General features: G+C 54.6%; 50 protein-coding genes (1 of these 50 running past the window's edge). 17 read left to right on the forward strand and 33 right to left on the reverse strand.

The features are described 5' to 3' along the window. Positions 1-551: 551 nt before the first annotated feature. Positions 552-1,304, reverse strand: coding sequence for an SAM-dependent methyltransferase (locus DTL42_RS09125; RefSeq protein WP_114368518.1), 753 nt, complete (start codon positions 1,302-1,304; stop codon positions 552-554). A gap of 172 nt (positions 1,305-1,476) precedes the next feature. Between DTL42_RS09125 and DTL42_RS09130 the strand changes: the two genes are divergently transcribed. Then, on the forward strand, positions 1,477-2,598 hold the full coding sequence (locus DTL42_RS09130; protein ID WP_114368389.1) for an acyltransferase: 1,122 nt from the start codon (positions 1,477-1,479) through the stop codon (positions 2,596-2,598). 7 nt (positions 2,599-2,605) lie between these two features. Here the strand turns inward: DTL42_RS09130 and DTL42_RS09135 are convergent, their stop codons facing one another. Beyond that, positions 2,606-3,208, reverse strand: a complete 603-nt coding sequence (locus DTL42_RS09135) for a hypothetical protein (protein WP_114368390.1) — start codon at positions 3,206-3,208, stop codon at positions 2,606-2,608. Positions 3,209-3,418: 210 nt separating this feature from the next. Here DTL42_RS09135 and DTL42_RS09140 point away from each other — a divergent pair, with 210 nt between their 5' ends. Further along, positions 3,419-4,042 carry a hypothetical protein gene (locus DTL42_RS09140; protein ID WP_114368391.1) on the forward strand — a complete coding sequence of 208 codons (624 nt, stop codon included), beginning with the start codon at positions 3,419-3,421 and terminating at the stop codon, positions 4,040-4,042. Positions 4,043-4,052: 10 nt separating this feature from the next. Here DTL42_RS09140 and DTL42_RS09145 read toward each other — a convergent pair whose 3' ends face one another. From DTL42_RS09145 to DTL42_RS09155, 3 genes are all read right to left on the reverse strand, one after another. Further along, a complete protein-coding gene (locus tag DTL42_RS09145) occupies positions 4,053-5,150 on the reverse strand; it encodes a DPP IV N-terminal domain-containing protein (RefSeq protein WP_114368392.1) in 1,098 nt (365 codons plus the stop codon). A gap of 320 nt (positions 5,151-5,470) precedes the next feature. Then, positions 5,471-6,085: a hypothetical protein gene (locus tag DTL42_RS09150; RefSeq protein WP_114368393.1), complete on the reverse strand. Its 615-nt coding sequence runs from the start codon at positions 6,083-6,085 to the stop codon at positions 5,471-5,473. Positions 6,086-6,935: 850 nt separating this feature from the next. Further along, positions 6,936-7,940 (reverse strand): sugar phosphate isomerase/epimerase family protein, encoded by a 1,005-nt coding sequence (locus tag DTL42_RS09155; protein WP_114368394.1) that lies wholly within the window; start codon positions 7,938-7,940, stop codon positions 6,936-6,938. Between the two features lie 223 nt (positions 7,941-8,163). On the opposite strand from DTL42_RS09155, the gene DTL42_RS09160 reads away from it, so the two are divergent. Both DTL42_RS09160 and DTL42_RS09165 read left to right on the forward strand, forming a co-directional pair. After that, a complete protein-coding gene (locus DTL42_RS09160; RefSeq protein WP_114368395.1) occupies positions 8,164-9,192 on the forward strand; it encodes a hypothetical protein in 1,029 nt (342 codons plus the stop codon). A gap of 117 nt (positions 9,193-9,309) precedes the next feature. Beyond that, on the forward strand, positions 9,310-10,770 hold the full coding sequence (locus DTL42_RS09165) for a hypothetical protein (protein WP_114368396.1): 1,461 nt from the start codon (positions 9,310-9,312) through the stop codon (positions 10,768-10,770). 128 nt (positions 10,771-10,898) lie between these two features. Here the strand turns inward: DTL42_RS09165 and DTL42_RS25975 are convergent, their stop codons facing one another. The 8 genes from DTL42_RS25975 to DTL42_RS09200 all read right to left on the reverse strand — a co-directional run bounded on the left by DTL42_RS25975 (position 10,899) and on the right by DTL42_RS09200 (position 18,435). Continuing rightward, complete coding sequence (locus DTL42_RS25975; RefSeq protein ID WP_147274215.1) at positions 10,899-11,207, reverse strand: hypothetical protein; 309 nt, start codon at positions 11,205-11,207, stop codon at positions 10,899-10,901. A 229-nt stretch (positions 11,208-11,436) separates the two neighbouring features. Then, positions 11,437-11,730, reverse strand: coding sequence for a hypothetical protein (locus DTL42_RS09170; RefSeq protein ID WP_114368397.1), 294 nt, complete (start codon positions 11,728-11,730; stop codon positions 11,437-11,439). Between the two features lie 129 nt (positions 11,731-11,859). Next, a complete protein-coding gene (locus DTL42_RS09175; RefSeq protein ID WP_114368398.1) occupies positions 11,860-12,963 on the reverse strand; it encodes a cis-3-hydroxy-L-proline dehydratase in 1,104 nt (367 codons plus the stop codon). 39 nt (positions 12,964-13,002) lie between these two features. Next, the gene (locus DTL42_RS09180; RefSeq protein WP_147274216.1) at positions 13,003-13,752 is read right to left on the reverse strand and encodes an ankyrin repeat domain-containing protein; all 750 of its coding nucleotides are present in this window, start codon (positions 13,750-13,752) and stop codon (positions 13,003-13,005) included. A 59-nt stretch (positions 13,753-13,811) separates the two neighbouring features. Beyond that, positions 13,812-14,702, reverse strand: coding sequence for a M28 family metallopeptidase (locus tag DTL42_RS09185; RefSeq protein ID WP_114368400.1), 891 nt, complete (start codon positions 14,700-14,702; stop codon positions 13,812-13,814). Between the two features lie 148 nt (positions 14,703-14,850). Beyond that, positions 14,851-16,680: an oligoendopeptidase F gene (gene pepF / locus DTL42_RS09190; RefSeq protein ID WP_114368401.1), complete on the reverse strand. Its 1,830-nt coding sequence runs from the start codon at positions 16,678-16,680 to the stop codon at positions 14,851-14,853. Positions 16,681-16,892: 212 nt separating this feature from the next. Next, positions 16,893-17,954 carry a beta-ketoacyl-ACP synthase III gene (locus DTL42_RS09195; RefSeq protein ID WP_114368402.1) on the reverse strand — a complete coding sequence of 354 codons (1,062 nt, stop codon included), beginning with the start codon at positions 17,952-17,954 and terminating at the stop codon, positions 16,893-16,895. A 121-nt stretch (positions 17,955-18,075) separates the two neighbouring features. Further along, positions 18,076-18,435, reverse strand: a complete 360-nt coding sequence (locus tag DTL42_RS09200) for a DUF2750 domain-containing protein (protein ID WP_114368403.1) — start codon at positions 18,433-18,435, stop codon at positions 18,076-18,078. 704 nt (positions 18,436-19,139) lie between these two features. Between DTL42_RS09200 and DTL42_RS09205 the strand changes: the two genes are divergently transcribed. The 3 genes from DTL42_RS09205 (at position 19,140) to DTL42_RS09215 (ending at position 21,696) form a co-directional block, all read left to right on the forward strand. Continuing rightward, positions 19,140-19,916 (forward strand): NRDE family protein, encoded by a 777-nt coding sequence (locus DTL42_RS09205; protein ID WP_114368404.1) that lies wholly within the window; start codon positions 19,140-19,142, stop codon positions 19,914-19,916. A gap of 96 nt (positions 19,917-20,012) precedes the next feature. Continuing rightward, complete coding sequence (gene epmA / locus DTL42_RS09210) at positions 20,013-20,996, forward strand: EF-P lysine aminoacylase EpmA (protein ID WP_114368405.1); 984 nt, start codon at positions 20,013-20,015, stop codon at positions 20,994-20,996. 127 nt (positions 20,997-21,123) lie between these two features. Continuing rightward, a complete protein-coding gene (locus DTL42_RS09215; RefSeq protein ID WP_114368406.1) occupies positions 21,124-21,696 on the forward strand; it encodes a hypothetical protein in 573 nt (190 codons plus the stop codon). Between the two features lie 70 nt (positions 21,697-21,766). Here the strand turns inward: DTL42_RS09215 and DTL42_RS09220 are convergent, their stop codons facing one another. From DTL42_RS09220 to DTL42_RS09250, 7 genes are all read right to left on the reverse strand, one after another. Beyond that, a complete protein-coding gene (locus DTL42_RS09220) occupies positions 21,767-22,774 on the reverse strand; it encodes a Gfo/Idh/MocA family protein (RefSeq protein WP_114368407.1) in 1,008 nt (335 codons plus the stop codon). Positions 22,775-23,045: 271 nt separating this feature from the next. Continuing rightward, positions 23,046-24,230 carry an FG-GAP repeat domain-containing protein gene (locus DTL42_RS09225; protein WP_234824140.1) on the reverse strand — a complete coding sequence of 395 codons (1,185 nt, stop codon included), beginning with the start codon at positions 24,228-24,230 and terminating at the stop codon, positions 23,046-23,048. Positions 24,231-24,256: 26 nt separating this feature from the next. Next, positions 24,257-24,646: a VOC family protein gene (locus DTL42_RS09230; protein WP_114368408.1), complete on the reverse strand. Its 390-nt coding sequence runs from the start codon at positions 24,644-24,646 to the stop codon at positions 24,257-24,259. A 98-nt stretch (positions 24,647-24,744) separates the two neighbouring features. After that, positions 24,745-25,941 (reverse strand): Gfo/Idh/MocA family protein, encoded by a 1,197-nt coding sequence (locus DTL42_RS09235; RefSeq protein WP_199590096.1) that lies wholly within the window; start codon positions 25,939-25,941, stop codon positions 24,745-24,747. A gap of 91 nt (positions 25,942-26,032) precedes the next feature. Further along, entirely contained in the window at positions 26,033-26,830 is a 798-nt protein-coding gene (locus DTL42_RS09240) for a hypothetical protein (RefSeq protein WP_114368409.1), read from the reverse strand. 31 nt (positions 26,831-26,861) lie between these two features. Beyond that, positions 26,862-27,512 carry a hypothetical protein gene (locus tag DTL42_RS09245; protein ID WP_114368410.1) on the reverse strand — a complete coding sequence of 217 codons (651 nt, stop codon included), beginning with the start codon at positions 27,510-27,512 and terminating at the stop codon, positions 26,862-26,864. 42 nt (positions 27,513-27,554) lie between these two features. Next, on the reverse strand, positions 27,555-28,340 hold the full coding sequence (locus DTL42_RS09250; RefSeq protein WP_114368411.1) for a hypothetical protein: 786 nt from the start codon (positions 28,338-28,340) through the stop codon (positions 27,555-27,557). A 119-nt stretch (positions 28,341-28,459) separates the two neighbouring features. On the opposite strand from DTL42_RS09250, the gene DTL42_RS09255 reads away from it, so the two are divergent. Continuing rightward, positions 28,460-30,484, forward strand: a complete 2,025-nt coding sequence (locus DTL42_RS09255; RefSeq protein WP_234824141.1) for an ATP-dependent DNA helicase — start codon at positions 28,460-28,462, stop codon at positions 30,482-30,484. A 2-nt stretch (positions 30,485-30,486) separates the two neighbouring features. Here the strand turns inward: DTL42_RS09255 and DTL42_RS09260 are convergent, their stop codons facing one another. From DTL42_RS09260 to DTL42_RS09275, 3 genes are all read right to left on the reverse strand, one after another. Next, positions 30,487-31,758, reverse strand: coding sequence for a TlpA family protein disulfide reductase (locus DTL42_RS09260; RefSeq protein WP_114368412.1), 1,272 nt, complete (start codon positions 31,756-31,758; stop codon positions 30,487-30,489). Positions 31,759-32,081: 323 nt separating this feature from the next. Continuing rightward, positions 32,082-32,498: a carboxypeptidase-like regulatory domain-containing protein gene (locus DTL42_RS09270; RefSeq protein ID WP_114368414.1), complete on the reverse strand. Its 417-nt coding sequence runs from the start codon at positions 32,496-32,498 to the stop codon at positions 32,082-32,084. Between the two features lie 36 nt (positions 32,499-32,534). Then, entirely contained in the window at positions 32,535-33,446 is a 912-nt protein-coding gene (locus DTL42_RS09275) for a DUF1559 domain-containing protein (protein ID WP_114368415.1), read from the reverse strand. 498 nt (positions 33,447-33,944) lie between these two features. Between DTL42_RS09275 and hisF the strand changes: the two genes are divergently transcribed. The 5 genes from hisF (at position 33,945) to DTL42_RS09300 (ending at position 39,117) form a co-directional block, all read left to right on the forward strand. Beyond that, the gene (gene hisF, locus DTL42_RS09280) at positions 33,945-34,712 is read left to right on the forward strand and encodes an imidazole glycerol phosphate synthase subunit HisF (protein WP_114368416.1); all 768 of its coding nucleotides are present in this window, start codon (positions 33,945-33,947) and stop codon (positions 34,710-34,712) included. A 66-nt stretch (positions 34,713-34,778) separates the two neighbouring features. Next, a complete protein-coding gene (locus tag DTL42_RS09285; protein ID WP_114368417.1) occupies positions 34,779-35,927 on the forward strand; it encodes a type IV pilus twitching motility protein PilT in 1,149 nt (382 codons plus the stop codon). After that, positions 35,927-37,702, forward strand: a complete 1,776-nt coding sequence (locus DTL42_RS09290) for an ATPase, T2SS/T4P/T4SS family (protein ID WP_114368418.1) — start codon at positions 35,927-35,929, stop codon at positions 37,700-37,702. The genes DTL42_RS09285 and DTL42_RS09290 overlap by 1 nt, the downstream gene beginning before the upstream one ends. Positions 37,703-37,755: 53 nt before the next feature. Next, on the forward strand, positions 37,756-38,322 hold the full coding sequence (locus DTL42_RS09295) for a hypothetical protein (RefSeq protein ID WP_114368419.1): 567 nt from the start codon (positions 37,756-37,758) through the stop codon (positions 38,320-38,322). Between the two features lie 54 nt (positions 38,323-38,376). Then, a complete protein-coding gene (locus DTL42_RS09300; RefSeq protein WP_114368420.1) occupies positions 38,377-39,117 on the forward strand; it encodes a DUF4190 domain-containing protein in 741 nt (246 codons plus the stop codon). 30 nt (positions 39,118-39,147) lie between these two features. On the opposite strand, the gene DTL42_RS09305 is transcribed toward DTL42_RS09300, so the two are convergent. Next, a complete protein-coding gene (locus tag DTL42_RS09305) occupies positions 39,148-40,101 on the reverse strand; it encodes a sugar phosphate isomerase/epimerase family protein (protein WP_114368421.1) in 954 nt (317 codons plus the stop codon). Positions 40,102-40,281: 180 nt separating this feature from the next. On the opposite strand from DTL42_RS09305, the gene DTL42_RS09310 reads away from it, so the two are divergent. The 4 genes from DTL42_RS09310 to DTL42_RS09325 all read left to right on the forward strand — a co-directional run bounded on the left by DTL42_RS09310 (position 40,282) and on the right by DTL42_RS09325 (position 45,908). Further along, positions 40,282-41,118: a TerC family protein gene (locus DTL42_RS09310; protein ID WP_114368422.1), complete on the forward strand. Its 837-nt coding sequence runs from the start codon at positions 40,282-40,284 to the stop codon at positions 41,116-41,118. A 143-nt stretch (positions 41,119-41,261) separates the two neighbouring features. Further along, a complete protein-coding gene (locus DTL42_RS09315) occupies positions 41,262-44,024 on the forward strand; it encodes a PSD1 and planctomycete cytochrome C domain-containing protein (protein ID WP_158545293.1) in 2,763 nt (920 codons plus the stop codon). Positions 44,025-44,086: 62 nt separating this feature from the next. Continuing rightward, positions 44,087-45,556, forward strand: coding sequence for a DUF1501 domain-containing protein (locus DTL42_RS09320; protein WP_114368424.1), 1,470 nt, complete (start codon positions 44,087-44,089; stop codon positions 45,554-45,556). Positions 45,557-45,635: 79 nt separating this feature from the next. Continuing rightward, positions 45,636-45,908: a hypothetical protein gene (locus DTL42_RS09325; RefSeq protein WP_114368425.1), complete on the forward strand. Its 273-nt coding sequence runs from the start codon at positions 45,636-45,638 to the stop codon at positions 45,906-45,908. 88 nt (positions 45,909-45,996) lie between these two features. On the opposite strand, the gene DTL42_RS09330 is transcribed toward DTL42_RS09325, so the two are convergent. The 9 genes from DTL42_RS09330 to DTL42_RS09370 all read right to left on the reverse strand — a co-directional run. Beyond that, the gene (locus tag DTL42_RS09330; protein WP_114368426.1) at positions 45,997-47,169 is read right to left on the reverse strand and encodes a TlpA family protein disulfide reductase; all 1,173 of its coding nucleotides are present in this window, start codon (positions 47,167-47,169) and stop codon (positions 45,997-45,999) included. A 210-nt stretch (positions 47,170-47,379) separates the two neighbouring features. Then, on the reverse strand, positions 47,380-48,594 hold the full coding sequence (locus DTL42_RS09335) for a TlpA family protein disulfide reductase (RefSeq protein WP_158545294.1): 1,215 nt from the start codon (positions 48,592-48,594) through the stop codon (positions 47,380-47,382). 299 nt (positions 48,595-48,893) lie between these two features. Beyond that, a complete protein-coding gene (locus tag DTL42_RS09340) occupies positions 48,894-51,068 on the reverse strand; it encodes an alpha-amylase/4-alpha-glucanotransferase domain-containing protein (RefSeq protein WP_114368428.1) in 2,175 nt (724 codons plus the stop codon). Between the two features lie 165 nt (positions 51,069-51,233). Further along, a complete protein-coding gene (locus tag DTL42_RS09345; protein WP_114368429.1) occupies positions 51,234-52,253 on the reverse strand; it encodes a galactose-1-phosphate uridylyltransferase in 1,020 nt (339 codons plus the stop codon). A gap of 27 nt (positions 52,254-52,280) precedes the next feature. Further along, positions 52,281-53,762, reverse strand: a complete 1,482-nt coding sequence (glgA, locus tag DTL42_RS09350) for a glycogen synthase GlgA (protein ID WP_114368430.1) — start codon at positions 53,760-53,762, stop codon at positions 52,281-52,283. A gap of 413 nt (positions 53,763-54,175) precedes the next feature. Continuing rightward, positions 54,176-54,841: a potassium channel family protein gene (locus DTL42_RS09355; RefSeq protein ID WP_114368431.1), complete on the reverse strand. Its 666-nt coding sequence runs from the start codon at positions 54,839-54,841 to the stop codon at positions 54,176-54,178. 7 nt (positions 54,842-54,848) lie between these two features. Beyond that, positions 54,849-56,228 (reverse strand): TrkH family potassium uptake protein, encoded by a 1,380-nt coding sequence (locus DTL42_RS09360; RefSeq protein WP_114368432.1) that lies wholly within the window; start codon positions 56,226-56,228, stop codon positions 54,849-54,851. A 99-nt stretch (positions 56,229-56,327) separates the two neighbouring features. Next, on the reverse strand, positions 56,328-56,984 hold the full coding sequence (locus DTL42_RS09365) for a DUF6580 family putative transport protein (RefSeq protein ID WP_114368433.1): 657 nt from the start codon (positions 56,982-56,984) through the stop codon (positions 56,328-56,330). 163 nt (positions 56,985-57,147) lie between these two features. Continuing rightward, positions 57,148-57,671: the 3' portion of a VIT domain-containing protein gene (locus DTL42_RS09370; RefSeq protein WP_114368434.1), read on the reverse strand. The gene runs 1,885 nt beyond the window's last position; 524 of the gene's 2,409 nt are visible here — the last part of the coding sequence; the start codon falls outside the window, past its right edge; the stop codon is at positions 57,148-57,150.

A 57,671-nucleotide genomic window follows, 5' to 3' on the forward strand; every position in this document is an offset into this window, starting at 1 on the left:
AGACCTTTCTATTCTAGTCTCCCAGACGTCGAAGTCCCCGCCGCTTGGCAAGGCATTTTGCCGGGGCGTTCACCGCGCAAGCAGCGTGCTGGTTGGTTTGTGATGTTTATACTCAAAATTCGTTGGAGGCCGCCGCCAGTGACAGGAAAGCGATTCTGGTTTCATACTCAAAACTAATTTGAGTACCCTGATTAGCTAAAAAACTGAAGCCATGGATGATGCAACTTGTTGTTTTTAAAAAGCTTACGAGATCTGGCTGTCACGGCTGAGCATGGAACCAACTTCATACTCATAACTCTGGACTCTCTTTTTGAGCCAGCCAGAGCGAGTTCACCAAGTGCGACAAGTTCATACTCAAAACTCCTTTGAGGCGGTTTTGAATGGTGCTGCTCGCCGATTTCGGTTTCATACTCAAAACTATTTCTCCTGCTCGGTGGGACAGTCTTGGTAGGGAACCGCGCAGCAAGCAACGCCAGGCCGACGGTCTGTTTTCTGACCATACGCTACGGCGAAAGTGTTCACCTAGCAAGCAACAGTTGGGCTGGTGGCTGCTAAGTGGCCGAGCGGACGCGGAATAAGTAGATCGCCCAGCCCAGCGTATCGCGGCCCCAGCGAAGATAGGCAGTTCTGCCTTGGTTAACCCTTTGGGGCACTTCGGCCAAGTCAGGGGCATCCGGGTGAGCGCGAGCATACTCCGAAGTCGCGTACCACTGCAGGCCTTCGTAGGTGTCCCAGTCGTCTTGGTTGCTGGCGAAGGTATGTACCAATTCCAAACCTAGTTTTTCTCCGGCTTCGGCATTGGAAGAGAAGCTGCCGAAATCTTCTCGCCTGCACCCGCATGCGGCCAGATATTCTTGGGTTGGTTCCTGCTTCCAAAAGGGCTCGCCCACAATGACCCAACCGCCGAGCTTTACCATTGAAGTTAACGCGGCAAGCGTGTTGGCGTGTCCTCCGAAGATCCAACTGGCACCCAGGCACGATGCGAGGTCTAAGCTGTGCTGGTCTGGCTTAAAATCGGCCCCATCGATTTGCTGGAAGGTGATATCCGCAGCGGGAGCTTGGGTTTGGAATCGCTGCTGGGCGGCGGCGATGAAGAAAGGAGAAATGTCGATGCCGGTGCCGCGAATTTCGTAAGCTTCGGCCATACGCATCAGAAACAGACCCTTGCCGCACGCAATATCTGCCACCTGGGCGTTGTTGGGCAGACGAAGAAGTTTCACCAACTGCGCCAGCTTGGCGTCGCTGGTCGGGTTGCAGATTTCATGTTCCCGGTGCGTGATATCGTAAAACTTCCAGGTGTCCATGGCTTCTGTACTTTCAATAGCTACCAGCAACGGAATGAGTTGTCGTAAGACACACGACACCAATGCCTGGTTCGCTTTTTAACGCATCGTTGCTGGAACCATTACGCGGGGAAAGTTACATTGTCGGACTGAATTGGCACCATCTGTCTCGGGGAAGAATCGGTTCGCGGCTATGATAACGGAAGATCACGCATCGCTGGACAGCGCGTCTCAGGCTGCTGCTGAGCAACAGCGGCCAGCTTCGCCTTCACGTTCTCGCGAAGTGTGGGTCGATGTCATTCGGGTGTTCGCTGTGTTTTGTGTTATTGTACTTCATGTCGCTGGGCCGCTTCTTTACGAGTACAACGAGCTTCCGCGGACGGATTGGTTGATCGCGAATCTCTACGACTCGTGCGTGCGGATGTGTGTGCCGTTGTTCTTTATGATTTCAGGCTATTTGCTGTTACAGAAAGACGAACCGCTGCTCGTCTTTTTTGCTAAGCGCTGTCAGAAGGTTGTTATCCCGCTGGTGGCTTGGACGGTGTTTTACGTGCTGTGGAATGTTGCCGTCGAAAAGCAGCCGTTCCCTGACGGGCGTTCACTGGCCGGGCTATTGATTTCCCCAGCTTATTTTCATTTGTGGTTTCTGTACGCACTGCTGGGCGTTTACTTGTGCGTTCCCTTTTTGCGGGCAATCGTTCATTCGACGCACCGATATTTGGTTGCCTACTTCGTGGTGCTTTGGCTTGTGGCGGTCGTCGCGATTCCGTTTTGGGAGTTGGTTACGGCAAGTCAAAGTGAAATCGACCTGAGTGTGGTTTCCGGCTACGCAGGTTACTTCATGCTGGGGTATCTCTTGGGTTGCCAGCGAACGACGATTCTTCACGCCGTGATGGGGGCGATTGGTTATGGCTGCAGCGTGGGTGTGACCTTCGCCGGAACGTGGTATCTGACCGCGAGCCAAGAGGGTGAATTCGCAGGCTACTTCTTCGAGAACTTCTCGGCGAACGTCGTAGTGATGTCCGCGTCGGCGTTTGTCCTGCTTAAGTTCGTGGGCCAGCATTCCACGATACTGATCAAGCCCAAAGCGATCCAAATTCTAGATGTCCTCAGCGGTGCCATTTTCGGCGTTTTCCTCATTCACCTGGCCGTGTTGCTGGCTCTGCATCACGGCTACCTGGGCGTAACACTTACGGGCAGCAGCGGCAATCCGGTTTACGCTATCCCACTGACGTCGATCGTCATCGGCTGCTTGTCGTTTCTGGCAGTGATGGGACTACGCAGGATGCCGATTTTAAAACGGATTGTGCCTTAACAGCCTGTTAAGAGGGAATTCGAGAATTGCTGCCAGGGTCGGCTGGCGTCTCGGGCTCAACGCTTGCTGCGTCTGGGCTGGGAAGTTCTAGAAAAGCTACCACCACGATTAAGTACACCGGCAGCGACCAAAACGTCATGTTACCAAGCAGGGACGAGAAGTCGAAGAAGTTTTGCTTGGCACTGGGAACGTGTTGGTCAGGCTGTGCCTGGTCGTATCTTCGATAAAACGGGAGTGGGAATCCGAAGGCCGTTTGGGGTGCGTATTCGAGATAGCGATCGGCTGGCGATGTGCTCACCATGTCGGGCGTAATTCGTCGCGGGATCGCATTCAGCCACACGGCATATCCGCTGGTGAGCATAATGGGAAGCAAAAACAATGTCTGAGAAAGCCGCTGCCAGGAGCGAACCTGCCGCAACCTGCGAAACGCCACCAGGGAGAAAGCAACTGTGCCAAGGATTAAGGGAAGGGAAACGATTGCAGCGAAGAGGTGACCAGTCCAAGTAAATTCGCTGTCCGATCTCCAGAATGCAAACGCCCCGGCACAGGCCACCAAAGGAAGCAGTGCCCAGCCCATGGCCAGTGCGATGCCGAGTTGACGTGCGTTCATTTCTTACGTGGGGGGGATCCATTTCGGGGGAAGCTAGTAGATAACCGCACGACACCTTTGGCCGATGGCCCAGCTAGTTGCCTGCGAATTCATTTTACGAAATTCGCGAAACTAAACTACAATGAAAGGCTGTTGGCGTTTCCGGTAGGTGCCTCGCCGAATCGGTACCGCTGCCGGCGAGCTTGGCTATTTAGCAAGTGCTGCGTTGATATGATTATTCCTATCCCCATTCCAATTGGCGAGAATCAGGTAGTCGCGGTCCAAGGTTCCGTTTGGAAGTTTGTTACCTGCACACAATGCCATCAAGATTTCGCCTACCTGTTGCAGTTGGAGGCCTTTGGCGAAGCCCACAACACATTCTACTTGGACAAAGAGGGCTCCCAGAAACTGGCTCACGTCCATGCGCAGCGGAACCTTGCCAAGATGTATGAGAACGTGGTGGTGCCTACTCCATGTCCATGTTGCGGTTACTATCAGGAAGAGATGGTCCGCATTCTCAAAGAGGAAGGAACAAGCGACCGGCTCTTCGGTGTCGGAATGGGCGTGACGGCTCTGTCATTTGTGCCGTTGGGCTTTAGTGTTCCGCATATCTGGATCGCAACCGCAACAGGCGTCTCGTTGGGCGTTGTCTTAATGGTTTACGCCGAATTCTTCTCTGGCCGCAAAGATCCGAATGCAGGCGATCCCGAACCAAGAAAACGCCTCGGCCAGAAACATACCTTGTGGGGAGAGAAGTTGGAAATTCTGCGTGAGGAACTGGCCAGGGCTGAAGCATCCGATATTGCTGAGACAGAGCTAGACCAGCAGAAGCAAGACTCCTTAGGCCGACTTTAGGCTACCGTGATTAGGATTCATCGTTTGGCCCCGTTGGGTTTGGGGGCTGCCATTGGGCTGGATCCGTAAAAAGGTCTGACGACGCGAGTTCTCGGGTTTCTCCTGAAAGCGTCACTTCCCACAAACTATAAATCGAGCGATTACTAGCATTGGATTCCGTTCCGGCGAGGAACACGATTCGTTGCCCGTCAGGGGTGAAGTCTGGGAAGCGGTTATGACGTGATTTGGAACCGACAAGGCCTCTGGGGTTGGCGTCGCCGGTTTTTACGCAGACATCATACCAAAACGGTTTTGTCCGATCAGAGCAAAAAACGATGGTACTGCCATCAGGGCTGACCATCGGATCGGCTGCCCATGCATGAATGTTCCTGTTGTGGGTGCCAGGCTCTGGAACGAGTTGAGTAGGTTTCACGTTCGGCGAAACCTTGTATAGGATGGCAGGATCTGCCGTCCCCAGCGAATCGGCCGCGTAAATAAAGTTTTCCTCTGAACTTGGAACGATGCGATCAATCTGGTAGTAGCCTTCCTCGGTCAGCCGGCTAAGCTCTGTGCCATCGTCGTTGATGAGACAAACGTCCCACTTGTCCCAGACCCAACCGCCCATACTGTACGGTCGGTGCTGGTAGGCACGAGCAAAGACAATTTGCTTACCATTTGGCGTAAAACGTGGCAGGATATCGCATTGTCCCTGCCCGTCGGTTACGGCGTGAATGGAATGATCGTCTAAGGTAAGCACATAGATTCGTGATGGTTCTGAAGCATTTTCCGTTGCCGCAAACGTAATCTGTTTGCCATCTGGCGAGAATGACGGATAGCTTTCGATGCGGTCGGTATCTGTCAGTCGTGTCACGGTCGAGGCTGCGATGTCGAAGAGGTAGAGATCGCCATCTGCAGAAGAAAAGACGAGCGTTTTACCATCGGGCGATAAATCAATGCAGACATTCCCATGCTCAACCGTAGCGTTTTTAATGCTCGGACAGCCAGGTACTAAGATTAGGAAAGTGATTGCGATGAGAGACGCAAGGCAATTCCTGGCGGAAGCTTGACGCGCGGAACTTGTGCAGGCAATGGCAAAGAGGCTACCGATTTCTTGGAAGCGGGTCATCATTAACTACGATTTGGAAAGTTTGAGCGCTTTTGGCAAAGCCATGGATGTCCGCGCCGGAAATCCAACATCGCAACCGGCCAATTTGCCACCAATCCGGGGCTTCCGACGGTCGCCCCTATTGGATTGGTGGCGTCGACTCCAATAAAGCCTGCAATTCCACGGTACAGGCGCGAATTGAAAAGATTTGCATACTCAAAATATTGTCGACAACACCTGTGCTGAAGGGAAGATGCTGCTCGGTATCTGAAAATGCTTTACGCGCGAAAACGAGTTACTTCACAGGTGTATAGCACACACGGAATGCTGCCCGATCTCTTGCTCTAGTGAACTTCCTGGACGTCGATGACTGCGACGGGGCTGCCATGGTAGTGAATGGCAACTGTCTTCAAGCCGCCGCCATACTTCGGATCAACGTAAGAAGCGAGAAGATCCGTGAGTTGCTGCGTCCAGTTCCCGGAAAGTGGAGTTACAACCAGATCAAGGATCAATTGGGAGGGATCGATACCCTGTGGTACTGCTGGTTTAAGGTCTGCTCTGTAGCCTGGCGTCGGCACGTTCACTTTACCTTTCACGCTGAGTGAGAAAGGTGCCGGAGGCTGCAAATTCGCGATTGCGGACCAACTGTGCGTTTGGAAAACAATACCGCGTCCAGTCCCATCGCTTTCAAGCATTGGAGGGCCCGGCGCGAAGAGGTTTTCTACGGTAAAATCGCTTGATCCGATCGCCTTGAGTGAGAATGAAATGTTAACCGTGTGTGGAATCTTGCGGCATGGGTCAGGCTGAGTCCGCATGAACGTGACTTGCGGTGGATTCGATTCTTTTACGATAAGATCAAAGTCTTCTCGGTCTGTGCAACCGTTGCTCGTAACAGCGATGGTCACTTCCGTTTCAGAAACTTTCAGGCCATGTAAAATCTCAGGTGTTGGTTCAGGCACGATTCTTTTCCCCATGAATAGATGAAAGTCAAAAACAAAAAGGCAAACGGTCCTTTTCCATTATTAGAACGCACAATGCCACGCCTTCTGGACGTGCAAAATTGGTAATGGCGGGGGATGTGAACTGCACGATTTGCCCTGTGAACGACTGCCGAATTTATTTGCAGCGGCTATTCATTAGCTTTACCGCCTCAGTTCGCCACAGAAGAGTCACAAAGGGCTCTCTCGCAAACCCTCTTGTCTAACGCGGAGCGCGAATTCTAAATCTTGAAAGTTCGCGACGTCTAAATGTCAGGAGCGAGCAAGTCGGTCGGAGTCGTGTTATCCAATCTCTAGCCCGTAGTCATCTTTTGAAAAGGGCCCTGATCCATGCTTACGCGATTCAACGTTGCCCGCTGCGTCGTGGTTCTTATGGGGTATATATAACCCTGCCAGAATGGCCAGGTCAAGTGTTTTATGCCAAAAACACAGTAAATCCAGTATTGTTTTTAATGGGAGGTATCACCTTATCTGGTTAACGATGGGATCTCTAACACAAAGGAGGCGGCGACCGTCTGGACTTATGTCATTCGTGTTCCTAAGGCATCTTCTCAACACATGTCGCATCAAAGACTTTTTGGTAACGAGCCGAGGTATGTGGCTCAATTTGTCCAAAGCTGCTCAACTTACCCCAGCGTGAACTGACCTTGGCGATTCTTCGATTACAAGATCGGAGTAACGACGCAACAAGTCTTGGTGACTGGTGATATCGCAATGGCGTACCGATTTGAGTTCCTCGCGCAGGCAAAGAGCCAGACCTGATTAGTCAGGCCTGGCTCTTTGGGGATTTATTTTCCAGCAACGTTTTGTCTTACTGCTTCTCTTTATCAAACGCCGAGTCGAAGGCTACATCGCTGGGGGCGAAGTCGATGCTGCGGACGAATTCGCACGACTCTTCGGCACCGTGCAGGCGGTCCATGCCGCTGTCTTCCCATTCGATGCTGAGTGGGCCGGTGTACTTGATGTCGTTCAGGGCTCGGATGATTTCTTCGAAGTTCACGCCGCCGTGGCCTGGGCTGCGGAAGTTCCAGCCGCGGCGATGATCGCCGAAGTCGATGTGGCTGCCGAGGATGCCGGTGCGGCCGTTAAGCGTGGTGATCGCGTCCTTGATGTGGACGTGGTAGATGCGATCCGGGAAGTAGCGGATGAACTCGACCGGATCGATTCCTTGCCACAGCAGGTGGCTGGGGTCGAAGTTGAAGCCGAACTCTTCGCGGTGGCCGATTGCATCGAGGGCCTTTTCGGCGCTGTAGATGTCGAAGGCGATTTCGGTGGGGTGAACTTCCAGGCCGAACTTAATACCGCACTCGCCGAACACGTCCATGATCGGGTTCCAGCGATCGGCGAACAGCTTGAAGCCATCGTCGATCATCTTGGGCGGAACCGGAGGGAAGCTGTACAAGAGGTGCCAAATGCTGGAACCAGTGAAACCGTTGACGACCGGCACGCCAAACTTTTGGGCGGCACGGGCAGCGTTCTTGACTGCTTCGGCGGCGCGATCGTTGACGCTAGCCGGGTCGCCATCGCCCCAGACCGATTCCGGCAAAATCGACTTGTGGCGTTCGTCGATGATATCGCACACGGCCTGACCGCACAGGTGGGTGCTGATCGCCCAGCAGCCAAGGTCGTATTTGTCGAGCTGTTCCCGTTTCTTGTCGCAGTAGTCGTCTTCGCTGACGGCTCGATCGACTTCAAAGTGGTCGCCCCAACAGGCCAACTCGAGACCGTCAAAACCAAACCCTTTCATGGTTTTGGCCATATCGTCCAGTTTCATATCCGCCCATTGGCCGGTGAACATCGTGACCGCTCGAGCCATGCTGTGCTCCTTACTCGGTAAAAAAACGCGTCGATGGAATGTGTGGTTAAGTTCAGGGGGGAACCTACAGAACCGGTATTTTGTCGCTTGAAGTGTCAGGATGCAACCAGACAGAGGCCGCCGGTAAAGGATTTCCAAGGGTAGTGATTTTTCCAATCCGGGGGTCTGGCCTGAATCGGGTGCTATATTGGTACAAGGATCCATGCAAAGGAGTTTTGAGGCAATGTACGCAATCCGAACCACCCTGGCCCTTGTCGCGGCCATCGCTTTCACCACGATCGCTGCCGCAGAGAACCGGGTCACGCTTGAGGTGATCACCGAAAAGGGAATCTCTATCACCGCACTGCAGTCGTGGAGCAAGCTGCTCAACGGCAAAGGGGCCGACAGTGTACAGGTGCGTGGCGGGCGCGACGGAGAGAAGGTTGGCGTCGAAGAAATCGGTTCTGGCCGCACCAAGACATTCGAGGTGACAGCGATTCTTTCTAAGAACGAAACGCTGCACATGCCCGATGGTAAACGCTTCACCAAACGCAACCTGGACGAACTGCCGGCGTGGTTCAACCGAATTAAAGTGGGAGGGGAAGAAGAACTCAAACGGAACCCAGGCCAAGACGGAATGACCGCTCAGGAACGTGACGACCTGCGCGCGAAGTTGGCTAAGAAGATCGATTTCGATACCAAAGGACAGCCGCTGGATGTGGTGCTAGGCGATATCGGACGCCATGTCGGTTTAGAATTTCGGGCCGCGCCTTCCACAATCGCCAAAGCCAAAACCGTGACGGCGGAAGACGACGTGAAGGGGATCAGCGGCGGGACGGCGCTGGCGATTCTATTGCGGGCACACGGTATGGTCATGGTGCCTAAACGCGAAGTCGGCGGGGCCATTCATTTGCATGTGTTGACGATGGGAGAACAAGAGGATGCCTGGCCAATCGGCCACGCGCCGCAGGGAAACCTCAGCCAAGTCTGCCCCGTATTGTTTCAGTTCATCGAGGTGGAAATCAATCGCAAGCCGCTTGAAGATGTCTTGGCGGCAATCTTGCCTCGCCTGAAAACACCCATGTTTCGCGATCACTACAAGATCGCCAAGGACAACTTGAACTTGAACGTCGATGTCCGTTTTCCGAAAGGGAAGACGTTCTATAAGAAGATCCTCGATCACGTGCTCTATCAGGCGATGCTCTCGCTGGAACTCAAAGTCGACGAAGCTGGTACGCCGTTTTTGTGGGTAACTTCGGCGAAACGGGGTTAACACAAAGCTGGTAAGTTGGCTGGTTTCGGTTAGAATTGTTTAAAATCGCGCAGCAATGTCGCCCGGCATTGTTGCTTTCGAAGCTCCCAACCACGCCTGCTTGGACGACTGCTTGCCATGAAGTCTCGCCTTTCTCTTTCGTTGCCACAGCCCTTTCTTCATCGCTTGACCCGCTGGGCTCTGTTTTGCTTGTTGCTGTTAAGTTGTGTTTCGATGGCTGAAGCCAACGAGATGGCGGCGTGGAAGAAGGAAGACCAGACTACCAGTTATTTCGTCGACCTGGGGGAAGGACGCTGGCTGGAAGTTGAGCCGACCGGCAAAGAGTTTCGCTTTGAAGAGCTAGATCGAAAAGACAAGCAGGTCGAACTGATCGATCGACGGCGGAACATCAAGATCAATCTATTGGCCGACTACGCCGAGTTGTCGGTCGGGGGCAAGCCGTACTCTCGCTGGCGAAAAGGTGGGTGGGTTAAAACGGAAGACTTGCCTGATTATGCCCAGATTTCTCCGATCGATCACAAGGTGCGACTGATTTATTTCGTGCCGACCGATCGAGAACCGACGGCCCACTATCGCGAGAAAATTAACACGTTGATGCACTTCGTCAACGAAACCTACAAGTACGAGTTTCGTCGTCGCGGCTTGCCTGACCGTGGCTTGGTGTTTGAGGCCGATGAGCAAGGCGTGCCAATCGTGCATTTGCTGCATGGTGAAAAGCCGGCCCAGTATTACAACGGAGCCCCCAACTACGATCCTTACTTTCAATTGCGACAGTTACAACCAGAGATTCCACGTAGCATCGGCAACGAGCAGACCCACTTGGTGGTTACCTTTCTAGAAACCTACGACTCTGGCCCCAATCAATATGAATGGCCCGGCGGGATTGCTTTAGGTGGCTGGCGATCCGCCGATGGAGGAACGGCCAACTTCTCGGCTTGGGTGCTGCAAGATATGTTCTGTGCGACCAACATCGAAGATCAGAAGAAGCTTTTTCAAGATCGCACGCCGATTGAAGGACGCACGGCGCTGGGGCATGGTCGTCAGAACTCGCCACGTTTCGAGTTTATCGAAGACGGCATGGGGGCGGTGATTCATGAAGTAGGTCACGCATTGGGCTTGCCGCACGATCAGCGCGACGATCGGCATTACATCATGGGGAACGGTTTCCGCAAGATGAGCGTGAATCTCGACGAGAAGACACCTGTCGAAAAGCGAGCCCGGTTCTCGGACGACAACGCTCGTATCTTGGCTCAGTCTCGGCTGCTCAATCCCAACGTTGATAAGGAGGATCACGAGTCGCCGAAGTTCGATTTGTCGGTAAGCAACACCGATCGCCCCAACATTTACAAAGTTCAAGTGAAGGCCACCGACGATAAAGGCTTGAAGGCAGTGCTGTACTTCGATGACGTGCGTGGGACGGTGGTCGGCGGCGACGATCTGGCAGGCAGTGCGGCTGAGAAGGATCTGGAACTAGAACTTCGCACCGATGAAAAGCAGAAAAGCGTGCGGGTCGAAGTGAAGGTTATTGATCAGGGGGGCAATATTTCGACTGCCCGCGCCACCCATAAAATACAGTAACGGATTTATGGATGTCTGCCCTCGAATTTCAGGGCGTTGGCCAAAAAACAAAACGCACCGCAGCCGGTAGGCCGTGGTGCGTTTTTGTGCATGATGGTGCGAGTTCAAACAGGGGGCTCGCTCCAGTCCTAGAATCCTACCCCAAAACTCGGTCCATAGCCATATCTTCCGTAACCCATTCCGCCGCCAATGCCATATCCACGGTAACCACCGTAATACAGGGGGGGATAGGTATTATAGAAAGGTGAGGTGTTCACCCGAGGACCGTAGTACCCTCGATAATAAGATGCTCGAACTGGATAAGAATTGTACGGTGCGTACCCATAGCCAGGACCATAACCACCGTAGCCTGGACCACAGCCCCAGCCAGCTTCCGCAGTGGAAGCCATCGCCAAGCCAAGCGTAAGTACCGTCAACAGTGCTAAAGAACGGATCATTTTCATCTCCTTAGAATTCGCGAATCGATTCGACCCTTCGTCCCCATCGAGCAAACGCCCTATCGGTATTATTCTCCGGTAGGCATTTTATGGAGGGGTATCTTCAGCAATTGCGGCTTGATGGCAGTTCACTTGCTGATGGACATTTAGTCGCCAGGTTAGGGCGGAAGAGGTTCAAGCCGAGGCTGAGGTCAATCTGGCTTCGGCTGAGAGGTTCCTCTTATGCGGGTTAGAAACCGAATCCAAAGCTAACGCCTGGACCATAACCAAAACCGCCATAAACGCCTGGGTAGCCGTAGCCACCGTAACCGCGTGGGCCATAGCCGCGATATTGGTAGAAGTTGGGTCGGTAATAGTTGCGATTGTAAGGCGTTCGATAGACCGAGACGCGTGGACCGTAGTTATAGCGGTTGTTCACCACCCCCGGTCGATAATAACGCCGCCAGCCAGCTTCCGCATTCGGTGTGGCAGTCAGCACAAAACCAGCGGCAACGACGGCAACGATTAATAACGTGCGAAACATGACTCTTCTCCTCGAAAACAGGGACAACGTTTCGTAGCCTCCTGCTACATGCATTCGCTGGAATGAACTGCACGCAGCGTGCCAAACGGCTGTTTCGAGAAGAAGAGTTCTTCAAATGCCTTCGCGAGCTTAACTGATATCGACAACCGGTTTGCCGAGCACATCCATGCGAGGTTGAATGCCGAGCCCTGGCTGGTCGGAGGCTTTCATGCGGCCATCGACACGCTGCGGGGCACCTTCCGCGATGCTGGTGGTGACGTAGCTGTTAAAGTCGGTTGATGTAAACAGGTGTTCGGTTGGCGTGCTATGAGCCAAGTGCGAAATCGCCGCAGTGACGATATCGCCTCCCCAGCTATCTTCGATGGTGACGGCCAGCCCTTGCGAGACAGCCAAGTCTCGGGCCAGCTTGGCCTTGGTGAGCCCGCCGAATTTGCTGATCTTGATGTTCACGGCATCGGCGGCGCGGTCGGCGATGCAGCGGACCAGCATGTCGTGCCCATCGATCACTTCATCGAGGACGAAGGGAAGGGAAGTCTTGGCGCGGATGACGCTGCACTCTTCGTAGGTTGCACACGGTTGTTCGATGTAGACATCGATATCGCGAACGGCATTAACCACGCGCAGTGCTTCGTGCGGCAGCCAACCGGTGTTGGCGTCGGCGATCAGCTTGTCGCCAGGTTCCAAGACATCGGCCACGGCACGAATCCGCGCGATGTCGTCGGCAGCATTGCCACCCACTTTCAGTTGAAAGCGGCGGTACCCTTCGGCCCGGTAACCAGCGACCTTGGCGGCCATTTGCTCAGGCGACTCTTGCGAGATCGCGCGATACAGCACGTGGTCTTCCCCGAAGCGGCCACCCAGTAGTTCGCACACCGGCAAACCAGCGACCTGACCCAAGATATCCCAACACGCGATATCGATGCCTGACTTTACGTACGGGTGACCCTTCAATAGGTAATCCATCCGTCGATTTAGCGGCGCGAGTCGCGTTGGATCTTGACCGAGTAACTGCGGCCCGATTTCTGCTAAACCAGTTCGCACACCGTTGGCATAGGCCGGCAAGTAAACCGGGCCCAACGGGCAAACTTCGCCATGCCCCACGATGCCACTATCGGTCTCGACCCGAACCACGGTGCTGTCAAATGTGGTGACCTGCTTGCCTTCGCTCCAGGCATAGTTGCCTTCGACAAGCGGAAGATCGACTTGGTAAGCGGAAATGCGTGTGATTTTCATGGTAATTATTTCAGGGCGGAAAATTCTCTGTATCGGAAGTCAGTAAGTATTGAGAAGGGCAGTCAATTCATGTTTTTGGCGATTAGTTGCAAGATCTATTAGTGTGCAGTGGTTTGTCGTATCGACCTCGTGCGGATTGGCTCCAGCAGCGACAAGAATTCGTACTAGTTCGCAGCTTTGTTGGTCGGTGAGATTATTTGAAAGTACAGCTGATTGCATCGTGCTGATACCCGCCGGCCCTGTAGCGTTAACATCTGCATTCGCTCGTACGAGTATCCTCACTGCTTCCGTTTGTCCCATTAAAATTGCCAATTGAAGCGCCGTATGTCCTTGTAGCTTTTCATTGATTCGGTCAGGTGACATCTCAATCGCTTGTCTCAGATCGGCGATTTTACCATCTCGGGCGCATATTGCGATTCCGTTGGGCGGGGGAACCACTTTGCCGTCGTCATGCAGTTCGTGGCGAATCTTTTCGGCATCGATTACCTGCATCCATACTTTCGTTTCACCTAATTGAGCATAGAAACCACCTTCCCCGAGGCCATCACTCATTTGTCCTTTGACGTAATTAGTTAGGATTGCGAGCGTTTCGGAGGGGAAGTTATTGGGAATCCAAAAAGTAATTTTGATTCCACCTTTCCGGGCATTAATCCAATATTCGGAGTGCCCACCCTGGATTCCTGCATCCGCTAGTTCGTCGTCGAAAAAGTCGGCAAGCACAACTTCACTCTCGGCAACAACACCGTCTAGATCTGGCGGTGGGATGATTGATGTAGCGGTGTCCTCCACGAAAAAATTACCGTCGACGTAATAGGTTAGTCGCATGATCGCCAGGAAGGTGTTGGGTGCTATTTCAAGAGGCGTTTCATCGCCGAGGCGACCCCCAGCGTGACTTGGGCCATCGTACCATAATTCAAAGTGTTTGGCGTATCGGTCGGTTCGTGGTAGTGCGGGTTACGCAGGAAGCTGGTATCGGTCAGCATCAGCGCTGGGTAGCCTTGATCCCAGAACGAACTGTTGTCGCTCATGCGGATTTCACGAATCGCTTCGGGCAAGGCGATCGAAAAGAGAGGCATTTTCGAACCACGTTTGAAGCCACGACGAAAATGGTACACCAACGGCCACGAACGAAGGTTCCCCACGGCAGCCAGGAAGTTGCCTCGTTTGGGGAACAAGCCACGTAGCCATTTCGGAATCGTTTTCGGGACGAGCTGGGTGCCAGGTTCGTCAAGAAAGTAGCCCACCATTTCCAGGCAAAGCATTCCGATGATGTTATCGCCACGCCGTTTGGCTTCGCGGGCATGATGTTGGCTTCCCATGGAGTCGACATGATAGTAGGGCGGCTCTTCGCAGGCGAATGCAACGTAACGCACCGTCCGTTTGCCGATGTGATCTTTCAGTAGACGAGCGACCTCCAGCAATACGGCAACCGCCGAGGCGTTGTCGTCCGCACCAGGCGTCTCGGGAACCGTGTCGTAGTGCGCCCCGAGTAAGACGATCTCTTGCGGGCGAAGGTTGCCAGGGATCTCGGCGATTAGATTTGTGGCGGTGTTCCCCAGGGCGTCGTAAGTTTCGTCGTTGACCGAATAGCCCGAGGCTTGCCATTGCCCGCGAATGTAACTGATGGCCGCGTTGATTGAGGTAGGCCGCTGAAGCGTGCGCGGCCCGATTAAACCTGCCAGACGATCGACATGCAGAAAGAGACGTTCTTCCAGGTCGAGCAGTTCGTGCGTGTCCATCAAGAGTCACCGCAGGTCAGGTTAAGGAATCGGATAGTCCTTTAGATCATAGAAAAACAAAACCACGGATAACAACGATGGGCACCGATATTTCATCCGGGCCCATCTGCGTAATCCGTGGTTCAAATGTTTTCAGAGGGTGGTCTGACTACAGCAAGTCGTCCAACTGATCGACCAGGTTCTCGAAATGATTCAAGGCCATGTCGACTGGTTTGGGGCTTTCCATGTCGACGCCAGCGTCTCGCAGCAGGTCGAGCGGGTATTTGGAGCAACCACCTTTAAGGAACGAGAGATAGTCGTCAAGTTCCTGCTTGCCACCGTTGAGCACTCGCATGCTCAGGGCGATTGCAGCCGACATGCCGGTGGCATACTTGTAAACGTAGAACGCCCGATAGAAGTGCGGGATACGCAGGCATTCCAATTGTAACTGCGGATCGATTTCAAACTCGGGACCGAAGTATTGTTCCAGCAGCTTCTTATAGGTTTCCTGCAGTGACTTGGAAGTGAGCGGCTCGCCTGCTTCGCACATCGCGTGAGTGATCTTCTCGAACTCGGCGAACATCGTCTGGCGGATGATCGTCCCTCGCATTGCGTCGAGATCACGGTTGATGAGGAAGGCCCGTTGCAAATCGCTGTCGGCGTTCTCTTGCAGATGTTGGCTTAGCAGTTGTTCGTTGAACGTGCTGGCCACTTCTGCGACGAAGATCGTGTAGTTGTAGTACTGGTACGGCTGCGTCTTGGAAGAGTAGTGGCTATGCATCGAGTGGCCAGCTTCGTGGGCCAGCGTGAAGACGTCGTCGAGCACGTCCGGCTTGAAGTTCATCATGATGAACGGTTCGGCGTCGAAACTGCCGCAACTGAACGCACCACTTTGCTTGCCGGCGTTGGGGTAGCGATCGCACCAACGGGCATTGGTTAGCCCTTTGTGCAGCACTTCGCCGTATTCGCTGCCCAGCGGAATCATGGCATCCATGATCACGTCGACCGCTTGATCCCAGGTATGCCGTGTCTTCAACTCGCTGAGGATTGGCACATAGGTATCGTAGTGGTGAATGTCCTTCAGCTTCATCTTGCGGCGGCGCAAATCGAAGTAGCGATGGACCGCTGGCAGGTGATTGTGGACCGACTCGATCAGGTTGTCGTAAACCGACTCGGGGATGTTGTCACCGTACATTGCCTGGTGCCGGGCACTTTCGTAGCCGCGCACTTTGGCGTAGTAGACATCTTTTTGGATCGAGCCAGATAGGGTCGCGGCCAGCGTGTTTTCGTGAGCTTCAAACTGGGAGTAGTACTGCTCGAATGCCTTCTTACGAACCTTGCGATCCGGAGAGAGGAGGAACTCCATAAACGTGGAGTTGGTCAGCTCCGACTCTTCTCCCTTTTCATCCTTGCAAGTGCCGAACTTCATATCGGCGTCTAACAGTTGGCGGAACGCTTTCGAGGCGGCTTGGGCCATTTCGCCTTGCATGGCCAGGATGCGTTCTTCTTTTTTGCCCAGCGTGTACTTCTTGTAACGCGTCATCCGTTCGAGGACGAGACGATATGGCTTAAGGACTTTCTCCTCCATCAGCTCTTGCAGCCGCTTGGCGGGAATGGCCTGGATTTCGGGAGCGATGTAGCTGGCGGCTTCGGCCAATTTGCTGGCGACCGATTGGAAGCGAGCCATGCGGCGCTGGGCTTCGTCGTTGGCCTGGTCTTCGGTGGTCTTCAGGAATGCGTAAACGCCCAGTCGTTCACCCAGGCGATCGACCTCGGTATCGAACTTCAAGCAGGCCAGAAGTTCCTTAGCACCTAACGCGAGCGTACCGCGAAATTTCTCGAAGCCAGCTTCCTTTTTGGCCAGCTTGGCGAAGTCCTTTTCCCAGGCTTCGGAATCGGGATAAAGGGACGATAGGTCCCATGTGTCCTCGACGGCCACTTGATCGCGGGTAAGAGCTTTCTTAACGGAATTCTTCGCGGCTTTGGCAGTCTTGGCCATGATGGTTCCTTACAGGCTTTATTCAGATCGCGGTATTCGAAGCCAATCGTACCGCCTAGCAGTGGTCGACGAAAGGTGAAGTCAACAAGCTGCCGCAACGACAGCCTCACCACCCTCTAACGTTCCGTATAAAGAGTAGGACACATTTTTGATGTCGACCGGCAGGAAGAGACATCATCCGTAAGGTGGTTCTCGCTGGCTAACCGGCCTCTTTACCACTGAAAAACAGTTGTGCCCCAGGACAAGCCAGCCCCGAAGCCGCACATCAGGATGCGGTCGCCGGAGTGGATTAGCCCCTTGCGAGCGGCCTCGTCCAGCACAATCGGTACGCTGCCAGCCGAGGTGTTGCCGTATTGGTCGAGGTTGACGATCATTTTCTCGCGGGGAAAGCCGAGGTTTTCGCAGGCCGCGTCAATGATACGGACGTTGGCTTGGTGGAGCAGCACCAGCGAGATGTCTTCCGGTTGCAGGTCAGCGTCGTCCAGAACGTCGCGGATTGAATCTTCAATTACCCGCACCGCCCATTTGAACACGCCGCGGCCATCCATTTGCAGATACTGCTTCCCCTCGGCCAAGTTCTCGGGCGTAAGGGGCTCTTTGGATCCACCGCCGGGGACGCACAGCATGTCGGCGCCTTCCCCTTCGCTTCCCAACGTGTACGAGACCATTCCTTGTTCGGCATTGCCAGGCCCCAGCACCACGGCCCCGGCTCCATCGCCAAACAGGGGATAAGTCTTTTTGTCGTGGGGGTTGGCGATGCGAGAAAGCAAGTCCGCACCGACCACCAAAGCACGTCGGCTGGTACCGGTTTTAACGAATTGCGCTGCCGTGATCATCGCATACAAAAAGCCAGCACAGGCCGCGCTCACGTCCATCGCGGCAGCCCGAATGCCGAGCCGCTGCTGCAGACGGCAAGCGGTGGAAGGAGTCAGCGAATCAGGCGTGAACGTACCGACCACAATTAAATCGATCTCGCTGGCATCGACGCCAGCCGACTCGAGGGCCGCGATGGCGGCTTGGTAAGCCATGTCACTGGTGGCGATATTCTCTGGCGCATGGCGGCGCTCGCGAATGCCGGTTCGCTGAATGATCCATTCTGGATCGCACCCTAGCGAGGAAAGGGCCTCGTTAGGAACCACGTTGTCCGGCACGTAGCTGCCGGTACCCAAGATCTGAAATCCAAGCAGCGAACGAAGGTGACTGCGACCAGATGGAACTGGACGCGTAGAAGAACTTTCGCTGCGGGGAGAGGAATTAGGATGCGCCGTCGCCATTCTGTCGTTTCATCGAGGAAGCGGTGCGGGAAAACCGACTAATGTACCAGATTTTCCTGCGGCTCTCACGTCTATTTCGGCTACTAGGGTATACGAGTTTACGAAATTGACGTGCTGGCGCTTACGAGAGTTCCGACCTCAGGGTGGTAGGTTCGATGAATACCGGACCGTCAAATGGGGTAGGAAACACGGCGACTTTCAGACGCATCCGCACTAATTTATCGACCCAACGATCTTTGAAACTCGATAGTTTGATCGACTTTGGGGAGTGTTGTCCCCACTTATCCTTGGCGCAGAGGCGGGCATGCTGCTCATCGGGCCAAACGACCAGTCCTTTCTTGCCGTCGCCATCGGCCTCTTCCGCCCAGCCGTCGACATACAAGCCCCAAAGCTCTTGGCTCTCTTTAACTTTGCGAATAAATAATTGCACGCGGTCTGGTCCACTCAAATCGACCGCACTCGTGAATTTCCCTGTGGACATACTTACCTCTCTCTTCGTTTGCTGTTCCGTGTTGCTAATCAGACATTAGTTGCTGAGACGTGATTGGTCTGCAGATAAGCTGGCTCTCGATTAGCAAGACCAGTCTGGTATATCGGCTTCCGAGCCATAAATCCAGGTGTAGTGTGTAGTATCATTCACCAATGGCCCGTTCGTGCCTGTTGGCAATGGGCGGCTCCAAGGGGTGGAATGTGCAATTTGCATCTTAGCCGATGTACTTCGAGGTTTCACTACCTTTAGGTTGTTTCTTCCTAGCTTTTGGTATGGTTGTTATAGACCGAGTGAGAGGCGGCTTGAGGGGACAAGGTGAAGATTGGGGTCTTGCCTATTTTGCCTAAGTTTAAGCGGTGCTGATTCGCGTTTCTAGAGAAGATTAAGTCTGCTGCTTGAGGCGGAAGCGATGTTTTTACAGTGAATACCTATTTTGCGCGATCAGAATTAGCCAGGGCCAACCCCTCTCTGGGCACCCCTAAAGGTAGCGAGAGTGGGCATTTATTAACCACTGATATGCTGTGGCCTCATTATGCCCTTTGGCAAAACTTGTTTTAACAAAAATTTAGGTACTAGGCCCCCATTAAAGGGTGTCCGAATGGGGAAAAAAGAATAGACTCAAGAGGATTAAATGAACCTTGGGGCGTGACCAGGGCACCAGATTTTCCATCCTCTAACCCCCGCTCTTTAGCAATATGTGCCTATTGGCAATTCAATACCGAAGCGTTCCGGAGGCCCCAATTCTTGTGGCGGCCAACCGGGAAGAATTTTACGATCGCCCAACCTCGGCACCCTCGATTCAATCGGGGAAACCGCGAGCATTGTGTGGCATTGATCAGCAAGCCGGGGGAACCTGGCTGGGCGTCAATCAGCACGGTCTTGTTGTCGGGTGTTGCAATCGTCGCAAAATGAAGCGACCGCCTGTTCCTCGCTCGCGAGGCATGCTGTGTCGCGAACTGCTCCGAGCCAGCTCGGCCCAGGCCGCCGTCGAAGTGGCCATGGAAGGGCTGATGTCCGAGCAGTATGACGGGGTCAATTTCATCATGGCCGATGCCGACAGCGGTTGGGTTGTGCATGGTGGGGATGACGTCAACGCTCAGCGTTTGGAAGATGGTTTGAACCTGATCGGTGGTATGGATCTGAACGACCAGCGTGATGAACGCGTTCAGTTGGCGCATCGGTTGATGACGCTGCAAACGCTCGATTCGGCCGTCAAGTTCCTGGCCGTTTCCAGCAAGGTGTTCGCTCGTCCGCCAGCTGCTCAGGGCCGCCCTGGCATGGTGATTGAAGGCAAGGAATGGGGCACGGTCAGCTCGACGCTGATCTCGCTGGGCAAAAAGCCACGCGACGCTATCTTCCAATACGCCGACGGCGCCCCGACCAAGGTTGGCTACGAAGATTACTCGCCGCTGTTGCGAGATATCCTTAGCCGTGGTCTTCGCGAAGCCCGCGCCACGCGAGCCGAAGCCTAGGTTCTAGACGGACCTCGGATCGATAAACTTAGAAGAGCATCTCACGATTGGGTGAGGTGCTCTTTTTTTTATTGCCCATCTATTTGATTACCGACGATGAACTCGAATCACTGGCAGCCGACCGCTTCGCTCGAACAACTCAAACACCGTAGTCAAATCACCCATGTGATTCGCCAGTTTTTCCTTGTCCGTGATTTCTGGGAGGTCGAAACGCCGCTACTCTCCCGAGATACGGTTGTCGATACACATCTCGATCCGGTGCCGGTTACGCTGGCCTGGGATCCGGCTAAGCCATGCTCGGGGGAGACGTATTATCTGCAAACGTCCCCGGAGTTCGCCATGAAGCGGCTCGTTGCCGCCGGAGCGGAAGCGATCTTTCAGGTTGCCAAGGCATTTCGTTTGGCTGAGGAGGGAGTCCAGCATAACGTAGAGTTTACGCTGGTCGAGTGGTACCGAATTGGCGACGATTTAGAGGCCGGTATGCAGCTTCTTTCCGACCTGGCGGAAGCGGTCTTAAATCGTGGACCTGCCGAACGTTGCACTTATCAGGGCTTGTTTCAGCAGCATTTAGGAATCGATCCTTTAGCGGCAACGCTGGCCGATTTGCAACTGGTGGCCCAGCAGCGGCAGATCGATGTGCCAGCTTCGTTTGGCGAAGAGGATCGCGACGGGCTACTCGAGATCTTGCTTTCTGAAGCGATCCAGCCGCAGCTAGGGAAAGAGCGGCCTCTGATTCTTTATCATTACCCTGCATCCCAGGCCGCATTGGCTCGGCTCGATGCAGAAGATCCCCGGGTGGCGTGCCGATTTGAGCTGTTTGTGGACGGAATGGAACTGGCCAACGGCTACGACGAGTTGCAAGACGCCGCCGTACTGGCCGCCAGGAACGAGGCCAACAATCAGGCCCGCGCCCGACTGGGCAAGCCGACCCTGCCCAGTGATAGCCAACTATTGCAGGCCATGCAAAGCGGGCTGCCAGCTTGCAGTGGCTGTGCGTTGGGATTAGATCGGCTCGTGATGGTCGCTTTGCGTGCCCGTTCGATTAGAGAAGTGATTCCGTTTCCCATTCGGCAGGCTTGAAACGGCTGATAAAAAGGAGTGTTCGTTCCATGAACCGTGAGGGAGTGATTCTGTCTATTGGATAGATAGTTTACTTGTCATCCAGACAGCCACTTCGGTGACTTAGCAGCTTGTTAAAGCAAATCGCATGTGTCAGTTCAACACAGCCACGATGTCCCCTGATGGGAATGAAGATCTCGTTCAAATCCTAGCTAGACAGGCACTTTTAAAGTGGGAGCCGATGGGCAATGCGTTTGTTGTCAGGCAATTGGAGCCGGGCGAGAAGTATTTTTTTACGACGTGGGGAATGTGTGATTGTGGATCAGAAGTTGGCAGTTCCCAGCGTGAAACGCCACCAACTGATGAGCTAGGCGATCTGAGCCGCGACCTGAAAAAGTTTCGCCAGAGTGGCTGGAGCGAAACGAAGATAGAGCGTTGGTTGGCACAGAAGAGACAGGATCGTGTCCGTAAGAAAGCGGAGTGGAAGACGCGTCATCAAACGATCGGAGAGGAGCTTGATCGTTGGATCGAATTCATGCGGTCTGTGATTGAGCAAGATGCAGCCAGATGGATTGGCGTGATGCATCACTTTTACAATCACGAGATCGAGTCGGCAAAGATCACCTTCACTCGGCAATGGGTTTCGCTCGATCTGATCTCGCCAAAGAGGCTGCAGACGCTTAAGCCGGACGTACTGCTGACCATTGCTAAGAAGGTGTGAGTGGACCGCGCATAAAAAGAGCGAACCGGAAATATGGTTCGCTCTTGAGGTCGCTTTTCTTTGAACTTTGCTAGTCGACCAGAACGTGGCTGACGGCTTCCCAGCGGCCCGAGCGTTCGCTGCGGAAGATGGCGTCGATCACTTCCATGTTGGCGACTGCGTCGGCAATGGGCGTAGGGACTTCGGTGTCGTTTAGGATTGCTTGCGACATCAGATCGCCTTGGCAGGTGTATTGATCGGCAGTCGGGATTTCGATCTCGGTGACCTCTTCTCCTTTTTGATGCCACAAGATGCACGGGCGATCTGGGGGAGCGTTGAAGGGGATTTGTAGTTCGACGCGCCCTTCGGTGCCATGAATATGAACGCTTTGATAAGGGGCCAGTTTCGTGCCGCAGGTGAACGTGGTGATTAGCCCACCGAAGTCGATCATGCAGGATGCAACCACGTCGGTTTTGAATTCAGGATCGCGCGTGATCGAGGCCATCACTTTTTCAGGCTCCCCTTCCAGAATGAAGCGGGAAACAGAAATCGGATAGCAGCCAATATCCATGATGCCGCCACCGCCCCATTCGGCATTGTTGCGGATGTCGCTCGGGTTGTTGTTGAAGTACGAGAAGAAGCTTTGAATGGTGACTGGTGTGCCGATTCCCCCTTCGCGGACGATCTCGCGAGCTTTGAGCCATTGTGGATGGTGACGATACATGAACGCCTCCATCACCTTGATTTCTGGGTGGCTATCGGCGATCTCTTGCAGGCGACGGGCTTCTTCCACGTTCAAGCCGACGGGCTTTTCGCACAGCACGTGTTTGCCAGCTTGAATGGCCTTGACTGCCCACGGGACATGCATGTGATTGGGCAGGGGAATGTAAACGGCGTCGATTTCAGGATCTTCCAACAGGGCTTCGTACGAACCGTACGCTTTGGGCATGCCCAGTTTGTCGGCGGCCGCTTGGGCGTTTTCGAGTGACCGTGACGCAATGCCCACCATGTCGCAGTAGGCACTCTTCTGCATGCCAGGGATGACCTTCACGGTGCCGATTTTCGCGGTGCTCAGTACACCCCAACGAACTTTACTCATCGGGACTAATCCTATCGTGTTCTTTGCATTGAGTATGAGGAAGAGAAGAAATCTGGCAGGTGTTGCTAGGGATATCTACATGGGAAATCAAAGTAGCTTTCCTGGGTACAAGAACTCCAGGAGATGAACTTTTCCCCCTGCGGAATTGTTGTTGCAGACGTCCATAGTGTAACGCCACCGTGCCCGATTCATGGCGTGGATGGTGAAATTTTGCAATAAAAAAGGTCGAAAACTGCGGCAATACTCACTTTTACTGAGTTATTTATTTGGCTTATTGAGTTTTGTTCCAATAGATTTTTACATTGTGGGTTTGTCGTCCGACTGCCACGATATCGGCCTGGCCATCGTTGTTTAAGTCGCCCACGGCCAGGTCTTCGATGGCGACTGCCCCGGGATCGACGATCGTTCGAGTGAACTTCGAGCCATCGGCGGCGATCGGGTCAAAAATCCGCAAGCCGCGACGGGTGCTCTCGCTTTCGTCGTCACGTACGCCGATTACCAACTCTTCGTCCGCGTCGTCGTCGAGATTGGCACACCAAACGGCATGGCCCCACCGCAACTGATCGTCGAGGACGTGCCGTTGCCATAGGCTACGTAACGGCTGGTCTTTGTCTTTCGTGTAGACAACCACTTTATTGCCATGCCAGGGTTCGATCGTGGCAATATATTTCTCTCCGCTGGCGAGTTTGCCGACCTTGATCTCGCTGGCCCCACGGCTGGGTTGCGACTTCTGGTCGCCGGTTCCCAGTTGCGTTTTTTGCCAAGTCCCGTCTGGCTGACGCTCGTGTAGGTGAACGCCTTCATAGCTGGCCGAAAGGATATCGGTTTGGCCGTTGCCGGTGAAATCGAGCGGCAGGAAGTTGTGCATAACCGGTAAGCTGTTATCGATCAGGTGAACCGGCCACGCTTCTGTTTCTGGTTTCTCGGGGATTTCCAAGGCAATCAGGCGAACGCCCGCTTCACGATCAGGTTGGCCGAAAAGTGGTGCGACGATTAGCTCCGGCTTATCATCCCCTAAGATGTTGGCAAAACGGATGCGATGCGTGGTTGGTTCGATACGAATGGGGTAGACGGCCCAGCGGTCGTTTTGGCCACCAGCGGAAGTGATCCACTGGATCGTGCCCCGTGGTGTCTGGCCGCCACCCCAACCAGCGGCCAAGGCAAAGTCGATCTGGCCATCGCCGTTGATGTCGTGCGGGGCGAAGGCGACGTTGTCGGCACTGGTTTGTCCCTCTCCCACGATCTCATGCTCGGTCCAGGTTGGGTTTTCCAGCCACAAGACACGCTTTTGGTCGACAATACAGATGTCGAGCTTGTCGTCGCCGTTCATATCGAGCAAGCGAACGGCATAGCCGACCCCTAGGTTCGTTTCGAGTTGTTCCCCTTCAAACTTCAACTCGTCGGCGAAAAGCTGGGAAGTGAAGAGGGAAACCAATAGCAGGAGGGCATAGCGCATGATGGGGACCTTCGTATTGGGCTGGATTAGGCGAGTAGTTTTTCCACCCGTTGTACCAACTGCAGGGTGAGGCCCCAAGGATCGCGGAGGAAGCAAACCAAATCGCCATTCGGTTGGGTGTTGATCGGACCTTCGGCTTGGGCGCCAGCTTCGATCAAGCGGGCTCGGTCTTGCTCTATGGTATCGCTGACGAAAGCCAGATGGAAATGCGCTGGCGGAACGTTGGCCTGATTGGGGACATCGAATTGATCGTTGTAATAGATTTCGATCAACATCTGGCCGCCGTCATCAGCGAGAAAGTGGGCGTAGGGAGCCTCTTTGCTGCCACGCTGAATCGTCATGCCTAGATGCACGACGTACCAACGGGCCATCGCAATTGGGTCGGCAACTTGAAGGGCAAAGTGTTCGATCTTCATCGCTAGGAATTTCCAGAGAAAAGCCTGAAGTAACTAAAAAAACGCCGCCGCCCAGGCCAGGCAGCGGCGTTTGGAATTTCAGCAAACATCGAAGCGAATTAACGACGAGCCACTTCGTGCTTCAGCGGCAGCCAGGCACCATCTTGGCTGCTGCTGGCGACGCACTGTTGGATGAAGTACATTCCTTCGACCCCGTCGTGGATGTTGGGGTAGATGGTGTCTTTCTTCTCGAAGTCTTTGCCGGTGGCTCGCAGTGCCATCGCATCGAACGCGGCGCGGTAGACGTTGGCGAAGGCTTCAAAGAACCCTTCTGGATGTCCGGAAGGAATGCGACAAGCGGCCGCGCCCGAGGCGTTCATGAACGGGGCGTTGGGATCGCGAGTATAGATCTTATGCGGCTCGCCGTTTTGACGAATGATCATCTCATTCGGGTTCTCTTGACGCCAAGTGAGGGCGGCCTTGGTGCCGTCGATTTCGATTGCTAAGTCGTTCTCACGGCCATGGCTGATTTGCGAAGCGGTGAGCGTACACAACGCGCCGTTTTCGTAGCGGATGACGGTCGTACCGTAATCGTCCAGCTTGCGTCCTTCGACAAACGTTGTCAGGTGAGCGCTCACTTTGTCTGGGAGCAAGCCGGTCATGTAGCGGCCTAAGTTGTAGGCGTGCGTGCCGATGTCGCCGTAGGCCCCAGCGGCGCCGCTCTTGGCTGGGTCGCTGCGCCAGGCGGCTTGCTTCTGGTCGGTGTCTTCCAGTTTGGTTCGCAGCCAACCTTGGATGTATTGCACGCGGATTGCGTTGATTTCGCCCAACTCTCCCCTAAGGATCATTTCGCGAGCCATGCGAATCAGCGGGTAGCCGGTGTAATTGTGCGAAACGGCGAACACGGCGCCCGACTTCTGCACCACTTCGTACAGCTCTTCCGCTTCGGCCAGGGTCAGCGTCATTGGCTTGTCGCAAATCACGTTGAAGCCAGCTTCCAGGGCCGCTTTGGCCACGGGGAAGTGCATGTGATTAGGAGTCGCTACCGAAACGAAGTCGATACGCTTGTCTTCCGGCAGGGCCAGCTCTTTCTCGATCAGCTCTTGATAACTGGTGTAGGCACGATCTTCGGGGATGTCGTAATCGGGGGCGGAAGCCTTGGCCCGCTCTGGGTTCGAGCTGAGAGCACCGGCGACCAATTCTGCTCGGTTGTCGAGCACAGCAGCGGTGGCATGGACGCGACCGATAAACGCGCCGGAACCGCCGCCAACCAAAGCCATTCGTAGTTTACGATTCAAGTCACCGTTGGTAGCCATGGGGGCAATGCTCCTCGCTTATGAGAACAGATCTAGCTTATGGGGTAAGTGCAATCGAGAAAGCTAGTTTTAGCACACCCAAGGTGCCCTGTCATTCGGTCACCCTCTCCCAGTGATTCTCAAATGTCCAGCGGACTTCCGGGCGGTGGAGAACGATTAGCCCCCAAATTGGCAAGGGAAAGACCACGCACCAAGTGAGATTAAAGATGGGGATCATCGCCATGATGAACCCTAGGCGAGCGAGATTAAAGTTTCTGGTTGTTCGGGCATTATTTAGGAAAACAATGGTTGCCACGTGGGCGAAGCTCATGGCCAACTCGCCGGCGAGTTTAAGGATTGTTTCCAGGTCTTGGCTCATACCGAAGGTCATTTTTAAGAGGTTGGCCAAGACTCCTAAAAAAATCAGGGCGGTCATCAACCCACAGATGACCATCAGACCTCCGGCGATAGTGGCAACAGTACGGCAAGAGCGCGCGGCGCTGACGTGGTCTATGTTGTCTAGTTCGTCGAATGATTGGTCGTTAGAAGCAACTGCTTCGCTTGAGTAAAGAGGTTCCTTGTGATCGGCGAAGGGATTGTTAGAGGGCGTTGAGTTGGGGGCAGGGTTGGCGCCGGGAGGGGAGTAGTGATTGGCCGCCGCTGTCTCGGTTGAGGTGCTAGGTGAATAGTCCGGTTCCCACCGCGACTCATATTTCCCTGCAATCCCCAGTGGATCTTCGCTTTCCTCTAATTCCGTAGGCTTATTGTCTTTGAAGCCTGGCTGACTGGGGGATTGAAACGGCACCAGCAAGATCGAGAAACAATCGGGGCAGCGCGTAAGTTTGCCTTCTGATCCATCCGGAACACGAATAGATCGCCGACAGGTTTCGCAGCGAAAGCTGAGCGGCATGGTGAGAGGCTTTCTGTTGAATGGGGGATGGCTAGGAAGTGCGGAAGGCGGCGCTGACCGAGGGGCTGCTGAGGACGACGATTCCCCAAATACAAAACGCGATCGCCGGGATACAACCGCAGCCAGCCGTACAGGGGATCATCCCCATAATAAACCCCGCCAGGACAAAACCATAATTGCGAACCGCAATTGCCCGAGTCATCGCGGCAATAATCACCAGGGAAAAGAGAATGATTAGCGGGTTAATGCCGTAAAGACCAATTAAAAACCAGACCTGTTCTTCCTCGTTGTCAATCTTGTTGGCCTCTAGCCAGCCTTGCAGATCGAGGGAAGCCAAGATCAGATTCAACGCGTGAAGCATCACGCCCAGACCGATGGCAACAATCACGCAGATCGCTGGCGGCATCAGCTTGTTACGTGCTGCCTCGCGCGAAAGGTGACTCGGGTATAGGTTCGGGGAAGAATAGGGATTGTTCGCCGGGGCGCCGAATGGATCGGGCTGGTCGGCATAAGGATTGGCGCTGACGGGGGAAGGCGAGGGTTCGTCGGCCAATGGAGCGACAATTGCCGTGGGAATACTTTGGATTTCCTGACAACTGGGGCATTGGGTCTTTTTGCCTTCCGTGCCATCAGGAACGCGAATGGGAGTTTGGCAGCGGCTGCAACGAAAGCTAATCGGCATGAGCTTCGGGCTTATCGAATCAAAGGGAAGGGGGGCTTGGGACTATGACGTGAACTGTCTTTGAACGCTGGCGTCCGACAAAACCATCATACCCCACACACTGATCGGGATCGTCAAAATGCAAAGAAGCGAGCACGGTAGCAGCGCGATAATGAACCCGGCCCAGGCCAGGCCGAAGTTCTTCAAGTCGCGGGCCTGAAACGCACCGTAAAGCGCCAGCCCTAGCATGGCGGTAGCAAACGCGATCACTACCGTTTGAATGCCAACCCAGATAGCCGCGTTTTCGGCATTGGGGGCCGAGAGGGTCGCGATGGTGGTGATTAGCAGGACGATCAGATTGCTGGCGATGCCTAAACCGGTCAAGATAACGCAGATCAGAGCCGGGGTTTGGATTTTTTCCAAAGCTTCGGCGCGGGCCGCGTTGGCACCTACTTGGCTTGAATAGGACGACGGAGCTTCGAAAGCGCTGCCTGCTTCTGGCGACTTGGGATCGTCAAACGAATTGCGTTCTACCGGCGGTTTCGCCTTCGAGGAAAGCGGGCCAAAGACATCGTCCAAGCTGCTGGAGGAAGATTTTGCTGGCGGCTTCTCCTCGAATTCCGATTCTTTCAAGCGGAACTCATCGTCGTGGCTAGAAGGAACCGGCTGAATCGCTTGACATTTGGGGCACTTGGTTCGCTTTCCTTCGGCGCCATCGGGAACACGAATTCGGTGCTTGCAAACAGCGCAATCGAAGTCAATCGGCATCTTGGAGTGGACTTTCTTTACGCGCGAATGTTCGTGAAAAGAGGAGTAAGCAGGATCGGTTTCCAGTCTATTCCAAATCATGGAGTCGCTCTAGCTTGGTTTGCCAGTTTTCCGCTTGTGGTGGGCAGTCGGCGCGAATCCCGATAGAGTGGAGGGTCGGTGAATGCACGCTTCCCACCTTTTGGCTGTATAAGACACGGATGGATAAACTGACCGTCAGCGATGTGCTTGGTCCTGAGGGACTTATTGCTCGTCGCTTGCAACAATACGAAGATCGCCCCGAGCAAATGGCGATGGCCGAAGCGGTTGGCCAGGCTCTAGCCAAAAATCGCCACTTGGTGGTCGAGGCCGGAACCGGTGTTGGCAAGAGCTTTGCCTATTTGGTCCCTTCGATTTTGTGGGCCTGCGGTCAGCAAGGAAACGGCGAAAAGTCGCGTCGAATCGTCATCTCGACGCACACGATTAGCTTACAAGAACAGCTATTGGCAAAAGATATTCCGTTGGTCAATGCGGCTGTTCCCTTGGAATTTACGGCCGTTTTGGCCAAGGGGCGAGGTAATTACGTGAGCTTGCGCCGGCTGGGCTCGGCGGCGCTACGCAGTGCGAGCCTATTTGCCAAGGATGAAGAAACCGAGCAGCTGCAAAAGCTAAAGCAGTGGTCGAAGGAAACAACCGATGGTTCGCTGAGCGATCTCGATTTTCGTCCGGCAGTGGGGGTATGGGACGAAATCGCCAGCGATAGTGGCAACTGCCTGGGGCGGAAGTGCCCGTCGTACGACGATTGTTTCTATTACAAAGCGCGCCGCCGGATGCAGAACGCCCAACTACTGATCGTGAATCATGCCCTGTTCTTCAGCGACCTGGCCCTCCGCCGGGGTGGTGTAAGCTTGTTGCCTTCGTACGATGCGGTCATCTTCGACGAAGCCCATACCTTGGAAGGGGTGGCTGGCGATCACCTGGGGATGTCGGTCACGTCGACGCAAATCGACTTTGCCCTGAACAAGCTGTTCAACGAGCGAACCCAAAAGGGGCTGTTGGTCCATCACGAGTGCGCCGACGCGATGAATCAGGTGGTGCATACGCGGTATCGGGCTCAGCAGTTCTTCAACGAGCTTGATAGCTGGCTGGAAGAGAACCCTGGCGGCAATGGCCGCGTGACGGTGCCTGAGTTGGTGCCGAATGTCCTTTCCCCAGCGCTGGCCAAGCTGGCTTCGATGGTCAAAGGGGAAGGAGATCGTTTTGAGGAAGAAAGTACCCGGCAAGATTTCCATAGCCTGTCTGACCGCATCTTTTTGATGGCCGACTCGATCGAGGCCTGGCGGATGCAGAAGATGGAACGGACCGTCTATTGGGTCGAAAGCAGCCAGCAGCGTGGGCCGTATCGCCGAGTGAAGCTCTTCGCCACGCCGATCGAAGTGGGACCGGTGCTGCGGGAAGAGCTCTTCCAAAAGGTGGACAGTGTGATTCTAACCAGTGCCACGCTTTCCGCTTCGCCTGATCAAGGGTTTGACTTCTTCCGCGATCGCATTGGCTTGATGCGGAACGACGCGCTGACGGTTGGTAGCCCGTTCAATTACAAGAAGAACGTAAAGCTGGTCCTGGTCAAAGGAATGCCTGATCCTGGCAATCGCCGCGACTACGATCAGGCTTTGGCCGAAATGGTGAAGCGGTACATCGAAAAAACCCAGGGGCACGCGTTTGTGCTGTTCACCAGCTACGACATGCTGCGGAACTGTGCCTCGCGGGTTTCTCGCTGGCTAACGCAAAACGGCTACACGCTGTTCAGCCAGTCCGATGGCATCCCACGCGGGCAAATGGTGCAAAAGTTCAAGCAGACGCCAGGCTCGGTCTTGTTCGGCACCGATAGCTTCTGGCAAGGGGTCGACGTCCCAGGCGATGCCCTGCAAAACGTGATCATCACCAAGCTCCCCTTCAGCGTGCCAGATCACCCGCTGCTGCAAGCTCGGCTGAATCAAATCAAAGAACGGGGCGGTCAACCGTTCTCGGAGTATCAATTACCGGAAGCAATCATCAAGCTCCGCCAAGGCTTCGGCCGCCTCATCCGCGGCCACGCCGACAAGGGAATGGTCGTGATCCTCGACCCACGAATAAGAACCAAAGGCTACGGGCGAGCCTTTCTGAAGGCGCTGCCCGAATGCCAACTGGTGGAAGACAGCTTCGCCGGAGCTGGCTCGGCTGGACCGCAGTGGGATGATTATATCTAAGCTTAGTGTTCCAGCAACTTCTTAACTTTACGTTGCAGGGTCACCTCGTCTCCCTTGTCGAAACCGTGGTGATAGTCGCGGATGACGCCTTGCCGGTCGAGGAAGAAGGTCATTGGATACGAAGTGACGGTGTACTGTTTTTGGGCGACTTCCTTCCCCATGGCGACGATTGGGTGCTCAAGCGAAAGCTGCTTGATGTTCTGGCGGATTGCTTCCGGCGACTCGTTGTAGCCGTTCACGGAAATTACCTTCACACCTTGGCCAGCGAATTGTTTTTGCAACGCGGTCAGGTGAGGAGCCTCGTGCTGGCAGGGGGCGCAGGCGATGCCAGAGAAGTTCAGCACGATGACGTTTCCTTGCGCGAACTCGTGCAGATCAACCTCTTGCTCGTCTTGGTTCTGGAGCTGAAAGTTGGGGGCCTTTTTCCCGAGGAGGTCTTCCAGGGCAATTCCCATGGTCCGTGTTTCAACGCGGCACTGTTTAAAACCAAGCTGAGCAGCGAACTGGTCGGCCGGTGAGGGGAGGGGGGCCCCGAAGGGATCGATGGGGTCCCACTTTCTGCTGCAAAACTCTTCGACGGTTTTTTGGCCATCCCGCGTGGTTTGGCAGCGTAGCAGAAGGCTTTCATGGGCCTGAGGGGCCAATTCGTCGACGATTTCTTTCAACTCGGCGACCACATTGGGCGGAAAGGCCTGAAAATCGCGCGTAATCGGTTCGTCAAGAATCACGAAGATGTCGGCCCCATAGGTCAAGCGGCGGGCAAGGGGCGAGGTCACGCGAAACGCCTCGAAGCCGTCGCCAGCCAGACGTAGGTCCGCGATGGTCTTCGCTGGTTGATTAGGCAAGGTGAAATCGGGCTTATCCGCGAAGCGAGTTCCGCCGCCTTCCAGAACGGTGCCTTTGAGGCGGAGCTTCGGCTCGAACGAGGTTTCCGCAAAACGCTTTTTCATCTGTTGTGTGAGTTTGCGAACATAGAAGTATTCGGTCACCGAAACTTTGACGTAGACGCGGGGAAATGTAAGCATCTGATCGTGGACGATTTTCCGTAAACGAGCTTGAACTTGTGCCCCCAGAACATATTCAGGCCGGACTATTTTGTCGGCAGAGATCGGATCGCCGTCGATTTCTAAGTAGATGTCCGCCTCGGTCGTTTGTAGTAACTTCTGTTGCAGCCCGGTTTCGATCGGAAAGGCAACGAACGACGGCGCGTCTTCTTCTGCGGCGAAGGCTTGGGCTGGCAAAAGCAGGATCGCGAGAAGGAGTAGGGACCGCATGGTGGGGTTTGCCTTTTCAAGAAGGGAAAATGGCGATTTCTTGGGACCAGCCTATCGTTCATTGGTGACCCAGGCAAGCAATATTCCTCATACGAACGATGCTGATCCGTACGAAGTGACGGACTGCATGTTCCGCTTCTGGTTCAGGTGGTTCCACCGTCAGAAGAGCGGGCACGGGTTGGGATCGCGAAAATAAGCAACACATAGAGATCTTTTCGATTGCCTAAGAAGAGATAAGGTTGACAACCAAAATAGAAAAAGCCGAAGCAGGTTGTGCGAACCCTGCTCCGGCTTATGTTGGTTGGCAGTTTAGAAGTCGACGATTACTTCTTCTTGCGTTCGACTAAATCGAAATCGAAGACGTTTTCCCCTGGTTCAACAACCGCGCTGAGGGTTGTTTCGCTGTTGTACTTGGGGGGCAAGATTTCCTTCTGCCAGCGAGACTCGCCGGTTTCCGGGTTTTCGATGCGGTCTTCGGTGGTGATAGCCACGCTATGTTGGCCAACCAAAGCTCCCAATTCTTGTCCCTTGAATTTCAGCGTGTACTCGCCTGATTCGTCGGTTTTGCCGTAGGAAGGACGCCCGCTTTCTGGTTGGAAGCGAACCGTGGCATGCGGCAGCGGTTTGCCTTCCAAGGTGACATGGCCTTTGACCTCACCAAATTGAAGGTCTGAATTGCCACCAAAACAACCGAGCATGGTCGCCAGGCAAACAGTGGCCAGTAGGCTAATGCGTTTCATGTGGATAGTCTCCATGAAGTAAGCGAACCGTCCGCTCTAATAATCACCCAGAATCTTGCCATCGGAGCGGTTGGACAGGTTCTGGTAGGTCGTCATGTCGATTGTTTCACTGAGGAAGTGAACGCTACCGTCGGCGAACGAGAACATCACGCCGCCAGGGTGCAAGCTGCGGAACCAGTGTCGGAATTGCCAATTGGTGTCTTCCCATTCGTTCATCGGGAAGCCTGTCGAGCCAGCGACTTCCAGCGAGCCGTAGTAGCCACTGTCGTCCATTTCAGCACTGGTGGTGCCTGCCCATAGGGTGTAGGTCTCGTTGACAAAGCCAGGGATTTTGTCGTGGCGTTCGCCGATGAGCATGGTGTTAGAGCTGCCGTCGGTGATATCGCGGAAGGAGTAACCTTTCACTCGATCGGTGAAAATACCGGAGGCATAATTCGTGGCACCTTGGTCGTAGTAATAGGCCCGTTGACCAGTTCCATTGACGGCAGGGTAGCTCGAAAGTCCCAGCTTGACGCCAGCCACGGCACGAGGAGATACCTCGCTCGCACGAGCGTCGGAGGGACAGGTGAATGCTTCCAGCGGCAGGCCGAGGATGTTCTTCCCGTTTGTGGTTCCGGCAGATGCGGTGAGGGTAAGCTTGCCAACTTGCAACGATTCATGAATGTTGCCTTGCTCGAGCATCGGCAAGATCAACGCGCTCCAAGCCCAAGCTGGAGTGGTTGTGGGATTGGGTTTTACGACCATCGGGGGAAAGCTGCCGAGGGAGTCGTGGTAGTTGTGCATTGCCAAGGCCAGCTGCTTTTGGTTATTCGAGCAGGACATGCGACGCGCTGCCTCGCGGGCTTGCTGCACCGCAGGCAATAGCAGGGCGATCAAAACGCCAATGATGGCAATAACCACCAACAGCTCGACCAGCGTAAAGGCAGACTGTTTTCGAGACGATTTCATAGGAATTAGTCCTTACTTGCAAGGATGGAAGATGGAAAGTGCGACAACACCAGAGGAGAACCAATAAGGGGGGTCTGCTTAGCGGGTCCTCGAAATAAAACTTATACATGATGCGATTCTGCGTTTTTATTGTAATGTAAACGCGGGATATCATCAGAGAAAATATCAAAAAATTGGTGGCTTTTTCTCCCGAGGCAAGGCTCGCCCCCCCGAAATCTGTGGAATTTGACAGCATAGGGAAGCGAGAGGTATAGATGTTATCGCAAATAAAAATAGATAGTTTGATAATTGTTTCCTTGGCTGACAGGGAAAGCTTGGCCGATGAATATCACAAGACTTGCGGTCAGGCTGGCTTCTTTTCTGTAAGGGGCAGTGCAGCTGCTGAGGTTAGTTGACCCTGTCGCTCGTCCGGCTTACAGTAGATTTGCCTTTCTTCGAGCCCTTTTCTGGGTTCGAGATTATCCTTGCAACTCTTTCTGAAAGCTGCGGTTAGCATCGATGTTGGCCAGCCGTGTGATACCGTGTTTGGACGTCAATCAAGGGCGTGTCGTCAAAGGAACGAACTTCGTTCAGCTGCGCGACGCCGGTGACCCCGTAGAAGTTGCTGCGCGATACGAGCAAGAAGGGGCGGACGAGCTTGTTTTTCTCGATATTACGGCCAGTCACGAACAGCGTGATATTATTCTAGATGTCGTAAGTCGAACCGCGGAGGTGGTTTTCATGCCGCTAACCGTCGGGGGTGGCATTCGGACGATGGAAGATATTCGCTCGCTACTGAATGCCGGGGCGGATAAGGTCTCGATCAATTCGGCGGCCTGTAAAGATCCCGATTTCGTCCGCCAAGCCGCCAAAAGGTTCGGCAGCCAGTGCATTGTGGTGAATATCGACCCCAAACGTGTGCAAAAAGATGGGCAGGAAGTTTGGGAAGTCCATATTCATGGAGGACGCACGCCGACGGGCCTTGAAGCGGTCAGTTGGGCGCAAAAAGTCGAAGAATTAGGCGCCGGCGAGATCGTGCTGACTAGTATGGATCGGGACGGCACAAAGGATGGCTACGATCTGGAGGTAACCCGCGCGGTCAGCGAGGCGGTATCAATCCCCGTGGTGGCCAGCGGCGGGGCAGGCAGCCCAGAGCATTTAGCCGCCGCGATCCTCGAAGGAAAGGCCGATGCGGCCCTGGCGGCCAGCATATTTCATTTTGGCCAGTACAGCATCCAAGAGACCAAGCAATTGATGCGAGACCGAGGAATTTGCGTAAGGCTTTGATTCCGAGGCCAAATCGAAGCAGAATAGAGGGCTTGCCCTTCAATCAGGAACCAAGGGAACAGAGATATGGCTGAAATCGACGAATCTATTGCCGATAAGTTTCTTAAGAAAGATGTCGAATATGAAGTCAACAAAATCTTCCGAGCCTTGGTGAAGTTGGAAGGTTCTGACTTGCATATGAAGGTCGGTCGTCCGCCGATCGTCCGCGTGCATGGTACCTTGAAGAACTTAAATCGTGGCCCGGTCGAAGCGGAAGAGATGTTGCGGCTGTTGTGGCCGCTGCTGGACGAGCGAAACGCCAGAATCTTCAAAGAGAACGGCGGGGCTGACTTTGCCCATACGGTTGATGTCGATGGAGAAACGTGGCGTTTTCGTGTGAACATGTTCACGCAGCTAGGCAACGTTGGCTTGGTCGCCCGTCGTATTAACAACTGGATTCCGAACTTCGAAGGGCTTAACCTGCCTCCGGTGATGGAGAGCTTGTGCAAATTCGACCAGGGAATGGTGCTGCTGGCTGGGGTGACGGGTTCTGGTAAAAGTACGACGATCGCGTCGATGCTGAACTGGATCAACCGGAACTACTCGAAGCACATTCTGACGCTGGAAGACCCGATAGAATTCGTCTATTCGGAAGAAAAATGCCTGATTAATCAGCGCGAGATTGGGCAGGACGTGAAGGACTTCGAGATCGCCATGGCGCATGCCGTGCGTGAAGACCCTGACATTATCCTGATTGGTGAAATGCGTGATCAGGAAACGTTCCTCACGGCGATTCACGCGGCGGAAACGGGGCACTTGGTGTTCGGAACGATCCACGCTTCTAGCTCTTCCAGCACGATTGGTCGTATTCTCGACTTGTTCCCCGAGGAAATGCATGGCGCGATTCGTAGTGCAATCGCGTTTAATATGAAGGGGATTGTCGCGCAGAAGCTTCTCAAGTCGATCAAGCCGGGTGTCGGTCGTGTGCCGACGGTCGAGATCATGACGATGAATCCCACCGTTCAGAAGTTGATTCTGGAAGGAAAAGACGCGAAGCTGCCTGACGCGATTCGTATCGGTAAAGATGACGGCATGCAAGACTTCACGATGAGCCTCAAGTCGCTGATTGACAAGGAATTGATCGACCGCGAAACGGCATTCGCAGTGGCTCCGAACGTGGAAGCTCTGAAGATGGCACTTAAAGGCATCAATGTGGCACAACCTGGGATGGTTTAATGCGAAGATTCGCTCTGTTGGTTTTTTGCCTTCTTCTGTTGGCGATCGGTTTCAATCTATTTGGTTTCGAGTCCTTGGCGTTTGCCCAAGGAGGGGATACGGCTGCGTCGAATCCTGAAAAGTACAAATGGACCACCGATGAATATGGCTACTTGAACCCTATCAAGTTGGCGGCCATGTTCCTGTTGTTCTTCCTGTGGGTGTGGACCACCGATTGGCTTGGCCAAGACTGCCCCGATCGTAAGTTGTCGGTCCCGGCATGGGTGATTCCGAACGTCCTGGTGTTCGGTTTGACGTTTTGGGTGGTTTCCGCTGCGATTCCATTTTTTCTCGGCTACATCCTAGCGGTCTTGGCGTGGGCAATCCCGCTGGGAATGTACATTAAAACCCGCAACAATCTGGTCGATCCGCACGAACGCGTCATGACGAAGGACCACCTGCGCTACGTCATGTCGAAGCTTTCTGGCGGGAAGGTCAAAGCCGAAATCAAATCGGGCTGGGAAGCTGGCCCGACGATGGAAATCCAAGCTCGCGGTGCCGACGAGACGAAAAATACCGAAAACCTATATAACGCCCGCAAGTTGCCGGACGCCTATGTATGGGTCAAGGAGTTGATCGTCGAGATGGTCCAGCGCCGAGCGACCAAGGTGATGATGGACTACACCAAAGATACCGTCGCGATGCGGTATCTGATCGATGGTGTTTGGCTGGCCGGTGAAAACCGTGATCGCGAATCAAGCGATCAGATGTTGGCGGTACTGAAACTGTTGTGCAATCTGAACCCGCAAGAACGACGTGCCCGGCAGTCAGGCGAGTTCTTCGTGAAGTACGACGGACGCAAGCTGAACTGCTCGGTAACCGCCCAAGGAACGCAAAGTGGCGAGCGGGTTATCTTCGTGGTACCGGTCGTCTCGACGAAGCTAGAGACACTTGAAGATCTGGGCATGCCGCCAGACACGATGCAGGAAGTCAAGACGCTGATGGGGCTGCCCAACGGCTTGTTTGTCTTTACCGCCAAGCCAGAAGGAGGCATGTCGACGCTCTATTACGCCGGTTTGAATTCAACCGACCGCCTGATGCGTGACTTCGCAGGGATCGAACCCAAGGGCTCGCGTGAGCCCGAGGTGATGAATATTGCCTTGCAATATTACGATGCCAGCAGCCGCAAGCCAGAAGAGATGCTGGCTGCGGTCATTCGCAACCAGCCTGATGCCGTGGTGGTTCGCCGCATTGATTCGCCAGCGATTTTCAATGTCTTGCTGGAACAAGCCAACGCCACGCGGCTGTGCTTTACCAGTGTCAACGTGAAAGATGACGCCGCAGAAGGTGTGCTGCGGCTTCTCTCGTTGAAGGTTCCTGCCGATAAATACGCCTCGGCTTTGGTGGGTGTGCTCAACATGCGATTATGTCGCCGGTTGTGCAAGAATTGCCGCGAAGAATTTCAGCCTAGCGTGCAATTGCTCAAGCGGTTGGGGCTACCGCCTGATAAGGTCGATAAGCTTTACAAGACACCAACCCCGCCAGGACCAGACGATCCGAAAAAGCCGCCGTGCGAGCATTGCGGTGGGATCGGCTACTATGGCCGCATTGGGATCTTCGAGTTGATGAAAGTCAACGACGGCATTCGCCGGTCAATTGTTAAGACACCGAAGCTGGAAGCGGTTCGCGCTGCCTCGAAAGCCGCCGGCAATCGTTCGTTGCAGGAAGAGGCAATCCGCCTCGTGGCAACCGGGGTCACGTCCATCGAGGAAATCAGCCGCGTTCTCAAAGAGTAATTCGAGACGATCCGAGTAGCTTTCCTTTTCAACTTCCATCAGGATCATCTGCCGTGGGCTTACATTTTTGGATATTCGTGGTCGGGCTTCCGGTCGTTATTTTTGCGGTGGCGTACAGCCAGTGTTTTTGGACGAACTTCCTGAACTGCTTGTTGATCATTTTGTGCAGTGCCCTGGCGTTTAACTACGCCCAGTTGCTAGCCAGTTTGCTGAACGAACAAGCTCCGGAGTGGAGCGCGTTCACCGAATTCGCGTGCATGTGGCTGGTGTTTATCATCACTTTTTTGATCTGCAAGCTGATTTGCAACCAACTTTCCAAGTTTCCCGTACGTATGGGAAGTAAGTATGACACCGCGTTCGATTGGGTCGGCTGCGGCCTGCAAACCGTTGTGTTGTACGGCTGGATTTGTTTTTCGTTGTTTGCATCTCCGGTCGGCGATGAAGGTTTCGTCAACATGATGAGAAGCGGGATTCCTTCCAGTGTCGCGCAAGCCTACGGCACGCTTGTGGTGGGTTTGCCTTCCACACAAGGCATGGGGGGCCAGCCGTTTGATGTGGGGAAGTACGCCAGTACGCGAACCCAGCGTGCTGCTGACGAAGTCAATCACGCCAAGAAGTAGATGTTGGTTCGCCTTAATTACGTTTTCCTTCTCGAACAGACGATCGTTTGAATCATGGTCGATTCCGCCCAGCAGCATACATCAGCCGGTTTTTCCGCCGAAAACGAAGACCTGATGCAATATCGCGAGATCAGCCGGTTGGCGATTAGCGGTTTAGTGTTGGGAATCCTTTCCGTCATGGCGGTCTTTACGTCCGTGCTGTGGATCGTGCCGGTCATTGCTATTGTTATCTGTTTGGTGGCCTACTATCACATTGGTCGCTCTGAACTTTTAACTGGGCAGGGGATGGCCTTAGCGGGTATGGGCTTAGCGGCAATTTGGTTGGGGCTGAGCATTACCCAAGTCCAGGTCAAGCAGTACGCTTTAGTAACCGCTTCGCGCGAGATGGCCGCCCAGTGGCTCGACTTGATACTGCAGAAGAAGTTTATGGAAGCGCATCAGATGAGCATGCACCCTTCCGCCCGACCTCCTGCCAAAACCGCGTTGCCCGCCTTCTACGCAGAAAATGAAATGCGGACCGAAGACCTACAAGGTTTTGAGTCACGCGATATTGTGAAGGCGATCGACCAATGGCAAGGAGGCCCGCTTGAGGCTACTTTCGTCCGCGATTTTGCCACCAGCGAATACGAAGGACTGCACTACGCAACCCACATCTTCCGTATTTCGGATAAGGAAAACGGTAAGCCCCTGTGGGATGTTAAAGTAACGCTCAAGCGGCAAAACGGAACCGGCGATAATGCCGGCTCGTTTGTCTGGATCGCCGATAGTATTTCTCTAGAGAAGGTTTATCACTAACGCCATTTTGGGGTTAGCTATAACGCAAACTTAAGCTGTGGCCTCGGCCACGCAGGCTTTCATCTTATCGAGCCCTTCCTGGGCGACTTCCAGGGCATCTCTCTTCCAGTATTCTGGATTGAATAGTTCAAGGGAGAAAACGCCAGCGAAACCGTTACCGATCAGTGTTTGAATCATCGGTTTCAGCGGAGCGATGCCATCCCCTGGGAACACGCGGGCACTGTCGTTAATCTTCTCGCGAGGCGGCTCGGCAGGGTAGTCGTTCATATGGAAGACTGGAATCGCGTGCCCGCTGATCGTCTGCAGGCCGCTAAAGTCGGAGCCACCTTTGTAGATGTGGTAGACATCCGGCATCATGCAGGCATCGGGATGGTTGGCCTCGACGACGACCATGGCAACTTCCCCCAGGCGAGATAGATTGGCCGAGAAGCCCCACAATTCCAGCTCTGGAACCACACCCGTTTGCTGACCGACTTCTAGCAGCGCGTGATAGCGCTGGGCGACTTCCAATAGATCGAGCTTAGGCCCGTTGGTCGCGCCTGCCGGGGGGGCTGCGATGCGGCTGCCACCGATTTGTGCCAAGAGGTCCATGTCGCGTTTGGCGTGTTCTAGCCCTTGCTTCCGTTTATCGGGATCTTCGACAATCCACTGGGCGAACCCGATCGCGCTTTCTACCTTCAGCCCGGAATCGGCGATCCTTTTTTTCAGGTCGGCCAGGCTCTTGCCTGACTTTTTATGGTCTTCAATCTTCGAGATCCACGGCTCGATCCCTTGGTAGCCTGCTTTGGCTGCGATATCGACTTCTTCTTCTATCGTTAGATTTTGGCCGCGAATTGTACTGGTATTAAAGCAATATCGAATCGTCGGCGAGGTCGGTTGGGCCGCATTCGCCGTGGGAAGCCCTTGCACTGCCAGGCCAGCCGACGTCAAAGCACCTGCTGCGGATAAAGAAAGCATTTGACGACGATCAAGAAGCATAGCCATGGGGCGAAATCCTTAGGTAGGTGTGGGACGCGAGTTGTCTATTTTGCTTGGCCGCCAAGTGGGATGCAACGGAGTGAAGGTTGCTTCTTCCGCAGCACGTTGGCGCAGCGGCATGGTTGTTGCAGTTAGCGTCGGTTATGATGCTGCAGTTCTTTTTGAGGGGAAGTGGGGGGAAACCGTATGTGGGAAGCATTCGTCGCAGTCATCGCTTTGTCCGCGATGGAAATTGTTCTAGGGATCGACAATATCGTCTTTATTGCGATCGTTTCGGCTCGCCTGCCGGAAGCACAACGTCCGAACGCGCGGCGGATGGGGCTGCTGGCCGCCTTGGTGATGCGAATTATTCTGCTGTGTACGATCTCGTGGGTGATGGGCTTGAAAGAGAACATTTTCGAGTTGTCCTGGCTTGTTGGCAACAACGAACTGCTGATCGAACACCCCGATATGAACGGTATCACCTGGAAAGACATCATCCTGTTTGTGGGCGGGCTCTTTCTGATTTGGAAAAGTGTCGGTGAAATCCACGAAAAGCTAGATGACGACGAGCACTCGGAAGAAGACGCGACGAAGGTTAAAGCAACTTTCAGTGGGGTCATTCTGCAGATTATGGCCCTCGACATCATTTTCTCTCTCGACTCGGTGATTACCGCCGTGGGAATGGTGAAGGAGCAAGTCGACGTCTTTGGCGCCCCCGTTTCCGGTATTTGGCTAATGGTGACCGCCGTGTTGATTTCCGTGGGGGTGATGATCACCTTCGCCAATACGATTTCGGACTTTGTCGAGCGGCATCCAACGCTCAAGATGCTGGCCCTCAGCTTTTTGATTTTGATTGGCGTGATGCTGGTCGCTGAAGGGGCTGGGGCTCATTTCGACAAGGGTTACGTCTACTTCGCCATGGCGTTCGCTCTGGGTGTGGAGCTGCTCAATATGCGAGTTCGATCGATGCGATTGACACCAATCGAGAAGAAAATTGCCGATAGCAAGCGAAAAAAGGCTCAGGGAGGTGCATCGAAATAGGCCCCTCTTGTGGAGGGCGTGTTGCTTGTCGGCTTGGTAAATAGACTTGGACCCAGCCCTGCCGGCACGGTACAATAGGGGGACACGTTTATGCGTGTTCCCGCCTTTTGTTCCTTCCTGCTCTCCCTCAGCGTATCATGCCCATGCGGATATTCGCGTTGCCCATCGCAGCGATGGTGTGCCTGCTGCCGTCGTTTGCGTTTGCCGAAAACAATTTTTCGCCAGAACACATCGAGTTCTTCGAGAAATCGGTGCGTCCGGTCTTCATTAAGCATTGCGTCGGTTGCCATGGTGCCGAGAAGCAAGAGGCCGGACTGCGTCTGGATGCTCGCTCGACGATCATCCAAGGTGCCGATTCCGGCAAGATCGTGGTCGAAGGGAAACCAGACGAAAGCGGCCTGATTCAGGCAATTCGTTACGAAACCTTCGAAATGCCCCCAGCCGGTCAGTTGTCTACGGAAGAGATCGCGGCGATTGAACAGTGGGTCAAGCTCGGCATGCCGTGGCCGAGCGAAGCAGAGCCGATTGCTCCGCTTTCGTTTGACGAGCGTCTGGTCAGCGACAAGCAGCAACATTGGGCTTACCAACCGATTCAAGATCCGCCTGCCCCGGAAGTGAAGGGGGATTTCGCCCAGAACGAGATCGACCATTTCGTGCAAAAGCGGCTGCTCGACAACGACATGACTCCGGCCAAGCTGGCCGATCGTCGTACGCTCATTCGCCGAGCTACCTTCGACCTGACCGGGCTCCCCCCGACCCAGGCCGAAGTCGATGCGTTTGTCAGCGACGAGAGCCCCGATGCCTACGAGAAGTTGATCGATCGCTTGTTGGCTTCGCCGCAATATGGAGTGAAGTGGGGGCGTATCTGGCTGGACGTGGCCCGCTATTCCGATACGCGTGGCTACTTGAACGACGGCCAAGATCGCCGCTTCCCGTATGCGCATGCCTATCGCGATTACGTCATCGATTCTTTTAACCGAGATACACCCTATAGCGAGTTCGTCAAAGAACAACTGGCCGCCGATTACTTTGCCGAAGAGGGAGATCGTCGCTTGGCCGGGCTAGGGCTAATTCGGATCGGGCGTCAATTTCTGAAGCATCAAGACACGATCGACGACCGTATCGATGTTGTCACCCGTGGCGTGTTGGGCCTGACCGTCGCGTGTGCCCGATGCCACGATCACAAGTACGATGCGATCAACATGGCCGATTACTACGGCCTGTATGGTGTGTTCGATCCGCTGAATGAAACCACCCCTCTGATCGGCGCGATCGATTCCGATCCTCGCTATCCGGAGTTTAAGCAGCGTTACGACGAGCTTCAGCAAGAGCTGAGCAATCACCACGCTAACGTTGAAAAATCGGTGCGAACCGAAGCGAGTACCTACTTCTTCGATCTGATGGTGCGAGCCGTCTCGCAGCAGCAAGAAGTCGATATTGCCAAGTACGAACAAAACGAGCAAGAGGCAAAAAACGTGCGGCCACACTTGGTCAACAAGTGGAAGGCATTCGCCGATCAGCAGTGGAAACCGGATCACCCGATTTGGGGCCCCTTGTTCGAAACGCGTGAATTGGGGGAAGAGAAATACGCCGCCGAGCACCAGGCACGAATTGCCAAGTGGACTGCGGAAGAGAGTAAGTTAAACCCAGCGGTGCGCGAAGCAATTGTCAGCAAGCAGCCAGCTACGTTACCGGCTTTGGTCGATACGTACGATGACCTACTAAAACCGGTAGGCAAGGCGTTTATCGAGGCTGGCTTCGATCATGCGTTTGTCGACAAGCTGGAAGGAACCCAGAAAGAGTTGGCACAAGCTCTCCTGCAAGGGAACTCGCCGCTGGCACTAGGGGACAACGATGTCCGCGCCGCGACGTTTACCAGTGAGCATGCCGTTCAAAAGCAGATTGAAGGAAAGATTCGCGGGCACGAGATTGATTCGCCGGGGGCACCTCCTCGGGCGATGGCGGTTACCGACCGCGAAAATGTTGGCCAGCCGGTCATCTTCTTGCGAGGCGACCCTGGCCGCCGTGGCGACAAAGTGCCACGGCAGTTTATTCGTGTGTTGAACGAAAGCGAAGCTTCTTCTTACACGCAAGGAAGCGGGCGGCTGGAACTGGCCGAAGACATCATCGCCGACGACAATCCGCTAACGGCCCGGGTGATTGCCAACCGCGTTTGGATGACGCACTTCGATCGGCCGTTGGTGCTTACTCCGGCAGACTTTGGGGTGCGGAGCGATCCGCCCACTTATCCTCTGCTGCTCGATCACTTGGCCAGTTATTTGAAGAAGAACGGCTGGTCGCTGAAGAAGCTGCACAAGCACATCATGCTTTCGGCAACCTATCAGCAATCGAGTAAGGATCGGCCTGAATTACGCGAGAAAGATCCCGAGAATCGTTTGTTGTGGAAGATGAATCGCCGTCGGCTGTCTTTCGAGGAAATGCGCGATGCAATGCTGGTTGCCAGCGGTGCACTCGACGATTCGCTAGGAGGAAGAGCGGTGAAAATTCTGCAAGATCCTTACCCGCCACGACGAACCGTGTACGGCTTTGTCGATCGCCAAGACTTGCCGAACTTATACCGGGCCTTCGATTACCCAAGCCCTGATGCCACCAGCCCGGAACGTTCCAAGACTAGTGTTCCGCAGCAAGCGCTGTACCTATTGAACAGCCCTTTCGTGGCTCGCCAGGCCGAATATTTGGCCGACCATGTTGATGAGCCAGGGTTAAGTGACCAAGAGAAACTGGCCGGACTGTTTCAGCGGATCTTGCAACGTGCCCCGACGGCGGACGAAGAGAAGTTGTTTTTGGAATACGTTACCAATGCACCATCAAGCGACAATTGGTCGGGCTGGAATAGTGTGGCCCAGGTGTTGTTGGTCTCGAACGAGTTCATGTTTGTCGATTAAGCAGCGGCTCGTTTTGCCTGCCCCCATTTGCCATCCCATGAGATACGAATCGGAAGTTTGTCATGAATAGCCAATACCCGCACCGACCGGAAGCTTGCCTCAATCGTCGCGATCTACTGACGCGGATGGGGACCGGCTTAGGGATGATGGGGCTTGCTGGTTTGTTAGGGGACGAGAAGTTGTTGGCGGCTGATGCCGAATCGGCTGCCCAGGCCGCTTCTTACCAGAACCCGCTGGCACCGAAGCCACCTCAGTTTCCCGCAAAAGCAAAGCATGTGATCCACCTGTTCATGACCGGTGGTCCTTCGCACGTCGATACCTTCGACCCTAAGCCGCTGCTCACCAAATACCACGGCAAGCCGCTGCCAGGGGGCGAGAATTTGCGAACGGAACGGAAAACGGGTGCGGCACTCGGTTCGCCGTTCAAGTTTCAGAAGTATGGGGAAAGCGGAATCGAAGTCAGCGAACTTTTTTCGCACACGGCCCAGCATATCGATGACATCGCGGTGATTCGTTCGATGCAAGCCGAAGTCCCCAATCACGAGCCCTCGTTAGGATTGATGAACTGCGGGGCCTCGGTTGCCGTTCGCCCAGCGTTTGGCAGTTGGCTGACGTACGGCATGGGAACCGACAATCAGAACTTGCCCGGTTATATCGTGATGTGCCCGCATGGCTATCCTACGAAGCAAACCCAAAATTGGCAGTCCGCTTTTCTGCCGGGCGTTTATCAGGGAACCTACGTTGATACTCGTTATACCGAAGTCGAAAAGCTGATCGAGAACGTGAAGAACTCGCATCTATCGCTGGAAGATCAACGCCGCCAAGTCGACCTGCTGCAGCAAATGAACGCTCAGCATCGTGAGCAACGTGGTTTCGATCCCGCCCTGGAATCGCGGGTGCAATCGTTCGAGTTGGCTTATCGCATGCAGATGGAAGCGACCGACGCATTCGATGTCTCGCGTGAACCGAAGAACGTGCTGGAAGCGTACGGCGACGGTATCCAGGCCCGGCAGATCTTGATTGCCCGTCGTCTGGTGGAAAGGGGCGTTCGCTTCGTGCAGGTCTTCCACGATCAAGGCCAACCGTGGGACAGCCACGACGACTTGGAAGTGAACCATCGTCGCTTGGCAGGGCAGTGTGACAAGGCAATCTCGGCTTTGATTACCGACTTAAAACGATTGGGTTTGTTTGAAGAAACCTTGATTCTGTGGGGAGGCGAGTTTGGCCGCACGCCAACGGTCGAACTGCCGAAACCGGGGTCGAATGCGGGCAAGGTTAACGGCCGCGACCATAATCATTACGGCTTTACCTGCTGGTTGGCTGGGGGCGGGATTAAGGGAGGTCAGGTCTACGGATCGACCGATGAAACCGGTTTCAAAGCGGAAGAAAACCCGGTCCCAGTCCACGACCTGCATGCGACGATGCTGCACGCATTGGGCTTCGATCACAAGAAGCTAACCTACCGCTACGCCGGTCGCGACTATCGCCTGACCGATGTTCACGGCAACGTGGTGCATGAACTGCTCTCGTAAGCAATTGCGAACCCAGTCGCTCTGCTTTGTGTCTGCCGGGGATTATCGAAGTCAGGCAGATCGATGAGGTGCCACGGCCATGCCCCAATGTGAATTATGCGGAGATGAAGCGTTCAACGAGCATCATCTCATTCCGCGGCATTGCCATCGCAAGGCATGGTTCAAAAATCGTTTCTCGAAAGCACAAATGCAGCACACGATCGATGTGTGCCAGATGTGCCACAAGATGATTCATCAACTGGTGCCGGACGAGAAGGAGTTGGGGCGGCATTACCATTCGGTCGAGACGCTGGCCGCCCATCCTCAATTAAACAATTACCTTCAGTGGAAACGAAAACGGGTTCGCACTTAACAGATGGTTAAGATACGAACCCGTTCTGGTTTTCTCTTTCCCCTCGGATGCATCGGGCAGGCGAAAGACGACTTTGACTGCCAGGAGATTACTCGGTCACGACGTTCGTGGTGGTCGTTTCCGTCGTTTCCTGGGGCACTTCCACATCGGGGAAGGCTTCGGCCAGTAACTCTTCCAGGCGTTCGCCGCGTGCTTCGGTATCGATGACGATTCCGTCCTGGCCAACGAAGATCATTTGCGGAATGGCGTTGATCCCGTAGTAGCGGGCGTTTTCGTCCGAGAAGCCTTGGTAATCGTCGCCATGAGCGTTGCAAATGATTGTCCAAGGAATTTCGCGGGCAGCAATGAACTGTTCGACGTCTGACTTAGAGTCGTCCAGGCTGATGCCGACGATCTCGAAACCGTGCTCGTGGTAGGTCTCGTACAGCTTCTTCATGCCTGGAAACTCGCTAATGCAGGGTCCGCACCACGTAGCCCAGAAGTCGACGAGTACGAATTTACCTTTGTACGAGGCCCAGTTGATGTCCGAGCCATCGAGCTTCTTGCCGACGACGCGCATGGTGTTGCCTTTTAAGTTTATTCGCCGGGCGTAGCCTTGCATGTCGGTGGCGATTTTTTGAATCGACTCGTCCGACGATTTCGCGAAGTGGCTGGCCAGGCTATCGGTCATCAGTGCGGCCTGATCTTTATCGGGAACGATTTCCAGGTTCTTAACTAAGGTCATGCCAAGCTTTGCTGAAAGGGGCCCGGTTTCCATGGCCTTAATTTCTTGGGCCTTCTCTTTCAATACCGCCAGTCGTTGCTGAGGTGGCTGCTGCCGCAGAAGCAGCATTTCGAGGGTGAGCCCGGCATTGACGGCTTCCGCAGAAACTTCGGCGTCTTCATGTTCGCTCGCCTTTTTTAGCTCGGCAGCTAAGAGGTCGAGGTTCTTCTCGTCGCCCATGCCTGCCAGCCCCATCCGCAGCGAGAATCGCATCCAGATAAGCTTCTTTTTGGGGGCCGCCGCCGAATCGAGTTGCCAAACCTGGTCGAGCATCTTGAGCCCTTGCTGCAAGCGATCTTGCGTTGAAACGCTTTTGTCAGATTGATCACGCAGGTAGGTTTCGACCTGAGTGAGACCTTCCTCGAAGGAGTTTGGCTGAAAGTCTTCGGCGGTAACCGTGGATGGGGGAGGCGTCTCTTCTTCGCCAAAAGCAGGCAAGCCGTGGCTGAGTCCGATGAGGAGCAGTGCTGCAATGTAAGTGAGCCAGCCTCGATGCATGTTATGTTCCTTGGATGCGAAATGAGAGAGCGGGCAAAAGGGGGTCCTGGCAAGCTGCGGATCAATATTGGCTTACCAGGACAGATGCGGATGGTCTCCTTTGCATTCTAAACCACAAAAAATGGCTGCCTATTTTCATAAGCAGCCATCTCGATTATCAAAATCGTGCAGCGAAGCAGGCTGGTCGCCAAGCTGCGATGGGAAGGGCAACTATTGGCCCGCTTTTTCTACCTTGGCTTCTGCTTCCGGCTTTTCTTCTTCCAACTTCACGTCGGGGTAGGCTTCGGCCAATAGCTTGTCGAGTTCGTGACCGCGAGCGGTGATCGAGACGACGTTTCCGTCTTTGCCGACGAAGATCATGGTCGGAATACCGGTGATGCCGTAGCGAACCGAGTTGACGTCGCTCCAGCCACGTTCGTCACCTTTGTCGTTCCAGACGATAGTCCAAGGGATTTCCCGTTCTTCGACGAACTTTTCGACGACTGGCTTGGTATCGTCCAGGCTGATGCCGATGATCTCGAAGCCATGTGGATGATAGGCTGCGTACAGCTTCTTCATGTTCGGGAATTCTGCGATGCAGGGACCGCACCAGGTCGCCCAGAAGTCGACAACGACGGTCTTGCCTTTGAACGCGGCGGGGAAGTTGAGGTCTTCGCCGTTCAGGGTCGTACCGGTCAGTTCGATCGGCTTGCCGGGCAAGCTCATACGTCGGGCCATGCCGATTAACGAAGCGGCGGCCTTCTCGACTTTTTCGTCGCCAGAGTCTTTAAAGTGATCGGCCAGATCGCCAATTTCCTTGGCAGACTCTTCCGACTTGAGCATGTACGACAAGCTGCTGGCAAACTGAGTCGCCAATGCAGCGGTTTTTTCCGTTGGTTTCTCTGCTAAGATCTCGCCTTTGATTTCGTCGATGGCGGCTTGCTGCTCTTCTGGCGGAAGGGAAGCAAGTTTGCTAATCCGGATGCTGAATATTAATTTTCTGGCTTGCACTGCGAGGGCTTCGTCGCTTCCTTCGCTGACGCTGGCGAGGAAGCTGTTCGCCTTTTGTCCGGCTTCCTTGTTCCCCATGCGATCAAGCGTCATCAGCAGTTGAAACTTCAGCATCATTAGTCGTTGGCTTTCGCCCTCGTCCCGGTCCATGTCCCACATCTTGTCGACCATCTCAACCGCTTTCGCGTAGCGATCTTTCGGGGCAAGCTTGGCTGGGCCGCCGGTACGAAGGAGCGAGGTGACTTCTGCGAGGCCTTTGTCAACCGAGGCTGGAGCAAATTCCTTGTCGGCTTCTGCTTCTTCCGCTTTTTCTTCCGTTGCTGCGGGTTTGTCTTCGGCGGCGGGGGCATCTTCTGCTGCCCAGGTTGGGCTGATGTTGCCAACGAGGCCCAATGCCAAGAATGCCGCTAAACCGATCTGCCAAGCGAACTTCATCGCTCTCTCCCTTATGTGGTGAATGGTGAACTGGGGGCTGCGCATGTCATCGTAGCCTGGTAGGCATTTTGCCAACGCTTGGCGGGGGATTGATTGGTGCCCCTGATTGCACGACAGCCCTCAAGCGATCCGCGCTATTTGATACGTATTGTAGACTTGTTTGGCGGCATCGAAAACCGAAATCTACAAGGCTGCGCTGAAGTAGCCAAAAGAAAACGGGTACTGATCACTTTGTGGCCAATACCCGTTGAATTCATCGGTTTTGATGTTGGAAGGCAACCTGGGAGGTGCCAATTCGCTTAGCCAGCGTTCACGCTTTCACATTCCGCTTTTGGCATCCGGCTTTCCGCCAGGGCGGTGTCGATGTCGAGTTGCATGACGACGCTCCAGCGACCTTCGGCATCGCCTTGGACCCACCAGTGTGGCATCAAGCAGACGCTTTGCTGGACGAGCTCGAAGCCGCCTTCTGATTGGCTAACGGTCGAGATCGGGAACGTCCAGACGCTCGTTGGCCGATCGGCGCTCCAGCGGCAATCGATTCCCAGCCATTCGTCTTTCAGACCCAAGTCTTGCACTTCATGCAGGTCCAATTGGGTGCCGAGGTGACCCAGCTTGTTGCCGTTGGCCTGGTGGAAGTAACGATCGTCGGCACCAGAGGGCAAACCGGCGAGGTTCATTTCCACGGCAAAGTGCAACGCTTGATCTTGCGGCAGACCTTCCAGCAGGTAGGCGATTTCGAGCACGCTGCTACCAGCGGTCATGGTCACGCCTTTGGTGATCGTCAGCGGAATGCCCCAGGCATTGCCGGCACGCGACATTTGTACTTGGATGCGATCTGGGTTGCGTCGCAGCTTAGCCTCGAACGGGGCTTCGACAAAGTCGCCACGCTCTAGGGCATTGTTGTGGGCCACTTGCTCCAACGAGGCATTGTTGTCGAAGAAGTGATCGACCAAGGCCTTGCGCTGGTAGTTATCGTACTGCAGCATCTTGTCGAGTCCTTCTTGCTTGAAGACGACTCGATCGTGAATCGAAGCGACCTCGCCACCGGCAGAGGAAGGACCAGCGAGCACCTTGCGGTGATACGCTTCTGGACGACGCGACAGCGTGGCCAGCAAGTTGTGGCAGATCGAACGGACGTCCAGTTCGTACAGCGTGCCGCCAGAGGCCGGAGCCAGTAAGGCGATCAGCTTTTCGTCTTCCAGGCGAACTTCCTGGCGGCCGTCGAGGTTGAAGTCGGCCACTTCGGCTTCGATGAACGAAGCTGGTTTGTGTTCGGCTTGATCCAGCAGGTTGTCTGCGGCGATTAAGTGGTTGTAGACGGCGTTACGTAGGTGAGGTAGGTAGGTGCCGCCGAACGCTCCGTGCCAGTAGCTGCAGTTGCACTGACCACGATAAAGCTCTCGCTTGGCCAGTTCCAACAGACGCGAATCGCAGCCGTTGGCTTCTGCGGCGGCCAGGCGATTGCTGATGTTCAGGGCGCGGCTGTACATCTCGTCCGTTTCGGGATAACGGATCTTGAAGTTTCGCCAGTACCCGCCACGGATGTAGCGTTTGATGTTTGCCCAGCGGCTGTCATGCTCCATGTCGTGGACCAGATCTTCGTAGTCCATCTGCTGCTGAGTTGGCATCGCCCACTCGGTCATTTCGCGGTAGCTACCTTCCGGGATGTAGGTCTTGCCGATTGGTGGCAAGGCTTCGGTGGCTTCGGCCAGGGTGGTGGTCAGCAGCCAATCTTTGTTGGCGGTCAGCAGTTCAAAGAACTGAGCCAGCCAGCCGCGATCGTAGACGTGTTCTTTGGTGTCGGGCCAGGTACCGAACTTTTCGCCGTCGTCACCAAACACAATGACCGAGTTGGGGAATTCGTCGGCGATGCCGCGCAGGTAGTCGATGGTATCTTGCGGCGGAGCAAACGGCAGAAGGTAACGCATCTTCTCGCTGCCGGGGAAGACCGAGAGCAGCTTGCCGTACTCTTCCGTAATGTAGTAACCGTACAGTTCGTCCTGTGTCAGACCGGCGTTCTTAAAGTGGAAGTCGTCCAGAATCGTGTACTGAATTCCGGCATCGGCGATATCGGCGGTCAGTTGTTGTTCCCACACGCGTTCCGGCATCCACATGCCTTGAACCTTGGCGCCCAGCCGATCGGTGAGCCACTTGGTGTAGCTGGCGATCTGGCCAACGCGATCGCGCGGCGGAATCATAGGCAGGATGGCTTCGTAGAAGACACCGCCGATGATCTCGATACGACCACTTTTGACGTGAGCGGCCAGGCGATCGAGGTATTCAGGATGATGTTCGTCCAGCCATTCCATCAGCGGCCCGCTGGTGTGCAAGCCAATTTTGATATCGGGATAGCAATCGAAGACATCCAGGAACGGAAGGTAACTATCCTGGTAGGCCTGCTCGAAGACGCCGTCAAAGTTGCCGATCGGTTGGTGGTTGTGCAGGACCAAGCACAGACGAATCGTGTTGCTCATGATTTTCTCGGGGGAGTAATCCTGGATTCCGGGGAGGTAATGCGGCGGTTGTCGCCTGGGAAGATACAGGACGAATCGGCAGAACCGGTACCCTTTAGCTAGCTTTTCCAAACGACTTTACTGAGAGGATGGCGGTGACCTGGCGGGTTATACCATCCGTACTGGTCACGCCGAATCGCGAAGGATTTGAGCGGCTCGTTCAGGAGAGAGGGGGTTCACATAGAGACCCGTCCCCCACTCGAATCCGGCCCTTACCGTTACGCGCGGCAAAACCTCTACATGCCAGTGATAGTGATCCGCGACCAATGTGTCAAACGGCATCGTGTGAATCAGGTAGTTATATGCCGGGAAATTTAATGCCTTTTCCACTCGTACCAGAAGCGAGCGTAACAATAGGGCAATCTGCTGTAACAGCGTAGAGTTTGCGTCCCCGAAATCGGCCTGGCCGTGGCGGGGTAAAACACACAGCTCAAACGGCATGCGCGAGGCGAATGGGCAGAACGCGACGAGGTTCTCGTCGGCATGCACAATCCGCGATCCTTCTGCCAGTTCGCTCGCGATCAGGTCGCTCCAAAACGACTTGCCGTGGGTGCGAAAGTAAGCTTCGCTGGCCTCAATTTCGTGTTGGACAATTGGGGGTATTAATCGCGTGGCCATGACTTGGCTGTGCGAGTGTTCCAACGACGCCCCAGCGGCGGGGCCGTTGTTTTTAAATATCTGCACATAGCGGCACTGTCCGGTCGCTCGAATCGCGTTGAGCCGTTGTTGGTAGGCCTGAAATGTGAGGATCGCATTGACATCGGGAAGCTGGGCGAAGGAAGTAAGATGCTGAGGCGATTCGATGATCACCTCTTGCAGTCCGCTGGCGGTGATCGACGGGTAGCGGGGGTTTTCTTCTGTGAAGACTTCGTCTGGGAAGTTGGGGGAAAGCGAAGGGAAGATGTTCGGTAGAACACGGACTTCCCATGGCATCTGATCGGTAGAACGGGGAAGATTGCCCGGTAGAGCGAGACGTTCGTGTGGGGTGGCATCTTCGTGGCCGCCACAGAAGGGACAACGCATCGCTGAAGGGGGAGGAATGCTTGGCTTCCACTGCTGCGGTCGGTCCTCGCGGCCTTCCGCAATCACGACCTGGAAGCCGAGAAGCGGGTCTCGGCGAAGCTGGTTGCCGGCGTTACGACTCACGGCGACTTCCTTGTCGGCGTTCGCCGCTTACATGCTGCGGCGAGCTTGGATCGTTTTCTCGTAGAATTCAACGTACTGCTTGGCACTGTGATCCCAAGACCAGTCTTGACTCATGCCCGTTTCGACAATCTGCTTCCATATTTCTGGGTTGTCTCGGTAGGTTACCAGAGCTTGTTCCAAAATATTTTGCAGAGCTTCGGCGGTGTATTCGCGGAAGATGAAGCCGTTGGCGGTCCCCATTTCCAAGGCCGCCGGCGTGGCGTTGGTGATGGTGTCGGCTAGGCCACCGGTCTCGCGTACGACCGGTACTGTACCGTATTTGAGGCTATAGAGCTGATTCAGACCGCAGGGCTCGTACAAGCTAGGCATCAGGAACATATCGGCGCCTGCTTCTACGCGGCGGGCCTTGCCTTCGCAGAACTCGACTTTTACCCCGATTCTGTTGGGGAACATCGAGCTAAGTTCTCGCAGCATCGCTTCGTGGTGCGGCTCACCGGTTCCGAGGATTACCCATTGGCAATCGCATGTCTTCGCTCGTTCGCGAATGACCTTGGCAACCAGGTCGAAGCCTTTTTGGTCGGCCATGCGTCCCACCATGCCGATGATCGGTGCTTTGGGGTTGGTGGGCAGATTGAATTCTTCTTGGAGGGCCTGTTTGCATTTGGGCTTATTGGTTTGCCAGTTGCTGCGGTCGTAAGTGGCAGCGATTGCGTCGTCGGTCGCTGGATTCCAGCGAGAGTAGTCAACTCCGTTCACAATGCCGGTCAAAACTTTGCTGCGTTCCCGCAAAGCACCTTCCAGGCCACAACCCATTGGTTGCGACTGGATTTCTTCGGCATAGCGTGGGCTGACGGTGGTGATCGCGTCGGCGAAGACAATTCCGGTCTTCAGGAAGTTCAGATGGCCGTAGAACTCCATCTGGTGCATGTTGAAGTATTTCCAGTCGAGCCCGGTCAGCAGCATGTCCCAGTGCCAGAAGTTGCCCTGGTAGGCCATGTTGTGAATGGTGAGAACGCTGGCGATGTTTTCGTAACCGCGTGTGGCCCGGTACTCGATGTTCAAGTAAGCGGGGATTAAACCGGTTTGCCAGTCGTTGCAGTGAACGAGATCGACCTGCAGGTCCAGCAAGCGAATTGCTTCTAAAACGCTGCGGCAGAAGAAGACGAATCGTTCGCAGTTGTCTTGGTAGTCGGTACCTGCTTCGCGATAGAGTTCTGGGCGATCGAAGTATTCGTCGTTCTTGACGAAGTAGATCGGAACATCGGAATTAGGTAGGTATGATTTCAGCAGTTGTCCAGAGGCGATGCGGCCGCCGACAGGCACATCGAAGTAGATCGGCAGCTCCTCGATAGGGAGGCCAGATTTGTAGATGTGTCGGAATGCGGGGAGGATTACCGTGACTTGGTCTACTAGCCCGCGTAAGGCGACCGGCAGAGCTCCGCCCACGTCCGCCAAACCTCCGGTCTTGGCGAATGGATAGATCTCACTGCTGGCAAAGAGAACGTTCAAGAGGGAGTCGCTCCGTGGCGTTGGCTATCTTCCGGTATTCAGCAAGGTTGCGTCAAATAATAACACACAGAAAGTGCGCCCGGGATAGCCTTGTGAAAAAAGGCGGTTTTCGTGGAATGTGGCGATTAGGATCTTTTGGCGATTGGGGCGCGCGCCCCTTTATTATCTCGCATTGCGGGAAGTTCGCACCCCACAAGGGGTTTGGCCTGTCAATCGAAAATCTTCAGGAAGAAGATTGAATTGAATTAATCCAACCATTCGGGTGGGGGATAGGTTCGTAACGAACCAATCTCAAATGGAATGGTTGGTAAACAGGAGGGGGTGGGGTGTTGGTAACGAGCTCATTCTATAGGAGGCTAACTGCAGCAACAAATACCGCAGAAGAAGGGGTGTTGGCGAAGTCTGGGGAGGTGTCAGGTTTGGTTACGGAGGTGCTCCAGCGAGGTTTGTTTGCCCACAACCAGCAGAAGTTGGTCGAGCCCCAGCGAGTAGCCACCATCGGGGAACATGGCCAACTTGCCGGTCATCGGATCTTTAACGCCGACAACCCAAACGCCGTACTGCTGACGAAGATTGAGGTTCATCAGCGACTTGCCGACCATATCATCGGGCACAGCGACTTCCATGAAGCTGTATTCAGGGTCGATCGGCAGGTAGTCGATGATGTTGGGCCAGGTCATGCGATCGGCTAAGGTTTCCGCGATTTCTGCTTCGGGGAAGATCACACGCTCGACACCTAGGCTCTTGAGCAGCTTGCCGTGGTCTTTGGTGACTCCTTTGACGATGATTCGTCTGGCACCTAGTTCTTTCGCATGCAGCGTGGCCAGAAGCGACGGCGTGATATCCTCGCCCATGCTGATGAAGACGCCGTTGGCTTCTTTCAGGTTCAAATGCTGTAGGGCTTCGTGCTCGGTTGCGTCGGCGATGATTGCTTCGTACAGGTCGTCTTTGATTTCTTCGACGTTTTCGCGCGAAAGGTCGACGCCTGTCACACGGCAGCCGTTTTTCTTCAGCCGCTTGGCCAATGCGCTCCCAAACGAGCCGAGCCCCAGGATATAAAAGTGTTTAACGGGTGGCATGGCGTGCTTATCCTATGAGCGGTTCTTCTTTGGGATATTCAACTGGCGTTTGGCGTTGGGTGCGGGAAAGGGCCACAAAGACCGAAATCGGGCCCAACCGGCCTAGGAACATCAGCATAATGATGATGATTTTACCTGCCGTGGAAAGCGAGGCAGTGAAGCCTGTCGAAAGGCCTACCGTTCCCAAAGCCGAAACCACCTCGAAGGCGGCGTCGAGGAACAGGCCTTGGCTTTTCGGGTGCGGAACGCTCGATTGCTCGAAGACCAGCAACGCGGTCAGGGCAGCTATGGCGATCACCGTGAACAGCAGGGCCGTGGCGGTAGCTTGTTGCGTGACAATCTCGGGGATGGTTCGGCGGGCGAAGTTGACACGGGTCATGCCGTGGAAGGTTTTCCAGGCGTGAACGGCCATTACCATCACGGTCGAAACCTTAAAACCGCCCCCGGTCGAACAGGGCCCGGCTCCGATAAGCATCAACAGCATCGAGATGAAAAGAGTCGCGTTGGTCAGCGAAGACAACTCGATCGTGTTAAAGCCCGCCGTCCGGCAGGTGACGGAATGAAAGCCGGAAACCAACAGCTTCTTCCAGAGCGGCATCTCGGCAAGCACGCCGTCCCATTCCAGCATCAGGGTCCCGACGAAGCCGCCCAGCAAAAGGCATGTCGTTCCGATCAGCATGAACTTAGAGTGAATGTGTAAGCTTGCCCATCCTTCGAGCAACCCTTTCCGCCAGTTTTTGTTCAAGTCGAGCATCACGGGAAAGCCGATTCCGCCAACGATGATCAGGGCCGCGATCGTCAGGTTGACGACAATGTCGCCCTGAAAGCCAACCAGGCTGTCGTTATGCAGGGCGAAGCCAGCGTTGCAGAACGCCGAGATCGAATGGAATAACGCGTGCCAGGCCGATTCAACGAAGCTGTCGTAGAGATAGAGGTTGCGTACCAGCAGAATCAAAAAGCCAGCACCTTCGCTTAGTACCGTGACTAGCAGAACGTGCCGCAAAATCCATTTCAGGTCGGCGTCATCGCTGGCCCCGAGGGTCTCGGTTAAGATCGCACGGGCTCGGAGACTTGGTTTATTGCCCAGATTGAACAACGTGTAGGTGGTGATCGTCATGATGCCGATTCCACCAATCTGAATCAGAATCAGGATGATCAATTGGCCGATAAAGCTGAAGTCGTCCGGCGTCGAGCGAACCGCCAAGCCTGTCACACAACTGGCACTCGTCGCCGTGAAACAGGCATCCAGGCGCGAAATGGCTTCCGCCCCTTCGCCTCGGCTGAACGGAAGCGTCAGCAGAACGGTTCCAATCAAGATAAGAGCCAGGTACCAAACGACCAGGTTACGGGCCGGATACTTGACGATCGAGCCAGTCAATTGTGGCATAGCGGCAATGCCCAGTAGAGGCGAATCTTCGTGACGCAGAGCTTTGGGGCGATCACTTTATCAGGCACCAGTCCGTTGCCGTCAACGGGGAACGGTCGACTAACGCGAGGACGCTTGCTCCGGGTTAGAGATCCACTCATCTCGCATTGTCGTTGGAATCGCCAACTTTAACATGGCCGGGCTGAACAAGATTGCGGAGTAGAAAATGGTGCCCATAAACATGTTACGGAAGAATGGGATCGCCATTATATAGCACTGAACGAAGCCGTTGAGGTCTTTGCTGTACTCGGGCAGGGTGATCCAACTGAAGAAGTTCGTCACCACGAAATAACCGACACTAGCGATCATGCCCATGGTGACTGCTCCGGCCCAGGTTCCCCCTTCACGCATCAGGTATCCCAGTACCACTACGCCCAAGATGCAGCAGTACATCACTGGCAGGCTCGGATAGAACGCCCAATTAAAGTGGCCGCTGATGGCCCAGATGCCTAAGTCACTAAGCAGCATCGAAGCCAGCACGACCCCGCAAGCCGCCCAGCGATTGCCAAGCATCGCTCCAGCAAACAGGCAGACCGCCAAGTAGGGGGTAAACGACCAGAGATAGCTTTGCGAATACCACTCGGCTTGAACTCCGGCGGCAGTCAGTAAGTAGGGGAGTAGCTTCACCCCCACCGCAAATGCCAAGCATAAACCAACGATCGTCCAGATACGTGGCGAGTGAATTCGGTTGGTCGAAGTTTGGGTTGCGTCGGACATGCTATTACTTTGTGGCATCCACGTGTGGGGTTAATTATCTATTCAAGTATCGCCCCGAAGCATCCTAAACGTCAACCGCGTCACCTGTTCAATTAAAAAGCGGCCTAAAATGTAAGACTTTAGGCCGCTTAATTGGCAAATTTAACCGTTTCAGCCCACCCGTTTAGCGGATGCGGTAGACCTTCCCTCGAAGCTTGATTACCAATGTTTCTTGGTCATTTTGCTGCGAGAGAACCGCGTTTTCAGCCTTGTTGTTGTGGGCGACCAGGTCGAAATAGGCGTCACTAAAACGTTTCACATCGACGTAGTTTGGCTGCGGCTTCTTGGCTTCCGCGACCGCTTCTTCATCGATCCAGGTCTTATCGCGATAGTACAACGTGCGGTTGCCCACAATTCGCACTGTGTCAACAACGTGGACTTCGTCGGTCTCGGTATCGGCGACCGTTACCCCATTGGCCGCTTCGGCTCCGTTGCCTCCACCACCAAAGCCACCTCCTCCGAAACCGCCTCCTCCAAAGCCGCCACCCCCAAAACCACCCATGCCACCACTGCGTCCCCGGTTTCTGCGACTAGAAGAAGTGGCGATACGACCAGGGGCGGGCTGCGCTTGGGGGAGGTTTTGAGCATTTTGATAACGGGATTTGGCGTCACGCTGCGAGAACGCCGAACGCCCTGAGGTTTCGCCCA

Source organism: Bremerella cremea, from assembly GCF_003335505.1.
Taxonomy (GTDB): Bacteria; Planctomycetota; Planctomycetia; order Pirellulales; family Pirellulaceae; genus Bremerella; species Bremerella cremea_A.

Coding starts and splice junctions, on each gene's coding strand:
- DTL42_RS09125 (WP_114368518.1), bottom strand. CDS start 1,304: ATGGACACCTGGAAGTTTTACGATATCACGCACCGGGAACATGAAATC.
- DTL42_RS09130 (WP_114368389.1), top strand. CDS start 1,477: ATGATAACGGAAGATCACGCATCGCTGGACAGCGCGTCTCAGGCTGCT.
- DTL42_RS09135 (WP_114368390.1), bottom strand. CDS start 3,208: ATGAACGCACGTCAACTCGGCATCGCACTGGCCATGGGCTGGGCACTG.
- DTL42_RS09140 (WP_114368391.1), top strand. CDS start 3,419: ATGATTATTCCTATCCCCATTCCAATTGGCGAGAATCAGGTAGTCGCG.
- DTL42_RS09145 (WP_114368392.1), bottom strand. CDS start 5,150: ATGATGACCCGCTTCCAAGAAATCGGTAGCCTCTTTGCCATTGCCTGC.
- DTL42_RS09155 (WP_114368394.1), bottom strand. CDS start 7,940: ATGGCTCGAGCGGTCACGATGTTCACCGGCCAATGGGCGGATATGAAA.
- DTL42_RS09160 (WP_114368395.1), top strand. CDS start 8,164: ATGTACGCAATCCGAACCACCCTGGCCCTTGTCGCGGCCATCGCTTTC.
- DTL42_RS09165 (WP_114368396.1), top strand. CDS start 9,310: ATGAAGTCTCGCCTTTCTCTTTCGTTGCCACAGCCCTTTCTTCATCGC.
- DTL42_RS25975 (WP_147274215.1), bottom strand. CDS start 11,207: ATGATCCGTTCTTTAGCACTGTTGACGGTACTTACGCTTGGCTTGGCG.
- DTL42_RS09170 (WP_114368397.1), bottom strand. CDS start 11,730: ATGTTTCGCACGTTATTAATCGTTGCCGTCGTTGCCGCTGGTTTTGTG.
- DTL42_RS09175 (WP_114368398.1), bottom strand. CDS start 12,963: ATGAAAATCACACGCATTTCCGCTTACCAAGTCGATCTTCCGCTTGTC.
- DTL42_RS09185 (WP_114368400.1), bottom strand. CDS start 14,702: ATGGACACGCACGAACTGCTCGACCTGGAAGAACGTCTCTTTCTGCAT.
- pepF (WP_114368401.1), bottom strand. CDS start 16,680: ATGGCCAAGACTGCCAAAGCCGCGAAGAATTCCGTTAAGAAAGCTCTT.
- DTL42_RS09195 (WP_114368402.1), bottom strand. CDS start 17,954: ATGGCGACGGCGCATCCTAATTCCTCTCCCCGCAGCGAAAGTTCTTCT.
- DTL42_RS09200 (WP_114368403.1), bottom strand. CDS start 18,435: ATGTCCACAGGGAAATTCACGAGTGCGGTCGATTTGAGTGGACCAGAC.
- DTL42_RS09205 (WP_114368404.1), top strand. CDS start 19,140: ATGTGCCTATTGGCAATTCAATACCGAAGCGTTCCGGAGGCCCCAATT.
- epmA (WP_114368405.1), top strand. CDS start 20,013: ATGAACTCGAATCACTGGCAGCCGACCGCTTCGCTCGAACAACTCAAA.
- DTL42_RS09215 (WP_114368406.1), top strand. CDS start 21,124: ATGTGTCAGTTCAACACAGCCACGATGTCCCCTGATGGGAATGAAGAT.
- DTL42_RS09220 (WP_114368407.1), bottom strand. CDS start 22,774: ATGAGTAAAGTTCGTTGGGGTGTACTGAGCACCGCGAAAATCGGCACC.
- DTL42_RS09225 (WP_234824140.1), bottom strand. CDS start 24,230: ATGCGCTATGCCCTCCTGCTATTGGTTTCCCTCTTCACTTCCCAGCTT.
- DTL42_RS09230 (WP_114368408.1), bottom strand. CDS start 24,646: ATGAAGATCGAACACTTTGCCCTTCAAGTTGCCGACCCAATTGCGATG.
- DTL42_RS09235 (WP_199590096.1), bottom strand. CDS start 25,941: ATGGCTACCAACGGTGACTTGAATCGTAAACTACGAATGGCTTTGGTT.
- DTL42_RS09240 (WP_114368409.1), bottom strand. CDS start 26,830: ATGCCGCTCAGCTTTCGCTGCGAAACCTGTCGGCGATCTATTCGTGTT.
- DTL42_RS09245 (WP_114368410.1), bottom strand. CDS start 27,512: ATGCCGATTAGCTTTCGTTGCAGCCGCTGCCAAACTCCCATTCGCGTT.
- DTL42_RS09250 (WP_114368411.1), bottom strand. CDS start 28,340: ATGATTTGGAATAGACTGGAAACCGATCCTGCTTACTCCTCTTTTCAC.
- DTL42_RS09255 (WP_234824141.1), top strand. CDS start 28,460: ATGGATAAACTGACCGTCAGCGATGTGCTTGGTCCTGAGGGACTTATT.
- DTL42_RS09260 (WP_114368412.1), bottom strand. CDS start 31,758: ATGCGGTCCCTACTCCTTCTCGCGATCCTGCTTTTGCCAGCCCAAGCC.
- DTL42_RS09270 (WP_114368414.1), bottom strand. CDS start 32,498: ATGAAACGCATTAGCCTACTGGCCACTGTTTGCCTGGCGACCATGCTC.
- DTL42_RS09275 (WP_114368415.1), bottom strand. CDS start 33,446: ATGAAATCGTCTCGAAAACAGTCTGCCTTTACGCTGGTCGAGCTGTTG.
- hisF (WP_114368416.1), top strand. CDS start 33,945: ATGTTGGCCAGCCGTGTGATACCGTGTTTGGACGTCAATCAAGGGCGT.
- DTL42_RS09285 (WP_114368417.1), top strand. CDS start 34,779: ATGGCTGAAATCGACGAATCTATTGCCGATAAGTTTCTTAAGAAAGAT.
- DTL42_RS09290 (WP_114368418.1), top strand. CDS start 35,927: ATGCGAAGATTCGCTCTGTTGGTTTTTTGCCTTCTTCTGTTGGCGATC.
- DTL42_RS09300 (WP_114368420.1), top strand. CDS start 38,377: ATGGTCGATTCCGCCCAGCAGCATACATCAGCCGGTTTTTCCGCCGAA.
- DTL42_RS09305 (WP_114368421.1), bottom strand. CDS start 40,101: ATGGCTATGCTTCTTGATCGTCGTCAAATGCTTTCTTTATCCGCAGCA.
- DTL42_RS09310 (WP_114368422.1), top strand. CDS start 40,282: ATGTGGGAAGCATTCGTCGCAGTCATCGCTTTGTCCGCGATGGAAATT.
- DTL42_RS09315 (WP_158545293.1), top strand. CDS start 41,262: ATGCGGATATTCGCGTTGCCCATCGCAGCGATGGTGTGCCTGCTGCCG.
- DTL42_RS09320 (WP_114368424.1), top strand. CDS start 44,087: ATGAATAGCCAATACCCGCACCGACCGGAAGCTTGCCTCAATCGTCGC.
- DTL42_RS09325 (WP_114368425.1), top strand. CDS start 45,636: ATGCCCCAATGTGAATTATGCGGAGATGAAGCGTTCAACGAGCATCAT.
- DTL42_RS09330 (WP_114368426.1), bottom strand. CDS start 47,169: ATGCATCGAGGCTGGCTCACTTACATTGCAGCACTGCTCCTCATCGGA.
- DTL42_RS09335 (WP_158545294.1), bottom strand. CDS start 48,594: ATGAAGTTCGCTTGGCAGATCGGTTTAGCGGCATTCTTGGCATTGGGC.
- DTL42_RS09340 (WP_114368428.1), bottom strand. CDS start 51,068: ATGAGCAACACGATTCGTCTGTGCTTGGTCCTGCACAACCACCAACCG.
- DTL42_RS09355 (WP_114368431.1), bottom strand. CDS start 54,841: ATGCCACCCGTTAAACACTTTTATATCCTGGGGCTCGGCTCGTTTGGG.
- DTL42_RS09360 (WP_114368432.1), bottom strand. CDS start 56,228: ATGCCACAATTGACTGGCTCGATCGTCAAGTATCCGGCCCGTAACCTG.
- DTL42_RS09365 (WP_114368433.1), bottom strand. CDS start 56,984: ATGTCCGACGCAACCCAAACTTCGACCAACCGAATTCACTCGCCACGT.